The 57,671-nt window shown below is 70.2% G+C and carries 39 protein-coding genes (2 of these 39 only partly in view); 16 read left to right on the forward strand and 23 right to left on the reverse strand.

Annotated features, from left to right (window positions below; all coding sequences use genetic code 11):
• On the reverse strand, nt 1-73 hold the 5' portion of the coding sequence (locus LV79_RS31925) for an ATP-binding protein (RefSeq protein ID WP_253842035.1). 425 nt of this gene lie to the left of the window's left edge; only the first 73 of its 498 coding nucleotides appear in the window; its start codon is at nt 71-73; its stop codon lies off the left edge, out of view.
• Between the two features lie 146 nt (nt 74-219).
• On the opposite strand from LV79_RS31925, the gene LV79_RS31930 reads away from it, so the two are divergent.
• The 5 genes from LV79_RS31930 (at nt 220) to LV79_RS31950 (ending at nt 7,687) form a co-directional block, all read left to right on the forward strand.
• Entirely contained in the window at nt 220-3,822 is a 3,603-nt protein-coding gene (locus tag LV79_RS31930; RefSeq protein WP_253842036.1) for a SpoIIE family protein phosphatase, read from the forward strand.
• 16 nt (nt 3,823-3,838) lie between these two features.
• The gene (locus LV79_RS31935) at nt 3,839-4,333 is read left to right on the forward strand and encodes a dephospho-CoA kinase (protein ID WP_253842037.1); all 495 of its coding nucleotides are present in this window, start codon (nt 3,839-3,841) and stop codon (nt 4,331-4,333) included.
• Nucleotides 4,334-4,433: 100 nt separating this feature from the next.
• The gene (locus tag LV79_RS31940) at nt 4,434-4,778 is read left to right on the forward strand and encodes an STAS domain-containing protein (RefSeq protein WP_253842038.1); all 345 of its coding nucleotides are present in this window, start codon (nt 4,434-4,436) and stop codon (nt 4,776-4,778) included.
• On the forward strand, nt 4,775-7,120 hold the full coding sequence (locus tag LV79_RS31945) for an ATP-binding SpoIIE family protein phosphatase (protein WP_253842039.1): 2,346 nt from the start codon (nt 4,775-4,777) through the stop codon (nt 7,118-7,120). The genes LV79_RS31940 and LV79_RS31945 overlap by 4 nt, the downstream gene beginning before the upstream one ends.
• Before the next feature lie 93 nt (nt 7,121-7,213).
• Nucleotides 7,214-7,687: a DUF6328 family protein gene (locus tag LV79_RS31950; protein WP_253842040.1), complete on the forward strand. Its 474-nt coding sequence runs from the start codon at nt 7,214-7,216 to the stop codon at nt 7,685-7,687.
• Here the strand turns inward: LV79_RS31950 and LV79_RS31955 are convergent.
• Complete coding sequence (locus LV79_RS31955) at nt 7,669-10,413, reverse strand: ATP-binding protein (RefSeq protein WP_253842041.1); 2,745 nt, start codon at nt 10,411-10,413, stop codon at nt 7,669-7,671. The two genes, LV79_RS31950 and LV79_RS31955, sit on opposite strands and share 19 nt — an antisense overlap.
• 233 nt (nt 10,414-10,646) lie before the next feature.
• On the opposite strand from LV79_RS31955, the gene LV79_RS31960 reads away from it, so the two are divergent.
• Genes LV79_RS31960 through LV79_RS31975 form a run of 4 tightly spaced genes read left to right on the forward strand, consistent with a single transcriptional unit; the run spans nt 10,647 to nt 13,902 of the window.
• Nucleotides 10,647-10,787 carry a hypothetical protein gene (locus LV79_RS31960; protein WP_253842042.1) on the forward strand — a complete coding sequence of 47 codons (141 nt, stop codon included), beginning with the start codon at nt 10,647-10,649 and terminating at the stop codon, nt 10,785-10,787.
• A 39-nt stretch (nt 10,788-10,826) separates the two neighbouring features.
• A complete protein-coding gene (locus LV79_RS31965; RefSeq protein ID WP_253842043.1) occupies nt 10,827-12,308 on the forward strand; it encodes a serine/threonine-protein kinase in 1,482 nt (493 codons plus the stop codon).
• Between the two features lie 25 nt (nt 12,309-12,333).
• Nucleotides 12,334-13,263, forward strand: a complete 930-nt coding sequence (locus LV79_RS34720; protein ID WP_253842044.1) for a sensor histidine kinase — start codon at nt 12,334-12,336, stop codon at nt 13,261-13,263.
• Nucleotides 13,264-13,308: 45 nt separating this feature from the next.
• The gene (locus tag LV79_RS31975) at nt 13,309-13,902 is read left to right on the forward strand and encodes a DUF4291 domain-containing protein (protein ID WP_253842045.1); all 594 of its coding nucleotides are present in this window, start codon (nt 13,309-13,311) and stop codon (nt 13,900-13,902) included.
• Here the strand turns inward: LV79_RS31975 and LV79_RS31980 are convergent.
• The 3 genes from LV79_RS31980 to LV79_RS31990 are packed head-to-tail and all read right to left on the reverse strand — an operon-like array spanning nt 13,899 to nt 16,880.
• Nucleotides 13,899-15,722 (reverse strand): sensor histidine kinase, encoded by a 1,824-nt coding sequence (locus tag LV79_RS31980; protein ID WP_253842046.1) that lies wholly within the window; start codon nt 15,720-15,722, stop codon nt 13,899-13,901. The two genes, LV79_RS31975 and LV79_RS31980, sit on opposite strands and share 4 nt — an antisense overlap.
• Before the next feature lie 4 nt (nt 15,723-15,726).
• Nucleotides 15,727-16,389 carry a response regulator transcription factor gene (locus tag LV79_RS31985; RefSeq protein WP_253842047.1) on the reverse strand — a complete coding sequence of 221 codons (663 nt, stop codon included), beginning with the start codon at nt 16,387-16,389 and terminating at the stop codon, nt 15,727-15,729.
• A complete protein-coding gene (locus LV79_RS31990) occupies nt 16,380-16,880 on the reverse strand; it encodes a histidine kinase (RefSeq protein ID WP_253842048.1) in 501 nt (166 codons plus the stop codon). The genes LV79_RS31985 and LV79_RS31990 overlap by 10 nt, the downstream gene beginning before the upstream one ends.
• A 317-nt stretch (nt 16,881-17,197) precedes the next feature.
• Here LV79_RS31990 and LV79_RS31995 point away from each other — a divergent pair, with 317 nt between their 5' ends.
• Nucleotides 17,198-19,159: an Hsp70 family protein gene (locus LV79_RS31995; protein ID WP_253842049.1), complete on the forward strand. Its 1,962-nt coding sequence runs from the start codon at nt 17,198-17,200 to the stop codon at nt 19,157-19,159.
• 41 nt (nt 19,160-19,200) lie between these two features.
• On the opposite strand, the gene LV79_RS32000 is transcribed toward LV79_RS31995, so the two are convergent.
• The 5 genes from LV79_RS32000 to LV79_RS32020 all read right to left on the reverse strand — a co-directional run bounded on the left by LV79_RS32000 (nt 19,201) and on the right by LV79_RS32020 (nt 28,814).
• Nucleotides 19,201-21,093: a S8 family peptidase gene (locus tag LV79_RS32000; RefSeq protein WP_253842050.1), complete on the reverse strand. Its 1,893-nt coding sequence runs from the start codon at nt 21,091-21,093 to the stop codon at nt 19,201-19,203.
• Nucleotides 21,094-21,250: 157 nt separating this feature from the next.
• Nucleotides 21,251-24,265 (reverse strand): AAA family ATPase, encoded by a 3,015-nt coding sequence (locus tag LV79_RS32005; protein WP_253842051.1) that lies wholly within the window; start codon nt 24,263-24,265, stop codon nt 21,251-21,253.
• A gap of 62 nt (nt 24,266-24,327) precedes the next feature.
• On the reverse strand, nt 24,328-27,219 hold the full coding sequence (locus tag LV79_RS32010; RefSeq protein ID WP_253842052.1) for a hypothetical protein: 2,892 nt from the start codon (nt 27,217-27,219) through the stop codon (nt 24,328-24,330).
• Between the two features lie 546 nt (nt 27,220-27,765).
• Nucleotides 27,766-27,942 carry a DUF397 domain-containing protein gene (locus tag LV79_RS32015; protein ID WP_253842053.1) on the reverse strand — a complete coding sequence of 59 codons (177 nt, stop codon included), beginning with the start codon at nt 27,940-27,942 and terminating at the stop codon, nt 27,766-27,768.
• Nucleotides 27,943-27,962: 20 nt separating this feature from the next.
• Nucleotides 27,963-28,814, reverse strand: a complete 852-nt coding sequence (locus tag LV79_RS32020) for a helix-turn-helix domain-containing protein (protein ID WP_253842054.1) — start codon at nt 28,812-28,814, stop codon at nt 27,963-27,965.
• A 200-nt stretch (nt 28,815-29,014) separates the two neighbouring features.
• On the opposite strand from LV79_RS32020, the gene LV79_RS32025 reads away from it, so the two are divergent.
• The 3 genes from LV79_RS32025 (at nt 29,015) to LV79_RS32035 (ending at nt 30,844) form a co-directional block, all read left to right on the forward strand.
• Nucleotides 29,015-29,281: a hypothetical protein gene (locus tag LV79_RS32025; RefSeq protein WP_253842055.1), complete on the forward strand. Its 267-nt coding sequence runs from the start codon at nt 29,015-29,017 to the stop codon at nt 29,279-29,281.
• Between the two features lie 158 nt (nt 29,282-29,439).
• Nucleotides 29,440-30,231 carry a helix-turn-helix domain-containing protein gene (locus tag LV79_RS32030; RefSeq protein ID WP_253842056.1) on the forward strand — a complete coding sequence of 264 codons (792 nt, stop codon included), beginning with the start codon at nt 29,440-29,442 and terminating at the stop codon, nt 30,229-30,231.
• A gap of 112 nt (nt 30,232-30,343) precedes the next feature.
• The gene (locus tag LV79_RS32035) at nt 30,344-30,844 is read left to right on the forward strand and encodes a GNAT family N-acetyltransferase (protein WP_253842057.1); all 501 of its coding nucleotides are present in this window, start codon (nt 30,344-30,346) and stop codon (nt 30,842-30,844) included.
• Nucleotides 30,845-30,859: 15 nt separating this feature from the next.
• Here LV79_RS32035 and LV79_RS32040 read toward each other — a convergent pair whose 3' ends face one another.
• On the reverse strand, nt 30,860-33,058 hold the full coding sequence (locus LV79_RS32040; protein WP_253842058.1) for a helix-turn-helix domain-containing protein: 2,199 nt from the start codon (nt 33,056-33,058) through the stop codon (nt 30,860-30,862).
• Between the two features lie 146 nt (nt 33,059-33,204).
• Between LV79_RS32040 and LV79_RS32045 the strand changes: the two genes are divergently transcribed.
• Together LV79_RS32045 and LV79_RS32050 are read left to right on the forward strand one after the other, a co-directional pair.
• Complete coding sequence (locus LV79_RS32045) at nt 33,205-34,269, forward strand: alpha/beta hydrolase (RefSeq protein WP_253842059.1); 1,065 nt, start codon at nt 33,205-33,207, stop codon at nt 34,267-34,269.
• Between the two features lie 9 nt (nt 34,270-34,278).
• Nucleotides 34,279-34,563: a hypothetical protein gene (locus LV79_RS32050; RefSeq protein ID WP_253842060.1), complete on the forward strand. Its 285-nt coding sequence runs from the start codon at nt 34,279-34,281 to the stop codon at nt 34,561-34,563.
• Between the two features lie 92 nt (nt 34,564-34,655).
• Here the strand turns inward: LV79_RS32050 and LV79_RS32055 are convergent, their stop codons facing one another.
• The 12 genes from LV79_RS32055 to eccD form a co-directional block, all read right to left on the reverse strand.
• A complete protein-coding gene (locus LV79_RS32055; protein WP_253842061.1) occupies nt 34,656-36,995 on the reverse strand; it encodes a M4 family metallopeptidase in 2,340 nt (779 codons plus the stop codon).
• A 448-nt stretch (nt 36,996-37,443) separates the two neighbouring features.
• Nucleotides 37,444-38,190 carry a GAF and ANTAR domain-containing protein gene (locus LV79_RS32060; protein ID WP_372495517.1) on the reverse strand — a complete coding sequence of 249 codons (747 nt, stop codon included), beginning with the start codon at nt 38,188-38,190 and terminating at the stop codon, nt 37,444-37,446.
• A gap of 175 nt (nt 38,191-38,365) precedes the next feature.
• Nucleotides 38,366-38,794 carry a DUF6292 family protein gene (locus tag LV79_RS32065; protein ID WP_253842062.1) on the reverse strand — a complete coding sequence of 143 codons (429 nt, stop codon included), beginning with the start codon at nt 38,792-38,794 and terminating at the stop codon, nt 38,366-38,368.
• Nucleotides 38,795-38,923: 129 nt separating this feature from the next.
• Complete coding sequence (locus LV79_RS32070; RefSeq protein WP_253842097.1) at nt 38,924-49,987, reverse strand: toxin glutamine deamidase domain-containing protein; 11,064 nt, start codon at nt 49,985-49,987, stop codon at nt 38,924-38,926.
• A 29-nt stretch (nt 49,988-50,016) separates the two neighbouring features.
• Nucleotides 50,017-50,322: a hypothetical protein gene (locus LV79_RS32075; protein ID WP_253842063.1), complete on the reverse strand. Its 306-nt coding sequence runs from the start codon at nt 50,320-50,322 to the stop codon at nt 50,017-50,019.
• Entirely contained in the window at nt 50,319-50,717 is a 399-nt protein-coding gene (locus LV79_RS32080; protein WP_253842064.1) for a YbaB/EbfC family nucleoid-associated protein, read from the reverse strand. Before LV79_RS32080 ends, LV79_RS32075 begins: the two co-directional genes overlap by 4 nt.
• A gap of 211 nt (nt 50,718-50,928) precedes the next feature.
• On the reverse strand, nt 50,929-53,229 hold the full coding sequence (locus tag LV79_RS32085; RefSeq protein WP_253842065.1) for a hypothetical protein: 2,301 nt from the start codon (nt 53,227-53,229) through the stop codon (nt 50,929-50,931).
• Nucleotides 53,230-53,259: 30 nt separating this feature from the next.
• Nucleotides 53,260-53,634, reverse strand: a complete 375-nt coding sequence (locus LV79_RS32090) for a type III PLP-dependent enzyme domain-containing protein (RefSeq protein ID WP_253842066.1) — start codon at nt 53,632-53,634, stop codon at nt 53,260-53,262.
• 151 nt (nt 53,635-53,785) lie between these two features.
• Nucleotides 53,786-54,076 carry a hypothetical protein gene (locus LV79_RS32095; RefSeq protein ID WP_253842067.1) on the reverse strand — a complete coding sequence of 97 codons (291 nt, stop codon included), beginning with the start codon at nt 54,074-54,076 and terminating at the stop codon, nt 53,786-53,788.
• A 56-nt stretch (nt 54,077-54,132) separates the two neighbouring features.
• A complete protein-coding gene (locus tag LV79_RS32100; RefSeq protein WP_253842068.1) occupies nt 54,133-54,432 on the reverse strand; it encodes a hypothetical protein in 300 nt (99 codons plus the stop codon).
• 20 nt (nt 54,433-54,452) lie between these two features.
• Nucleotides 54,453-55,787 carry a type VII secretion protein EccB gene (gene eccB / locus LV79_RS32105; protein WP_253842069.1) on the reverse strand — a complete coding sequence of 445 codons (1,335 nt, stop codon included), beginning with the start codon at nt 55,785-55,787 and terminating at the stop codon, nt 54,453-54,455.
• A gap of 86 nt (nt 55,788-55,873) precedes the next feature.
• Nucleotides 55,874-57,256: a type VII secretion integral membrane protein EccD gene (gene eccD, locus LV79_RS32110; protein ID WP_253842070.1), complete on the reverse strand. Its 1,383-nt coding sequence runs from the start codon at nt 57,254-57,256 to the stop codon at nt 55,874-55,876.
• 156 nt (nt 57,257-57,412) lie between these two features.
• Between eccD and eccCa the strand changes: the two genes are divergently transcribed.
• Nucleotides 57,413-57,671, forward strand: the 5' end (the start) of a protein-coding gene (gene eccCa, locus LV79_RS32115) for a type VII secretion protein EccCa (RefSeq protein ID WP_253842071.1). Its footprint extends 3,689 nt past the window's final position; only the first 259 of its 3,948 coding nucleotides appear in the window; its start codon is at nt 57,413-57,415; its stop codon lies off the right edge, out of view.

Below are 57,671 nucleotides of genomic sequence, written 5' to 3' on the forward strand. Positions count from 1 at the left end.
CCACCGGTACCCCCGATCCGGGGACCTCGGTGATGGGCGCCCCGGTTTCCCCGGCACCTGGTGTGGTCGACACCGTCTTACCTCCCTGCCACGCCACGCGCACGTCACCGGATGAGTCGCCGCCGGCAATGTGACTGTTACCGCCGGTTCATGATGACCGTGGTGGCCCAGTGGGGGAAGAGGTCGCGCCGACGCGGTCCGTGCGGAAAAGTCACCTGGGTGCGATCGGACGAGCCGGTGACCGGGGAGATGAGCCGGCTGGTGCTGGGGTTCGACTGGTCCGCGACGCCGCTCGGTCCGCGTGCGCGCTGGTCGGAGCCCTTGCGCACGGCGGTGGGGATCGTCCTGGAGTCGCGGCACCCGATGCTGCTGTGGTGGGGCGAGCGGCTGACGGTGCTCTACAACGACGCGTTCGCGCCACTGGCCGGGGAGCGCCACCCCGGCGCGCTCGGCGAGCCGGGCCGGGAGGTGTTCGCCGAGGTCTGGCCCACGATCGGCCCGGTGATCGAGCAGGTCATGAGCACCGGCGCGGCGACCTGGGTGGACGACCAGCGGCTGATGACGAGCAGTCGCGGGGTGGTCACCGAGACGTTCTGGACCTACTCGCACAGCCCGGTGCGCGGCGGCGGCGGGCAGGTCGTCGGGGTGTTCAGCACGACGAACGACACGACGTCGCGGGTGGTGGCGGCCCGCAGGCTGGCCGCGTTGCGCGACCTGGGTGGACTGCCGAGGTCGGCGGACAACTCAGTGGCCGCGGTGTGCTCTGCGGCCGCGCGCGTGCTGGCCGAACACCGCGCGGAGATCCCCTACGCCAGATTCCACCTGGTCGAACCCGATGGGTCCCTGCCGGTGGCCGCCGAGAGCGGGGTAGTGCCGCCGGATCCAGGCCGCGAAGAGGCAGTCGTGGCAGCGTGGCGTGCGCGAGAGTCCGTGCCGTGTGGAGCCCAGGAGCTGCTTGTGCCGCTACAGCCAGGCAGCGGCGGTGATTCACCCGGGGTCTTGGCGCTAGGGCTTTCCGCGCACCGAGTGTTCGATAGGGACTATCAGGACTTCCTGGTCCTAGTGGCCGGGCAAGTGTCGGCAGCGGTGGCCGACGCGCGGGCCTACCAGGACCAACGTCGCCAGATCGCGGACCTAGCCGAGCTGGATCGGCTCAAGACCCAGTTCTTCGCCAACATCAGCCACGAGTTCAGGACGCCTCTTACGCTGATCACGGGTGAAGCTGCGGACGCCGTCGCGGACGAGGTCGTGCCGTTGGCGCCTGCTCAGCGGGAACGGGCCGAGGTAGTCCTGCGCAACGCTGAGCGGCTCCGGAGGCTGGTTGACGACCTCTTGGACCTGGCGCGACTGGAGGCAGGCGCGCTCATCGCGGATCCCACATGGACTGACTTGGCGACGTTGACCGAAGAGGTCGCGACCTCGTTCGTGCCCGCGGTCAGCAAGGCGGGTCTAGCGCTGGTCCTGCGGTGTCCTGTCCTCCCCCGCATGGTCGCGGTCGACCGGGGCATGTGGGAGAAGGTCGTGCTCAACCTGCTGTCGAACGCGGTGAAGTACACCCTGACCGGCCACATCGAGGTCGGGCTGTTCGACCGGGGCGATGACGTCGAACTCGTGGTGACCGACACCGGCATAGGAGTGCCCGCAGCGGAGTTGCCGCGGGTGTTCACCCGATTCCACCGCGTCGCCGACGGCCGGGGACGGTCGTTCGAGGGTGCCGGGATCGGTCTGGCCTTGGTCGACGAACTGGTCAGGCTGCACGGTGGGTCTACCAGTGCCAAGTCGACGGTAGGCGTGGGTAGCGCGTTCAGCGTTCGCATCCCCTATGGCGAGGCGGCAGCGGAGGTAAGACCAACACCGCCAGCGGGACGCACCGCGCATCTCACGGAGGCGCTGCGGTGGTCCGATCCCGCCAGTGAGCCGGTGGTGCGCGCGCCTGACGACGCTCCGATGGTCTTGGTTGTCGACGACAACCCTGACCTACGTCGGTTCGTCTCCGCGCTGCTTAGTCCTACCTGGAGGGTTGTGCAGGCCCCGGACGGCGGGACGGCGTTGGCGCGGGTCGCCGAGCACGCCCCTGACCTCGTCCTGACCGACGTGATGATGCCCGGGATGGACGGGTTCGAGCTGCTCAGCAGGCTGCGGTCGGACCCCACCACCGCGGAGCTGCCCGTGGTGTTCCTGTCCGCGCGGGCCGGCGAGGACGCCGCGGTGGAGGCGCTCGACGCCGGCGCGGACGACTTCTTGCCCAAGCCCTTCTCCCCCGCCGAGCTGGTCGCGCGGGTGCGGTCGAACCTGGAGCTGGCCAAGCTCCGGACGCGCGCGTCGCGGTTCCGCAAGACCCTGGTCGAGGCGCTGCAGGAGGGGTTCTTCCTGGCCGACGCGGCGGGCACGGTGCTCGAGGCGAACGAGGCGTTCGGGAAGATCACCGGCTACCCGGCGAGCGGCGTGCCGTTCCGGTGGCCCTACCCGTGGCTTTCGGAGGGCGGGGACCGGCACAAGCAGGAGCGGGTGCACGAGCGGTTCCTGCGCGCGGGTGAGGGCGAGTTCCTGTACCCGATCCGGCACCGCGACGGGCACCGGGTGTGGGTGTCCTCGCTGGTCGCGACGTTGCCGGACCGCGCGGGGGCGGCGCGGATGTCGGTCGGGACGGTCCGGGACGTGACGGCGCGGGTGACCGCGACCAACCGCGAGGCGACACTGGCCCGGTTCACCGGCGCGCTGGCGACAGCGGTCGACGTGGACGGCGTCTTGGGCGCGGGCCTGCCGGGGGTCGCGGAGGCGTTCGGGGCCTGGTCAGCGGCGGTGGTGTTGTGGCGCTCGGACACGCTCGACCCGCGCGTAGTGGCCTACCCGATCTCGGTGAGCTGGAAGGGCTGGTCGCTCGATCTACGGCAAGCGATGGCGGACGCGGCTAGAAGGCGAGCGGGTGCGGTCGCCGAGGTGCGCGATTCCCTGGGACCGGCGCTGGTGACGGCGCTCGGCGCGGCGGACGCGGTACTCGTGGTGCGACCGAGGTCAGCGCCAGACCCAGCGGATCGGTCGTTGTTCGCTCTTATGTCGCAGCACCTCGCGTTGGCGACGGCTCGGGCCCGTAGTTTCGACGAGACCCGCGGGGTGGCGCTGACGTTGCAGCACGCCCTCTTGGGGCCGAGTGACCTACCGCCGGGGTTCGCCGTGCGCTACGAACCCGCCGTGTTGCCGCTAGAGGTCGGCGGCGACTGGTACGACGTGGTTCGGCTACCTGAGGGTCGGATCGGGATCGTGGTGGGTGACTGTGTGGGAAACGGTCTGGCGGCGGCCGCGGTGATGGGGCAGCTAAGGAGCGCCTGTCGCGCGTTGCTTCGGCAGTCGGGTAGCGCTGCCGAAGCATTGAGTCAGTTGGATGACTACGCGGAAGACGTGCCGGGAGCGAGCTGCACGACGGTCTTCTGTGGGATCGTCGACCCTGCCGCAGGCACCGTGACCTACAGCCGTGCGGGCCACCCACCGCCAGTGCTGCTCAACCCGGATAGCACCACCCGAGTCCTGGACGATGCCGGTTCGCTGCCGCTGGCGGTCCTGCCTGATGCTGACCGCGTGAACGCACAGACAGACCTACCGCCCGGTTCCACGCTGTTGCTCTACACCGATGGACTGGTGGAACGGCGCGACGAACCATGGGACGTGGGGGTCGACCGGTTGCGGACCAGCCTCTCCGCTCAGTCAGCGCTGAGCACGCCGCTCACGGCGGTGATTGACCGGGTGTTCGACGACCTCCGACCGGCATCCGGATATGACGATGACGTCGCCGTAGTGGCCTACCGAGCGAAAGCGGGTCGCTGACGTGGGGATCATCTTGGTGACAGGGTGCTCCGGGTCGGGTAAGTCCACCGTCGCGGCAGAACTGACCCGGCGTGGGTTGATCGCGGTGGACGCCGACACAACGCTGGCGGGTTGGGTCAACGAACGCGGCGAAGCGGTAGAGCTACCTGACGACACCACCGTCGAGTGGCTGTCAGAGCACGACTGGTCCTGGGACCTATCACTGCTTGACGAGCTCGCAGCGCGGCCGGGAACCCGGTACCTGTGCGGCAACGCGGGCAACGTGGGTGAGGCGTGGTCCCGGTTCGACCGCGCCTACCTGCTGGCAATCGACGAGACCACGATGCTGACCAGGCTGGACTACCCGCACCGCGACCATGACTTCGGTCGTAGTGGTGGCCAGCGGGCATGGCTGCGGGACTGGTGTCCGCGCTACCAGGCGGAGGTCACGGACCTGGGCGCGATCCACGTTGACGCTACCCAGCCGCTGTCAGCGGTGGTGGACGAGATCGTGGGCGGAACCAGCCCTTGACCACCTACCCTGCTGGTCGACGCGCGCACGCCGCCTTGTGCGGGGTGGGGGCGGGCGCGGCTACGATCTGCACCCGATGAGCTGGCGAGAGGAGCCTGGCGTGGGTGAACCGGCACCGCTGGCGATCACGGTGGACGAGCGCGCGGCGGAGGTGGTGGTGTCCGTGGTCGGCCAGCTCGACTTCGGCACCACGCCGGAGCTGCTGCGGGTGGCGGCCCCGGTCGTCGACAGCGGCCGCGCGGTCGTGCTCGACCTGGGCCGGTTGTCCTTCTGCGACTCCAGCGGGCTCAGCGCGCTGGTGCGGCTGCACAAGGCGGCGGTGGCGGCGGCGGGCACCCTGACGCTGGCGGCGCTGCGCCCGCAGGTGGGGGCGACCATCACCGCGACCGCGCTCGACCGGCTGTTCACCATCGTCGACGAGGTGCCGGGAACGGACAGCCGGTGAGCCCCAGCCGGGTGCCGGACAGGCGGACCTACGACATCACCCGGTTCGGTCTTTCCGACATGGTCCGCACCGCCGCCGACCTGCGCAGGCTCGCGGAACTGGCGCCGGACTTCCCCTCGGCGGCGCGCGCGGTGGTGACCCGGCTGCAGGAGTGCTTCACCGACGTGGGCGGGCCGGTGCTGCCGCTGGTCCGGCTGCTCACCATCCGCACGGGCGCCGAGGTGAGCATGGACCCCGCCACGAAGTACCTCGTGCTGGAGGCGGGCACGGAGTCCCCTGATCCCCGGGTGCGGGCGCTACCGCCTGCCGACGAGTTCGAGTCGATGCCGATGATGGCGGCGATGACCCGCGAGTTCGGGCTCACTCCCGAAGACATCCTCAACGGCTCCGGTGACAGCAACGGGTTCGGCGTCTTCCACGTTCCGGTGGCGCACGGTAGCCGCTACATCAAAGACCAGGCGTTAGTCATAGAGCACGACATCGCCTCAGTGCTCGGTTTCGGCGGGGTCTTGCCGGGAGGGACGCCCTTCGCCGTGGTGCTGTACTCGCGCGTACCGATCCCGGCGAGCACCGCGGAGCAGTTCACGGCGGTCGCGATCGGGCTGAGGGTGGGCTTGCTCGCCCACGGCGCCGGGGTGCCCGCGGAGCGGGACGCGCTGCGGCAGCACCTGACGACCCTGGAGCAGGCCTCCAGGGACCAGGCGACCGCGCTGGAGGAGGCCATCGAGCAGTTGCGGGCGGCGGCCGACCTGGTGGACACGTTGCAGGTCGTGGGTCGGCGGCTGACCGCGCAACTGGACTTGGACGCGTTGGTGCAAGACGCCACCGACGCCGCGACCAAGGCGACCGGCGCGGCGTTCGGCGCGTTCTTCTACAACCTCATCGACTCTTACGGCGAGTCGTACACCTTGTTCACGCTGTCAGGGGTGCCGAGGGAGGCGTTCGAGAAGTTCCCCATGCCGCGCAACACCAAGGTGTTCGCGCAGACGTTCAACGGCGTGGGGACCATGCGCTCCCCGAACATCACCGCCGACTACCGCTACGGGGACAACCCGCCGTACCACGGGATGCCGGAGGGGCACCTTCCTGTGTGCAGCTACCTCGCGGTGCCGGTGGTGTCACCGTCGTCCGGTGAGGTGCTGGGCGGATTCTTCTTCGGACACCCCGAGCCTGACCAGTTCACGCAGCGGCACGAGCAGTTGGCCGAAGGCATCGCCGGTTATAGCGCGATCGCACTGGACAACGCGCGGCTGTTCTCCCGGCAGCGGTCGATGGCCACCGAGTTGGCCCGCAGCATGCTGCCGACCATCCCGGCGACGCCGGGTCTCCGGGTCCTCTCGCGCTACCTGCCCGCCGCGACGGGTGCGGAGGTGGGTGGCGACTGGTTCGACGTGGTGTCGCTTCCGGTGGGGCGCACAGCCTTCATCATCGGTGACGTCGCGGGGCGCGGTGTGTCGGCGGCGGCTGTCATGGGGCAGATCCGGACGGCGGTGCGCTCTTACGCGCTCCTGGACCTCCCACCGTCAGAGGTACTGCGCAACACTTCTGAGCTGGCGATGGCGACACCGGACGCCGACTTCATCACGTGCCTCTACGCGGTGCACGACCCGGCTGACGGCACTCTCACCTTCTCCAGTGCGGGTCATCCGCCAGCGGTATACGTATCGCCAGAGGGTGCGTCCTCGCTGATCGGTCAGACGTTGGGCATGCCTCTCGGTGTTGGCACTACCTTCGCGCAGCGACAGATCGAGTTCCCCGTGGGCGCCCGGCTCGTCCTCTATACCGACGGCTTGGTGGAGACCAGGAACGGCTACCTCAACGAGGGCATCGACGCTTTCGCCGAGGCGGTAAGACAGATGCCGGCCGACGGCGAGGCCTTGGACGCGCTTATCGCCCGGATGACCGCGGGCGAACACGCGGATGACGTGGCGCTGCTGTACGTGCGCAACGAGGGGAACAACCGCCGGGTCAGCACGCTCGTGCTCGACACCACCCCGGACGCGGCCGCACGAGCGAGGTCGTTCACCTCTGAGCACCTGGAGCTGTGGGGGCTGACCGCGCTGACCGACCGGGCCGTCACGATCACCAGCGAGCTGGTGACCAACGCGATCAAGCACACCGGTACCCCTGCTGTCCTGCGGCTGCACGCCGACGCGCGCCGCCTGAGCATCGACGTCAGCGACCACGGCAGCACCCAGCCGCGCACGCTCCCCGCCGCCTTGGACGACGAGCACCACCGCGGCCTCCACATCGTCGAGTCCTTCGCGACCCGTTGGGGCACAAGAGCAACCCATGACGGCAAGCTCGTGTGGGCCGAGATAGCGCTACCGCGTCGTTCATAGCTCCACGCTTCCCATGTCCGTCAGTGGACGGATGTCTCGCACGACCGGGGACGACAAGCTCATACCAGGACAAACCAACCCTGGAGACGAGCGATGACCCCCGAAACCCCGCACCAACGCCTCACCCGCAACTACGGTGAGATGCTGCAAGAGATCCGCGTCGCCCAGACCGGGGTGCAGTTCCTCTTGGCCTTCCTGCTCGCGTTGGCGTTCACGCCGCGCTTCCCCGACATCACCGAGTTCCAACGCACCGTCTACGTTGTCGCCCTCCTGCTCGGGGCGGCGGCCACGGCCCTTCTTATCGCCCCCGCGCCGTTCCACCGGTTGGTGTTCCGGCGCAGGCTCAAGAGTCACCTAGTGGCCGCGACAGGGTGGTTCACCCTGTGCGGGCTGGGTTTCCTCGTCCTCTCTCTCGGCGCCTCGATGCTGCTGATCCTGGATGTCGTGCTAGGAACGCGCCAGGCGGTGTGGCTGTCGACCGGGACGGTGAGCTGGTTCCTGGTGTGGTGGTTCGTGGTGCCGATGTTGAGCAGGCGCCACGGGCAGCGTCACCCGGATTCGCGGTAATGGGCGGCGGCCTCTCTGGCGATCTCAGTCCGGGAGGCCATACCCAGCTTCGCGAGGATGTGCGACACATGCGTGGCCACGGTCCGACGCGATAGCACCAAGCGGTCGGCTATGGCTGGATTGGACAGTCCTTGCGCGACCAGCGCGGCGACTCTTGTCTCTGTCGGGGTCAGGCTGCCCCACCCGGTGCGCTCAACGCGGTGTCGGACTCTAGGCCCGCGCCGAATGCCGTGCGCGTGCAGCGCCGACCTCAAGCCAGCCGCGTCCCAGGCCGCGCCTAGAGTGTCATAGAGGTCATCAGCAGCACTGAACGCTGCCCGTGCGGAGATGGAGTTACCTGCCTCGGCTAGGACTATGGCCGCCGCATGTAGGGCACGGCCTCGCGCGAACGGCCGTCCTGCGGCGAGGTAGTGCTCACCAGCTTGAGCCAACGCCACAGGGTCGCGGTCTATGAGCCCTCGGCAGAACGCAGCCGCTCCAAGGCGGTGCGCTACCGAGACATCGACCTTCTCCGCCAACCCTGCCGCGTACTCGGCTGCGGTTAGATCGCCCTGCGCGAGCGCGAGCCGCACAGTCTCGGGTAAGAGGTCTTCCATCTCCTCTAGCTCCTGTGCGGACTCAGACAGGCACCCCAGCAGCCCGGCTAGCGCGCGATCAGCCTGCCCACGGCGTTCGTGATCGAGTGCCCTGGCGAGCGCGAGCGACCCGATCACGCGGTTGCCGATGCGCTTGGCTGGTTCGGCGGCCGCCGCGAGGTGAGCGGCGCCCGTGTCGGGATCACCCCGGTGGAGGGCGATAAGAGCAGCGTTGCCATGGTCGCAGCAAGCCACCCCGGGGTCCTTGACCTCGTCGGCCAGCGCGGTCACCTCGGTCACCGCATCGTCCCAGCGGCCGACATCGAACAAGAGCTCACCGAGCGCGCTGTGCGACTGCGCGAGGCGGACCAACCCGCCTGCTTGTTCCGCGAGTGTGCGGACAGCCGTGGCCGCGGCGATCGCCTCTGGGTAGCGGTCCACATCGCCAAATGCGACGGCTTGGTTGATCTGCAGTAAGAGCCGGAGATCGAGCAATGCGGGTTCGGCATCGGTAACCGCGAGCGCCCGGTCGAACAGCGGTAGTGCCGCCGCGACATCCCCGCGCATGACGGCGACAAAGGTGAGCACGTGTAGCGCCCATCCGATGGTCCACTGATCGTTGTCGGCGGCTGCCAACGCCCGCGCGGCGACGACGCCAGCGAGGTCGACCTCCCCGAGGTCACGATGTGCCCTGGCAATTAAGACTAAGAGGCGCGCCCTATGCCGGTCGGGCAGGCCAACACAAGCTTCTGCGAGCGCGGTAAGGGACTCGCGGGAACGGCCAGCCAGTGCGCGACATTGGGCGAGAGTCCAGTGGAGGTCAACGATGAGATCAGGGTCTGTCGTCACCGCTAACGCGCGATGGGCGACCTCTTCAGCTCCGCTGGCGTCACCGGTGCGATAGCGCGCGTCGGCGAGTCTGGCGGCGAGGGGACCACCGTCGCCGCGAACCGCTCGGCCGAGCAGCCGGACCGCCAACGCGGGCGACTGGGCGATCAAGGCGGGTGCCGCCTCAACGAGCCAAGCCGTAGACCACGCGTCGAGTCGGGCAGTGCCAGAGAGGTCTACCGCGCGAAGGTACTGCCGTGCGACGCGTCGTATAGGGGCACCAGAACCAGCGAGTGCGACAGCGGCATCGCGGTGCAGGACAGCCCTGACTGCCACGGGTAGGTCGTCGTGGATCGCTGATCGAATCAGTGGATGCCGGAAAGCGAGTCTGTCAGCCGACTCACGCAGCACCCCCGCCGCACGGGCTTCCTCCAGAGCCTCGATCACGTCGGTCACGCGCTCGCCGATGACGGCGGCGACATCCGCCGGATCGAACTCGACTCCGAGCAATGCCGCCGCACCGAGCACTCCTCGCACCTTCTCGGGGAGGAAGTCCAAGCGGTGTGCGATCGCGGCGCCCAGCGATCCCGGAGCGAGATCGCCCGTTAGCTCTACCTCTCCCTCTTGAGCCGCGATCGCGCCGGAACGCCGGAGAGCATCAACGAGTTCGGTCAGATATAGAGGGTTCCCGGCGGCACCGTCAGCCAAGGCGAGTAAGCGTGTTCCTGGGGTACCGGCTACGAGGTCGCTGACGAGCGCGGTGACGGCTCCGTCGTCTAGACGGTCGAGCGGAACGATGCCGGAACCCGCCGCGCGTCTTATGGCTAGGAGCTCGGTACCCCGTGGCGCTAAGCGGGTCATTCCGAGCACTAGCAACGGGAGATCGCGCGCGAGCCGAGCCAAGCGGCACCACAGCGCGGCGGTAGCGCGGTCGGCCCATTGGAGGTCGTCGACCACCAACACTGTCGGCGCGGTAGCGCACAGATCGGTGATGATGGCCTGGAGCTGACGGGAGGCCGCAGCGACCGGGTCGGTGGCGCCGGTTTCGCCACGGAGCAACCGGTCAGCGGAAGCGAGCCTCGGGTCGTCCCCGCGTAGAGCGTCGAGCACGGGTAAGAGCGGGAGGTCTTGGCCGAGCTCGTCACCGTAACCCCACTTGATGGTGTAACCCAGCGCCTGGGCTCGGTCGGTGGCCGCGCGCACCAGTGTCGTCTTGCCGATCCCCGGTTCGCCCTCGACCAGCAGTACCCGCCCCCGTCCGGAGCGCACGGCGTCGACGGCGGCGTCGAGGCGACGTCGCTGCCGGACGTGGCCAACGGACATCGAGCGAGAATAGAAAGTGAACGAAAGGTTAACAATCGGCAGGGGGCAGGTCGAGCCCAATGGCCTAGCGACCGCTCACCGAGCGTGGTCGTCTGGGGTTCCGCGCGCATTCACCGGTCGTTGGCGCGGGTGTGTCACCACCGTGTCGTGGCGTTGCGACCATCGGTGCGCTCTACACCGTGCACAGCCCGTCCGGGCCGCACCGGCCCGACGGCCGACCGACGGAGAATCCCATGCGCGCCAAGCGTTCCCTGTTCGCCGCCCTCCTCGCCGCCGCGGCACTCGTGGTCGGCGCGGTCATCGCCGCCCCCGCCTCCGCGGGCACCGACCCGGGCATGACGCACAACTCCACGCCCGGCATGACCCACAACTAGCCCGTTTCACGCCTCGCCCGTGCGGGTAAACCCCTCTGAGTGACTGAGCGACCAGGTCAAGAGCAGCGGCTGGTTTCCGGGCGCTACCGCCTGGTCGAGCCCTTGGGCAGCGGCGGCATGGGCGAGGTGTGGCGGGCCCACGACGAACGCCTGCACCGCACGGTGGCGGTGAAGCGCATGCGGGTCCCGGCGGGGCCCGAGGCCGAGCGCGTGACGCGACTGGCGATGCGAGAGGGCCGGATCGCGGCCAAGATGCAGCACGCGTGCGCCATCACGGTGTACGACGTGATCGACGACGACGGCAACCCGTGCCTGGTTATGGAATATCTGCCGTCGACAAGCCTGTCCGAGGTGTTGGCCTCCTCCGGCCCGCTCTCCCCTGACGAGACCGCGCGCGTGGGTACCGCTGTCGCTGCCGGTTTAGCCGCCGCGCACAGTGCTGGCGTAGTACACCGGGATGTCAAGCCGGGCAACGTCTTACTGGGAGAGGACGACCGAGTCAAGATCACCGACTTCGGTATCTCCCGTCTTGCCGCTGACTCCGCTGTTACAGCTACCGCCACAGTTAAGGGCACACCGGCCTATTTGGCGCCTGAGGTCGCGCGGGGTGACACAGCGACCTTCGCCTCCGATGTCTTCTCCCTTGGTGCGACGCTCTATGCCGCTGTCGAAGGAGCACCGCCCTTCGGGCGCGATGACAATCCGATGGCGTTGCTCTACCGAGTTTCGCTGGGCGAGTTCGAGCCTCCTCAGCGCGCTGGCGCCATGACTCCGCTGCTGATGCGGATGTTGGACGTCGACCCGGCGGCTCGTCCGACGATGGCGGAGGTTCGCGACGCACTCGGTTCCGTCGACGAGGTCCACGACGCGCCTACTGCCGTCGCGCTTGACCCGATTGCGTTCACTCCCACGCAGCAGTTGGCCCCGATCGAGAAACCCCATCGTAAGAAGTCGGCGTTGGTCGTCTTGGTCGCACTCGCGTTGCTGGCAGGGGGGACGGTCACCGCGCTTGCCCTGCTCGACGATCCGGGTCCTAGCGTCGCGGTGGCACCACCGTCCACCACTCCCCCGGCAGCCACGCAGCCGACGGCCGGTCAACCCACGGCTGGTCAACCTACGGAGGAGCAGCCAGCGACCACCGAGCCGCCTCCTGCGACCACCACCAATCCCCCGGCTGTGAACCCGGTAGTGCCACCTACGCCAGGTGATCCTGCCGCCGCGTTGACGGACTACTACGGCCTCATGCCCGCCAGCCTCGACAAGGGGTGGGAGCGGCTCACCGAGAAGTTCCAGCGCTACCCGGCGGGCGGGTACGACGGGTACCAGCGCTTCTGGGGCGCGGTGCGCGAGGTGCGGGTCTCCGGGGTGTCGTCTGTCGGGGAGAACACACTGAAGGCCACCGTCGACTACCGCTTCGCCGACGGCCGGTCGGTGCGCGAGGTCCACCGTTACGTGCTGGTTAACGCCGGTGGTCAGTGGAAGATCGACCAGTCGACGGTGCTGAGCAGCCGTCCCGTTTGACGATCTTTGCGGGTACCGTGACGGGGTGGCACGGCGTGATCATGGGGACCAGGCGGCGGATGCCGTCCTCGCCGCCGTGGCCACGGTCGTAGGCGAGCGCGACCCGCGCCCGGAAGCAGTCGCCGAAGCGGTAGGCACCGCTCTAGGGGCGGACGGGTGCGAACTGCGGCTCGATGGGGAGCGCTACGCGTGGGGCGCGGGCGGTGCTGGCTTCCGCGCCACGATCTCCCCCGGCGCTGATCTGCGCGTTCGTCCTACCCGCAGCCGGTTAGGCACCGTCGCCGCTGTGCTCGCTCCGGTAGTCGACCTGATTCGGCTAACTCGCGAGGTCGACAGTTTGCGCCGCCGGGGGCACGCGGCGACGGCGGGCCTGGCCGACGGGCGCTGGCGGGCTGCTGCCGAGATGGACACCGAGCGCCGCCGCATCGAACGCGACCTGCATGACGGCACCCAGCACCACCTGGTGGCGCTGCGGATGGCCGTCGCGGTCGCCGAACACAACCCCGAGGTGCTACCGACCCTGTCCGGGCGCCTGGAGGCCGCCCAGGAGAGCCTGGTGCGCACCGCCGCCGGGATCCTGCCGCCCGCCCTCGCGAAGGGCTTGGTGGCCGCGCTGGGGGCCGAACTGGCCCCGCACACCGACGTTCGCCTCGACGTCTCGGCGGACCTGCCCCGCTACCCCGCCCCGGTGGAGACGACGGTGTACTTCGTCTGCCTGGAGGCGGTAAACAACGCCCACAAGCACGCCGTCGGCGCCGCGATCGACGTCCGACTCCACACCAGCCCCGAGGGCCTGCACTTCTCCGTCCGTGACGACGGCCCAGGCTTCGAGGTCGCGGGCAACGGGACCGGCCTGGTGAACCTGACCACCCGCCTCACCGACATCGGTGGCACTATGCGCGTCGACTCAGGTCTGGGCAACGGGACCACCATCGCGGGCTTCATCCCCACCTAAGAAACCTGGTGGCGCCTCTAGCGGTCGAGTCGACACTCTTATCCCATGCAAGAGCTCAAACACGAGATCCGTGCCATCTATACCGATTCGACGGTGACAGTCTACCAGGCGTACACGCCCGCGATCGGTCTCCCAGCCGCCAAGAGCGGCCGCTTCCCGTCTTCGTGGAAGAGGGAACGGATGACGTGGATCAAGCCCTCGTTCCTGTGGATGATGTACCGCTGCGGGTGGGGCACGAAGGAAGGCCAAGAGGTCGTCTTGGCGGTGGAGATCACCCGCGAAGGGCTCGAGTGGGCGCTGGAGCACGCGTGCCTAGCGCACTACGAGGCAGGCCTGCACCGCGACCAGGAAGCGTGGAAGAACGAACTGAGGAAGGCCCCCGCGCGGGTCCAATGGGATCCAGAGCGGGACTTGGACCTGCATCCCCTCGGCTACCGCTCACTGCAGCTCGGGCTCGCTGGAGAGGCCACGCGGCGCTACGCGGACGAGTGGATCGTCTCGATCACCGATGTCACGGAACTCGCGCACACCATCCACGAGCATGTGCGGAACCGGGACCTAGAGGCCGCTCGGCAGCTGTTGCCGGTAGAGCGCCCCTATCCCGTGGCGGACAGCCTCCTGGCTCACCTGCGCCACTAAGAGCGGACGACCGACAAGCCCTCGCAGGTCCGGACGAGGACTAGGCAGGCGTCGCGGTGGTGGGGGCTGGTCGCGGGGTTACCCGCGCGAGTGCGCCAGACAGCGGTGGCCGTGACGGCAGTGTGGTGGACCTCTTCGCGCGTGGCTGACGCGGACAGGCCCAGGCGGATGTGCGGGGCGCGGCCGTGGGCACCAAGAAGCCGCTCGGCGTCCCCAGGTAGGGCGAGGTAGCCCGCTTCCAGTTCGTTGAGCAGTGCCAGCTCGGCCAGTTCGTGTGCGTCAGCCTCGATTCGATCCAACAAGCGAGCCAAGGGTTCCGGGCGCGGAGCCCTCCTAGCAGCCGCTAGGACTGACCGAGCGGTGATGAGATCCGCCCGCTCTATGACCCGGCGGCGCAAGAGGGTCGCGAGATCTTCGGTAGCCACGATGATGTCTACCTTGCCACGGAACGTGCGCAGGAACGCGGCATCGGGTTGCGGTAGGACAACCACGTCGTAGCCCGCCACCGCCGTCGGCAACGCGGGTACGTCTACCAACGTCATGTGGCGCAGGATGTCCGCGGGCCACCGGATCACGAGCCGGTTCGCGTCGGCCGGGCGGGTGATACCGGCGACGGAGACCGGTGTGGTAACCGGCGGCAGGCCCGGGCGGTGGAACGTGACGTCGCGGGTCCGGCCGTGGACGTACCAGGTGACGGCTCCATCCCCGGCGAAGGCGTAGCCGGTGAGGAGTTCGACAGCGCCTGAGGAGTCGACCAACGCGACCGTGGGCGGCTGGTCGAGCCGGTCCGCGATCTCGGTCCACCCGGCCACGGACTCCCGTACCGCCGTGGTCACCAGGTCTCGCACCCGGGCCAGGAGAGTGCCCTCGGCGGAGGCAGGGGCTACGACAGCTGTCCCGTCGAGACGCTCTGGTATCCAGATCCGCACGATGGCGCGTCCATCCGCGACCCAAGTGTCCAGCACCCCACCGAAAGCCGCCAGACGGTCTGCGTCGTCTTTCACCGCCGCGCGCAGCTCAGTGGCAGTGAGTCTGGGAGTGCTGTCCGTGAAAGTTAGCGTCAACGCTCCGTTCGCGCGGGACAGTTCCACCCCGACCGGTTCGCGGGACACGCCTTCAGCCAACAAGGACATCACGGCGGCGGCAGCGTGATAGATCCCGGACTCGACCTCCCATCCAACGCGACGCCCTAGGTCGCCGTTGAACCGAATGGGCCGAGGTAGATCTGCCGCCAACTCCTCCAAAGCGGAAAGGGGGCCGCGTTCGGGCAGCATCGCCGGGTGGACGCCGCGCACGACCGTCCGAAAGCGATCGATCACGTCGTCGAGAGCGGTGCGGAACGACGACAGGGCACGAGCGGTATCGCTACCCGCGTGGTCCAACTCGGCCAGCAGCAATCGCAGGTCGGTGAACTCACGCGTGGTGACGGCCGTGAGCGCACCCGCGATCCGCCTACGCTCGAGGTCTCGGACCTCGGCAAGTCTGTCCCGTGCGGCGCGCGCGTCCGCTTCGAGCACTTGGACGCGTTCGGTGAGCCGCTCACGTTCCGCGCGCAGTCTCTCGTCCGCGGCGAGCAACGCGATCCGGTGCGCCGTTCGGCGTAATCGTTCCTGATCGCCAGGTCCAGCCGCCGACAGCGCTACCGCTCCCCCACTCGGGACGCGTTCCACGACCCCGGGAATCGTCTCTACGCGGTCGGCTGGCGTGGCTGGGCCAGGCCAAGAGGCGACAACGGTGAGGCCGTCGCCGTCGGGGGCGTAGTAAGCAGCGGCATGTCCGGTCGACTCGGCCAAGTCGCGGATCAGCGCCTCGAAACCCACGCCGCTACCCGTCGATCCGCCTGGCTCGCAGGTACGCCAGCACGGCGAGGACCCTGCGGTGGTGGACGCTGGGGTCTCCGGGCAGGTCGAGCTTGGTGAAAATGGCCGCGATGTGCTTCTCCACGGCTTTCGCGGAGATGAACAGCTCCTTGGCGATGGCGTTGTTGGTGCGCCCCTCGGCCATCAGCCGGAGCACGTCGTGCTCGCGTTCGCTGAGCGCGCCCACCGGTCCCGCGCCGCCCGCGGGCCGTTCCACCAGGCGCTTGGCCAGCGACGGCTCGATCACGATCTCCCCTCCCGCCAGCCGGGTGAGGGTGTCGTCGAGCACCTGGACACCCGCGACCTTCTCTTTGAGCCGGTAGCCGACGCCCTCGGTGCCGATCTCCAGGACGCGCATCAGGTAGTGCGTCTCGGCGTAGTGCGAGAGCAGTAGCAGCCCTGTCGCGGGCCGCAGCGCCCTGACCCGTTCGGCGGTGGCCAGGCCGCCATCCGGTTCAGGGGGCATCCGGATGTCGAGGATGGCGACGTCCACCGGGTCGGCCGCGACCAGGGCCACCAGCTTGTCGCCGTCGGGCACCGACCCGACGACCTCGTGCCCGGCCGCGCGCAGCAGCATGACCAGGCCCTCGCGGAACAGTGCGCCGTCGTCGGCGATGGCTACCCGCACGCGCGCTCCTCGGTGACGTCGACCCACACCGAGCCCAACCCCCGGCGAACCCGCACGTCGACGTGGGTGTCGCGGGGCACGGACCGCAGGTGGTCGGCGACGGCGAGGCACGCGGCGGCGGCCGTCGCCCGGTCCACCGGGTCGCTGTGCACCGCGAGCGCCACCCCGTGCCGCTCCGCGACAGCGTGCAACGCCGGTTCGAACCCGTCGCTGGACAGCACCGGTGGATAGAGAGCACCACCGATCTCGCGGAGTTCGTCGAGCACAGCGGCCAATGACCCCTGGAGTTCGTCTATGCGGCCGGTCAGCACGGGGTTATCGGGCAAGTCCACGGACAACAACCCTAGCTCCACCGATAGCGCTGCCACCCGTTGCGCGGGCCCGTCGTTGAGGTCGCGTTCCAGCCCCCGACGCAGCGCGCACGTGGTCGGGTCCACCGGGCGCAACCGCACCGTGCGGACCCGTCGCCACCAGCGGGTGATCGGGTTCATCGGACCATGGTGCGGGTCGCGGACCGGCGAGGGCAACAGGGGTTGCCCTCAAGCCGGGTAGGGATATCCCTACCCGAACGCGCGAGGATAGAGTCAACTACCGGAGCAGGGCTGTCGCCCGCGCGGACTGGGAGAACTCCATGGGCCACGGCCTCGGCATCGACCTCGGCACCACTTTTACCGGAGCCGCCGTTGTCGGTCCGATCGGCAGTGGCCCCTCCACGACGACGATGGTGCCCCTCGGTCGTGACGGAGTCGTTGAGCCATCAGCGGTTTACGCCTCGGTTGACGGTACATTGCTCACAGGTGACGCGGCGATGGACGCGGCCCGCGCTGAACCGCACCGGTTGGTGCGCGGGTTCAAACGCAGGTTGGGCGACCCGACACCGTTAGTGGTGGGCGGTGCCCCTTACTCGCCTGCGGCGCTCTTAGCCGCGCAACTCAAATCGGTAATCGCGCGGGTGACCGCCACTACGGGCGCGCCCCCTGAATCGATAGTGCTGACGTGCCCGGCGGTCTGGGGACCCTACCGGCGCGAGCACTTCGACGAGGTTCCGCGGCTGGCAGGGCTGTCAGACGTCATCATGGTCACTGAGCCCGAGGCCGCGGCCACGCACTACGCGGCCGAACGCAGGCTCGGCGTCGGCGAGCTGGTCGCGGTGTACGACCTCGGCGGCGGCACGTTCGACACGACGATCCTGCGGGCCCGCGAGGACGGCATGGAGATCGTCGGCACCCCGGAGGGCATCGAACGCCTGGGCGGCATGGACTTCGACGAGGCGCTGTTCGCCCATGTGGACGCCGAGGTGGGCGGGGTCCTCGCCGATCTCGACCCGGCGGGCCCGGCCGCGGCGGCGGTGCTGGCGGCGACCAGGGCGGCCTGCGTGCGGGCCAAGGAGGAACTCTCGATCGAGCCGGACGTGACGGTGCGGGTTCCGCTGCTGTCGGGTCCCCGCGAGGTCGTCGTGACCCGTCTGGCGTTCAACGAGATGATCCGCCCCTCGGTAGATCTGACTGTGGAGGCGCTGCACCGCACGATCTCGTCGGCAGGGCTAACTCCACGCGACCTCGCTGCCGTGCTGCTGGCAGGTGGCTCGTCACGCATCCCTTTGGTGGACCAGGTTGTCTCCGCCGCGTTCGGTAGGCCTGTCCGGACAGGTCTGCACCCCAAGTTCACCGTCGCCTTGGGTGCCGCCGCGATCGCCGCGCGGCGGGTAGCCCCAACGCCGTCTTTCGTCCCCAGTCCGGTCCCACGGCCGAAGGTGAATCGGCGAAAGTTCCTTGTACCAGTGGCGGCTGTGACTGCCGCGGTCCTCGTGGGTGGCGGTATCGCTGTCTTCACCAGTGGCGGCACCGAGTCCGACAGTGCGTTACCTGAGGCTGTGATCGGCGCGAGCACGGGTAACCCTACCGTTGCGGGGACGATCAACAGTGTCGGCCGACGTCCACGGGGCGTCGCTGTGTCCGGCTCGAAGGTCTATGTACCGAGCAGCGTGTCGAACACGGTGTCGGTGATCGACCGCGCCTCGCAGAAGGTAGTCAAGGCGATCCCGGTGTCAGCGCCACCGCAGTACGTGGCGGTCAACGGCAACAGGGCGTTCGTGACGCTTCTTAACCCGGGCAACGCTGTCGCCGTCATCGATCTAGCCCGGGACGAGGTCGTCACGACTGTCCCAGCAGGCAAGGGTCTGTTCGTCCCGGACGTAACCTCTGACGGTAAGAGGCTGCTGATCCCCGATCAGGACACCGCGCAGATCCTGGAGCTGGAGTCCGAGGGCACCGTCGCGACACCGTTCGCCAAGGCGCCGTCGGGCTCACGTGGGCTCGTGGTCGACCGGAACCGGGTGTACATCGTCAGCGTGGAACTCGACCAGGTCACCATCCTCGACCTAGAGAGCCATCGACTGCTCGGGTCCGTTCGAGTGGGCGCGAGCAGCATCGCGCTAGCAGTGTCACCAGACGGTAAGACGCTCTATACAGCCAACTTCGATGAAAACTCGGTGTCGGTAGTGGACACGGAGTCGCAGAAGGTCACCGACACCATCGACGTAGGCGAGCGTCCGATGTCGGTAGCGGTAGCGCCGGACGGTAGGCACGTCTACGTCGCGAACAACGGGTCCGGAACGGTGTCCGTCATCGAATCGGGCACGAACAGGGTCACCTCTACTGTGAAGGTAGGTCGGGAACCCTGGTCTCTCGCGGTATCCCCTGACGGTGGCGAGACATACGTGACCAACACGCTTAGCGACTCGGTGACCATCCTCAAGACGGGGGTGTAGCCGTAAGAGGGCGGCGCAGGACGCGCCGCCCTCTTAGCCTGTCAGGCCGCGGTGACCGTGACGTCGTCGAATACGTAGGAAGTCGATGCCGCGAAGTCCTCCGTGGCATCGAAGGAGATCATCAACACCTGCCCGGCATACGCGCCCAGCGGGAAGGTCTTGAGCGCGTACGCGCCCGCGTTGGTGTTGCTGTACTGGGCCAGCACGGTGTTGCCCGCCCAGATCGTGACGGTGTCGAAGGGGACCGGGTCGGTCTCCTCGGTCACGATCTTCAGGTAGAACGACAGCGTGGAGTGCACGCAGCCCGGCGGGATCAGCACGGCCTGGCCGAGGTACTGATCATCGGTCACGCCGTAGCCCTCCATGGCCGCCGATCGGCTGCCGGTGCGCGGCGCCTGGTCGCCGGTCCAGTTGCCGATGGTGTTCGTGTCGCCGAACCAGGGGGTGTTCCCGCTCTCGAAGCCGGGGTTCAAGAGCTTCTGACCGGCGCTAGAGCAGCTGCCGGCAGCCGGGGTCACCTGGATCGTGAAGACGGTGGGACGCGCGCGGTTCGCCGCGTCCGTCGTGGTGATGGTGACGGTGGAGGTCGCCGCGGTGGTGGGCGTACCCGAGATGAGGCCGGTGTTGAGGTTGACGGTCAGCCCGGCGGGCAGTCCGGAGGCGGTCCACTTGTACGGGCCAGTGCCACCGGCAGCGGTTAGGGGCAACGAGAACGCGGTACCAATGCGCGCGGCGCGGAACCCAGGGTTAGCCACAACGGGGTAACCCGGCCGGTTGCCGGTGTTGGTGGCCAACAGACGGTTGGGAGAAGTCACCCGTGGGGCGGTGACCCTACCTTGCGTGGAGTCGAGGATCAGCGCCTCCGCCGCGCGCGCCGGGGTCAGCGTCGGCTCCGCAGCGACCAAGAGCGCGGCTGCGCCCGTGACGTGCGGTGCTGCCATAGAGGTACCGTCCAACACCTCGGTGGCGGTGTCGCTGGAGTTCCAGGTCGACTTGATGCTCTCGCCCGGGGCGAAGATGTCGACACAGGAGCCGTAGTTCGAGAAGTCGGCCATGCGGTCGTTCGCGTCCGTCGCGGCGACAGTGATGCCCTCCGGTGTGCGGGCGGGCGTGTGGTTGCACGCGTCCTCGGTGTCGTTGCCCGCGGAGATGGAGTACACAATCCCGTCGTTGATGGAATTGCGGACCGCGTCCTCCCACGCCTGGCTGGTGCCTGCGGCGCCCAGGCTGACGTTGGCGACCGCGGGGCCGGACGTGTGGTGCGCGGTCACCCAGTCGAGGCCCGCGATGAAACCGGCGGAGGTCCCGTCCCCGTCACAGTCGAGCACCTTCACCGCGATCAGCTTCACGCCCTTGGCGATGCCGTGCGTGGTGCCGCCGACTGTTCCCGCCACGTGCGTCCCATGGCCCGAGCAGTCGGTGTTGTTGCCGTCTCCCACGGTGTTCGTGCCCCAGGTGGCACGTCCGCCGAAGTCCTGGTGCGTGGTGCGGATACCGGAGTCGATGATGTACGCGGTGACGTTCGTGGCCGTGTTCGTCGGGTAGTTGTAGGCGTTGTCCCGCGGCCGTTCGCGCTGGTCGACGCGGTCGATGCCCCACGGCGGGTTCACCTGCGTGCCGTCGGCCTTGACCCTCAGGTCCTGGCTGACGTAGGCGACCGCCGGGTCCGCGGCGACCTTGCGGGCGGTCTCGGCGGTGAAGCGGCCCGCGAACCCGTTGAGCGCGTGCCGGTAGGTGTGGGTCAATTGTGCGCCGTAGCGGGACGCGACGGTCGCGGCGGTGGTGGAGGCGGCCGATCTCGCCCCCGGCGCCTCCTTGAACACGACGATGTAGCTGCCGTCGATGACAGCGGATTCCTTCGCGCGCTGCTTCACCGGGCTGTCGGACGCGCTCGACGCGGTTGGCACGAACACCGACAGACTCGCGATCAGCACTACCACAAGCGATAAGCGTCTACGTCTCGTTTGCTTCGACAAGTAGATTCCTCCCCCTTACGGCGCAGCGCAACGGCTGCGATCCGGACAAGGCTCACATCCCTTGTCCGGCCGCACAACCCGCCGATCGAGCAGGCCAATCTGGCGTAGTGGATACCTACCCTTGCCCGGGGGGCTTGCCGTTAGCGCTAGGCGCGGGGATGTCCTCAGGCAGTAAGACACAGAGGTCGCTGATGGTGGGCGCGGTGATTCCGCGCATCCGGCGGGCGTGCCGGGTGACGGCCTCGTCGAGCACCTGGCGGGCATATCGTCCATTGCCGAACGACTGGTCCCTGCGGACGGCCAGAAAGTGACTACGCAGAGCGGTAACCGTGGATGCCGTGCACTCGTAGCCGACCTTGGTGGCGTGCTGGCTGACGATGGTGACCAACTCGTCGGCGGTGTAGTTCGCGAACTGGACGTGGTGGGAGAAACGCGATTGCAGACCCGGGTTGGCCGCTAGGAAGCCTTCCATCTCGTCGGCGTAACCGGCGGCGATGACGACAACCTCGTCGCGGTGGTCTTCCATCAGTTTGACGAGGGTGTCGATCGCCTCGCGGCCGAAGTCCTGTCCACCGCCGGGGCGGCTGGATAGCGTGTACGCCTCGTCGATGAACAGCAGTCCCCCGCGCGCGCGATCGAAGGACTCGGTGGTGCGCTTGGCGGTGTGGCCGATGTACTCGCCCACTAGGTCCGCTCGGCTTACCTCGATCACTTGGCCCTGTGCGAGAACCCCCATAGCGGCAAGGATCGAGCCGTACAAGCGCGCGACGGTAGTCTTACCTGTTCCAGGTGGCCCCGCGAAGATGAGGTGTCTGCTGAGCGACGGCACGGGGAGGTTGGCCTCACGCCGTTGTCTTGCGGAGTCGAGCAAGTCGACCATGCTGCTTACTTCGCTCTTGACGTCGTCAAGTCCGACTAGACCGCGCAGGTCCGAGAGAAGCCTGTCGACCTGCTCTTGGTCTATCCGTCCCGCCCCCGCGCCAATTCCGCTGCCCGGCAACGGTCCTAGATCCTCCGGGAGGAGTCTTGTGAGCGCGACGGCAGGGGCGTGCTCGTCTTCCGCGAGCCGGTAGGCCTGCCTTCCCACCATCTCCTCGAACACCTTGCGCGCTGTGCGGCCGTTGCCGAAGGTGGCGTCGCGGGGCAGCTTGGTGAAGTAGGCGTGCACCGCCGCACGGGTCTCGAACTCCAGGCGGTAGTCGTGCGCCCGGCAGAGACCCTCCACAATGGTCACCAGTTCGGGTGCCGTGTAGTCGGTGAACTCGATCGTGCGGGTGAAGCGGGACGCCAGGCCGGGGTTGGCGGCCATGAACGTGCGCATGTCGTTGGTGTAACCGGCGACGATGACCACTACGTCGTCGCGGTGGTCCTCCATGAGCTTCACCAGCGTGTCGATTGCCTCTCGACCGAAGTCCGGGCCGTTGCCACCGCCGCCCGCGGAGAGCGCGTAGGCCTCGTCGATGAAGAGGACGCCGCCTAGAGCCTCGTCGAACTTCTCGGCGGTCTTGAGCGCGGTACCGCCAACGACCGCTGCGACCAGGTCAGCTCGCGCGACCTCTATGAGCTGACCCGTGCGGAGCACTCCTAGCGCGGTGAGGATCCGGCCGTACAACCGAGCGATGGTGGTCTTACCTGTACCCGGTGAGCCCGCGAAGACAAGGTGCCGGCCTAGAGGCGGGGAGGGCAGACCGGCCGCCGCGCGACGCTCTGCCATCTGGTGCAGTCGGACCAGGGTCTCGACCTCCCGCTTGACACCGTCGAGCCCGACGAGGGTGTTGAGCTGGTCGAGCAGCGTGGTGAGGTCGTCGGACTTCTCGGTCTTCAGCGGCGGGGTCTCTTGTGGTGTCTCGACCTGGGCGATGCCAGCGTCGTCCCGCAGGTCCTTACCCCGGTTCCGCTCGATACGGCAACCGCGCAGGTCGACCGGTTCGCTCGAACGCAGCACTACGCCGTCGCCGAGGTTCTGCTCGACGACAACGCCCCCGAGTTCGCCGGTGGCCGCGCCCTCCCAGAGCGCACCTGTGCCGCACTCTCTGAGTGTGCCGCCGTCGACTCTTACCCTTGCCGAGCCGCGCGCGATGACAGCGGTGCCCTTGGTGCGTTCGATCCGGGGTTCGGTGAGGGTGACGGTGGCGTTGTCTTCCGCGATGATGGCGGACCCGGTACCGCCCGTCACGGTCACCTTGGTCAGGTTCGCGGAGCCTGTGCTCCCAACCAGGACCGCGTCGTGGCCGGAGTCAGTGAAGACGCACTCGGTTAGGTCTACCCGGGAGGAATCGAGGACGTGCAGACCGTGCCCGCGCGCACCACGGATCTCGGTACGTTCAACTGTCGCGGTTCCCCCCTGCACCAGCACGATCGCCTGGGCCTGAGCGTTGACGATAGTGCTGTCGAGCAACGTGGGCGAGGAACCGGCCCCTACGAGGAACGCCACACCTTCCACTTCGGACAATGTGGTGCCGTCGACGCTAAGAGTGCTGTTCTCCTCAACGACGATGCCGGGGCCGTTGACGCGTTCGATCCGGCAGTTCTTGACCGTGCCGCCGCCGTTGTCCGCGGCGAGGAATGCTCCCCCGGACTCCGTGATGTCGCAGTCGACCAACCGCGGCGCACCCCCGGAGCGCGCGACCACCGCCGTCGTCGCGATGCCGGTGAACGTCGACGCGCGGACCTCGGCGCCGCCGCCGTCGAACACGAGCAGACCCGCGCCGCCCGGGTTGGTGACGCGGCAGTCGCGCGCGTGCAACTCGGCGCCGCCGCGGACCGCGATCGCAACGGCGGAGTCGGCGGTGACCGTGCACTCGTCCATTCGCAACGAGCCCGCGGTGAGGTCAACGGCCGCTTCGCCGTCACGGTGCGAGAGCACGATCCCGGAGACGGTCGCACGTTCGGCGGCGAGGTGCACGGCGGGCGCGCCACTCGCTTCGATGCGCACCTCTCCGGCCGACCCGGCACCGGAAAGGGTGATCTCGCGCTCGATGACGACGGACTCGCGGTAGGTGCCGGGGCGCACCGCGATCACGTCCCCGTCGACGGCGGCGGCGATCGCGTCGTTGATGGTGCGGAAGCAGTCGGAGTCGGTGGCCGACACGCTGAGCACCGAGCGGACCGAGGTCAGCCTGCTCGCCATCGCGGCACCTCCTGCGGGTCGGGCGACTCCTGGCGGGGGTCGGTGGGCATCGCGGTCTCCGGTCAGGCGGCGGGGAGCGCGCCGAACCAGCGCGCGGGGTGGGGGTGGTGGGGCACGTCGACGGCGGCACGCGCGGCGGCGGCAGCCCTAAGGTTGGTCAGAGCACGCTCGGCGGATGCGCCCTCTTCTGCCAAGAGGAGACGGTTGCCCTCTACGCCCAAGACCCGCAGCGCGGTGTGGGTGGGGAGAACGACGTCGTTACGCCTGTCTGCGTCGAGTAGACCCTCTAGGCGGCGGGCGGTGGTGGTCCAGATGAGCAGTTCGGTGTCACCGGGGACGGATGCACCTACCTGCGCTACGGCCAGCATGGGGCCCTCTAGGCGTAAGAGGGCGCCTTCTGCGTGGTTGGGCTGACTCGAGCCGGTAACCACAACGCCGCGCATCGTCGGCAGGCGTCGTAGTCCCGCGGTGAGGCACGTGTGGAACGCGGTGTCGTAGGGGCCGGGGGCTTCGGCGAACACGCGGACCACGGCGAGCTCGGTCAGGAGGGTCGCTTGATCACCGGAGGCGCGGAGACCGGGGCGCTCGGCGAGCAGTTGCACGACGGCGCGGGTGGCGGAGTCGTAGCGGGTGCCGAGGGCTGACCGGACGGCGCGGCGCTGGGCCTCGTCGCTGCGGGCGTCGGCCGGGACGGGGGTGTTGGTGGGGACTGCTTCAGTGGGGGTTGCGGCGTTGGTGGGGATCGCGGGGGCGGGCTTCGGGACGAGGGTGGGGAGCGGGCGCGCCTCGGCGTCGGTCGGGGCGGAGGTGGCGGGAACCAACCCGGCGAGACTCGCGACCGGCTTCTTGGGCGGCGTGGCTTCGCCGAGCGGCAGGCCGCCTGTGCTCGCCGGGACACTCGCCGACGTCACGCTCGCCAGGGACGCGATGGCCGCCGACGTGGGGAGCGGCTGGCTTGACTGAGCAGCCCCCGAATCCAGCCTAGATGCCTGCGGGTGGGAAGGACCAGCGTCGATTCCGGGCTGTGGATGGATTCCAGGGGTTGTGGACAGCGGCGCTGAGGTGCCAGGTGTTGGCGTGGTGGCGCTCGGGTGTGCCTGCTCGGGTTCGCGGCCGGGTCCGGGCTGGATCGCGGCGTCTGGGGGTGTGGTGATGCTGAGCGAGGAGACCGTGCTGGCGGGGATCGGCGGGCTGGTGACGGCGGCCGGGAGGTGGGCACCGGGCGGCGTGGCTGGCTGAGCAGCCCCCGAATCCAGCCTAGTTGCTTGCGGATGGGCGGTACCAGCGTCGAATCCGGGCTGTGGATGCGTTGCGGGGGTTGTGGATAGCAACGCGGCAGCGGCGGGTGGGGTGGGGACGGTCGCCGGGAAGTGGGCACCGGTGGGCGAGGCTGAATCGGCAGCCCCCGAATCCAGCCCAGGCGGCGGGGAATTGGTCGGGCCAGTGCGGATTCCGGGCTGTGGGTGCGTTGTGGGGATCGAGGACAGCAACGCGGCAGCGGCCAGTGGGGTGGCGGCGGGTGGGCTGGAATCGGCAGCCCCCGAATCCAGCCTAGGTGCGGGAGAGGCGGCGGAACCAGCGTCGATTCCGGGCTGTGGATGGGTTGCGGGGGTTGTGGAGAACAGCGCGGATGCGGTGGTGGTGGGGGCCGGGGTGTCGGGGGTGGGGAGGTCTTCGGGGAGGTTGAGGGATTCGGGGGTGAGGAGGCTGGTTCCGGCGGTCACGCGAGGGAGGGGGATGGACCACTGGTCGAGGGAGATGCGTTGGGTGTGGTCTTCGGGCCAGGGGGCCACTGGGGGGCGGGGGGTGCCGACGAGGTGGGCGGCGAGGGTGCGGGCGGCGAGGGTGGCGCCGGGGGTGGCGGGGAGGATTCGGAGGGTGGACTTGGTGGTGGCCGGGAGGTGGTCGAGGACCTCGGTGAGGGTGGCGATCACCGGGTCCGGGACGTCGGGGCCGCAGGCGAGGAGGAGTTCGGGGGTGGGGCCGGTGGGGGTGTGCAGGGCCGGGTCCACGATGAGGGTGTCCGGGCGGGCGAGGAGGCCGCGGGCGAGGACGTCGAGGGACCAGCCGGGGGCCAGGCGGTAGCGGGCCGGGGCGAACATGGCCAGTGACGGCAGTGGCGCGACCCAGCGGTCCAGCACCGGCGGGCAACCGGGGCGGTAGACGCTCTCGACGGCGAACGGGTACCAGGCGAAGTGGCCGTCGGCGTCGAGGTGGACGAGGCCGTGTTCGCTGGGGAGGCCGTGCAGCGCGCGGACGGCGGCGCCCCGTTCGCGGGCGACGGCCTGGGCGATGTCGGCGCCGTAGCAGGCGAGGACGACGCGGCCGCGCACGTCGGGTGGGAAGGCGTCGAGGACCTCGGCGACGTCGGCGGCGGACGGGGCGGGTTCACCGGGAGCACCGACGACCACGGTGGGTCGTTCCGGGTCGGGTTGGATCCACCGCAACGGGTCGTCCACGCGGGTGACGGCGTCGGGGACGCGTACCCAGAGTCCCAGCGGGATCTCCTCGTGCCCGGCCGGGAGGTAGCCCTGCCACCACGGTTCGGGGAAACGGTGGCCCATGGGTCGGCGGTCGGAGCCCGCGCCGTGCGCGACCCAGCCGAGACCGGCGGCGAAGGTGTGCCCGCCGGTCAACGCGTACAGGTCGCCGTCGGGGGCGATGACCTCGACGCCGAGCCGGTCGGCCAGGCGTCTGGCCAGGGAGACCGCGCCGCCGGACATGCTCGACGCGTGCGCCGCGAGCAGCCGGACACCGGTGTCGACCTGGTCGTCGAGGTCGGCGACCAGCCACGGGTCCAGCCGGGCCAGCGCGGGCCAGGCCGAGGCGCCGACCACGACCGCGGTCCGGTGCCGGTCCTCCGGCAACGCCGCCGCGATCGTCGCCGCCTGCTCGTCGGCACCTGGTTCGCGGAGCACCAGTGCGTGTCCCGCCCGCTCCACCGTGATCGCCACGATGTCCTCCTTTCCGTTCCCACTCACCACACGGGTGGGCGGGGGTGGAAGGTTCACCGGAATCCGGTCGCGGTCGAGCACGGTGTCGCGCGTGATCGAGCCGCTGCACGAGGACCTGGTGTTCCACGGACCTGCGCGCGGCCGGGGTGATCCGGTCGTTCGGGGACCTGCGGGGTCAGCACGGGGTCGACCTGGGGTGCGGGTGGGGCGAGCTGCCGCGCCGGACGGTGGCGAGCGGGCCGGGTCGGGCATCGACCGCGACGAGGTGGCCGGACTCGGGCCGAGGTGCCGGCGGCGGGCGGGCACCGGTCGTGGTGGTCGCACGGCTGGCGGGGCGTGCTGGGGATGGCGTGCCTGGGGCTGCCTGTATGCGAGGTCGCCAGCGCGGGAGGTCGTGGCGCCGGACTGAGCAGCCCCCGAATCGACGGTAGGTGGGGGCGGTGCGGCGGGGCCAGGGGCGGTTTCGGGGGTGTGGATGGCTTGGGGGGTTGTGGATAGAGGGCTGGCCCCCGCCCTGGGTGGGGCGGGGGCCAGGCCATCCCGGGGTCAGTGACCCAGGGTTCCGTTCTTGACGGCGGCGACCAGTGCGTCGATCCGGCCAACGAGGGTCGGACCGGTGGGGTTCTTGCTGTCGCGGACCACCGTGAGGGTGTGCGCTAGCTCCACACACTGCCCGTTGTTGCCGCCACTGAAAGAACTCTTACGCCACCTAACCTGCTTCATCTCTTGACCTCCCTGTTGGACTAGCCGTCGACCAGGCTAGTCAACAAGGCTCGCGTGTCCTCGGGTGAGAGAGCCTGCTCGGACATGCGCTGGAAGTTCGCGGCGTAGAGCGTGAGGTCCGCCGGGCGTTCCAGGTAGATCGCCCCATCCGCGTGCTCCAGGTACACGAAGTTGGGGGCGGGCTCGTCGGGCAGGGTCAGCAGTGAGAAGGGGTTGGTCATGCCGGGGTGGGGTCCGGCGGCGAACGGCAGGATCTGCAGGGTGAGGTAGGGCCACTCGGACGCCTTCACCAAGTGCTCCAACTGTTCCCGCATGTCCCCCACGGGCCGCCGGATGGCGGACTCGTTGAGGATGATGCGCAAGTCGGGCTGTCGGCCCTCTAGATGCCTCTGGCGCTCCTGGCGGAACGCGATCGACTTGGCTAGCTCGGCTTCGTCGATGTGGTCGACGAAGGCCGAACGGACCGCGCGGGTGTAGCTGGGCACCTGGAGGAGGCCGTAAACCAGTTCGGACTCGTAGACCGAGATCGCCTTGGCGTCGGCCTCGAAGCCGACGTAGGTCTCGTGCCAGTCGGGCATGGTGTCGCTGTGGCTGACCCACCAGCCGCGCTCGTTGCTCTCCTCGGCCTGGCGGATCAGGGTGTCCACCTGGGGCGCGCCGATGTCGTAGAGCTGGCAGAGGAAGCGCACGTTCTTCGGCAGGATCGAGTGCCTGCCGTTCTCGATGCGACTGATTGTCGGTCGGCGGACCCCGAGGTACTCCGCCGCGTCGTCCTGGGTCTTGCCCGCGGCCTCGCGCAGATCTCGCAGCTGCTTGCCGAGCCGCCACCTGCGCACCAGCGAGCCCGGTGTCAGGTCATCCGTTTCGTTCATAGTCGACAGTCTCCCGTGCCTCGGCGTACGTACGCCAGTCACACGATAGGGGTATTTCCGTGGCGCACGTACGTGACGTACGGTTCACTCACCGGTACAACTCTCGCCGATGAGGTGGTGCGCGCCGCTATGGATGGATATTGGACACCATACGAGGTCAATAGCGATCGCCGGGGTCATCTTCGCCCCTGGGGGCAACGATGAAGGGCCCTGGCGACGCGTGGCGCGCCCTGCTGTCGCGGTGGGGCGGGTCGCCCGGACCGGATGCCTGGTCGATCCCGTGCGTGGACCGGTCCGGCAGTCGGGCATCGATCACCGTGACGATCGCGCCGGACGGCGTCGTGGTCACCTCGTCGACGCCGGGGCCCTGGTTGATTCACCCGTTGCGGGTAGGCAGATTGCGTGCCGCGCTTCGGGACGCCGCCCTGACGTTCACCGCACTGGACGAACGTCCCCGGGCGGGCTGATCCACCGGCGCGCGGGTGCCACCTCCCCACCCGCGCGCCGGTTCCCCGGTGCCCCCGGCCGTCATGCCCCGACGGCAGGCGCCACCCGACCGGCCCACGCGTCCTCCCCGCGCGGGCCGGTCGGGCCCCCACCCCGTCCCCGCGAAGAAAGGCACGCGTTGACCTCCCGCATCCCCTCCCTGCGGACCTGGCTGCTCGGCAGGCGCCTGCGGCACCTCATCGACAGCACGGGCATCGCCCACCGCGACATCGCCGAACGGCTGAACTGGCACCGCTCGGACCTGTCGCGGTTCCTCAACGGCCAACGCGGCATCCCCAACCCCGAACTCGGCCTCTTGCTGTTCACGTGCGGCGTCAACACCAGGTCCCAGCGCCAGCACTTCCTGTCGCTCAACTCCGACGCGCGCCGCGAGGAGTGGTGGCACGACGGGCACGACTCCCCCTTGTTCACCCAGACCCTCGACGAACTGGAGACGCAGGCGGCCCGGATCACCTCGTTCACCCCCGGCACCCTCCCCGCGCCGCTGCAGACCGACGACTACGCCGCGGCCGTTGGCACCACCGCGCGCAGGCAGGTGCTGGACGTGCACCCGCAGCCGGACTGGCACTTCGTGGTGACGCGGGAATCGCTGACGCCGGGCGGGCTGGAGCCGCGGGTCATCCAGGAGCAGGCGCGGCACCTGTTCTGGGAGTCGACCCGGCGCAACGTGGTGATCCAGGTGGTGCCGCACACGGTGCTCAGCCACGACATCCCGTTCCGGGTGATCACGGTGGCCGAGCAGGGCAGCCTGGTGCACTTGGACCTGGGCGGCTCCGCGCTGTTCCTGGAGAGCCAGGCCACCATCGACCGCTACCACGCGCTGGCCGCGAAACTGATCAGCACCTGCGTGTCGGTGGAACGCAGCCGCGACCTGCTGGCCGCCCTCGCCGACCCGGTGGTGACGGGCTAGGCGGTCGCCGGGAACTCCGCGAGTTCGACGCGGGGCAGCGACGATCTTGGCTGGTCATGGCCTGTGGACAACTTCCGCCGGGTTGTCGGGGGTCGGGTTTACCTTGGTGCCCATGAGCGAGGTTCGGCAGGCAGAGGTTCGACAGGCAGAAGTGGGCGATGGCGACGCGATCGGGGAGGTGCACGCGGCGTCGTGGGAAGCGGTGTACGCGCCGTTGTTCTCCCCGGAGTTCGGGGCCGAGGGGGTGGTGAGCAGGCGGTCGCGGTGGCATGCGCGGATCGCCGAGGGGGTTGGGGTGCTGTTGGTGGCCTCGCGCGGTGGGCGGGTGCTGGCGTTCTCGCACACGGTGCCGTCCACGGAGCGGGAGGGGTACGCGGAGATCTTGAGCTTCTACGGGCACCCGGACGGGTGGGGCACGGGGGTCGCGGCCGACCTGATGGCGGAGACCGTGCTCGGCCTGGACCGGGTGCACCTGTGGACGCTGCGGGACACCGCCCAGTCACGCCGGTTCTACGCGAAGTGCGGCTTCGTGGAGACCGGCGGTGAGCGGGACCGGGACTTCGGGGACGGACAGCCACTGGCACAGGTGGAGTACGCGCGGGTGCGCCCCTGAGACGGGCGGGTGTGGTCAGCGGGAGAGGTGGGTGCGCAGGCGGGCGTGGCGGAAGTGGTAGACGGCGCCGGACTGGCGCAGGACGCCGCGGGTGTGGGCGTCGGCCAGGAAAGTGGTGACGGACCACGGGAGGCGGCCCAGGAGGGGGAGGCAGAGGCGGGTGAACAGGAGCCACTGGCCCCAGGCGGTGAAGGCCAGGACGTAGGAGATGGCGCCGATGATCCCGCCGACGAGGGAGAGGAGGAAGCTGGAGAGGTTGTTCCAGTCGAGCTCGCCGACCACGCCGTCGAACAGGACGACCACCAGGGCGCCGCTGGAGTGGATGCCCAGCGCGAGCAGGGGGGCGAGCAGCGCGACCAACTGGATGGCGGTGGTGCGGTTGGTCCGCAGGATGGTCAACGGGCTGGTGACCGTGGCCAGGTCGTGCGGTGACTCCAGCAGCGTGACCAGGCCCAGGACCACGCTCGCGGCCAGGCCGTAGACCACGCCGAGGACCAGCGCGTTGACCACGGCCCCCACCAGGAAGTCCGCGGCCGTGGGGAAGCCGATGAGGATGGCCCGCAGCAGCAGGGAGATCGGGCCGTAGCCGAGGCCGACGACGAACCCGCCGAGGAAGCCCACGAGCATCCGGGCGGGCACGGACGGGCGCACCCGGACCCGTCGACCGAGGCGCAGGCGGACCCGGGCCGGCTCGACCCGGCCGCCGAGGACCACGACCATGACGCCGTAGATCACGCCGAAGGCGAGCCCGACGACCGGGGCGATCAGCAGGGCGTCGAGCAGCGCGATCGACATCCCCGACTCCCCGCGCACCAGCAGGGCGACCGCCGAGACCACGATGTCGACCACGGCCGTGACCAGGGAAGTGGCGATGACGACGGCCGCCACCCTGGTCGAGCGGCTGAGCATGTCCCCCAGCCGCCACCAGGCGACCTCCACCGGGCTGGCCGCGGCCAGGTGACCGAGCCAGTGCCGGACCCGGTCCAGCGGCCACCGGCGGTCGTCGGCGTACACCGACGGCAGGTACCCGGCGAGCAGGTGCTCCTCGATGACCTCGGCGGTGTCCAGGGCGGGGTCGGCGAGCGCGGTCGGGTCGTCGCCGTAGGTGGTGCGGGCGAGGGTGACCATGAGCGGGGTGCGCAACGCCTCCGCCAGCGGTGGCGGCAGGTAGTCGACCAGCGGTTCCCAGGCGGCGGTTCGACTGGTCCGAGGCAGGTAGTTGGCCAGGTCGGTCAGGTCGAGACCCTCGAGTTCGACCCCGGCGGACCAGTTGAGGACCGTGCCGACCGCCGCGTACTCCTCGGGGCGGCTGGTCAGCAGCATCGGCAGCGACGTCCGGTTGAACGCGGCCAGCGCGGCCGCGCGGAGACCGGCGGGGAGTTCGTCGAAGCCGTCGAGCACCGGCAGGACCCGACCGGCGGCGACCAGGGCAGCGGCGAGGCTCGACCCGGACGGGCCCGGGGCGAGCAGGCCGGGGTCGTCGCGCACCAGCCGGTCGACCAGCCACTCGCGCAGCGGGACCGCCGGGTCCCACCCGCCGAGGCTGAAGATGACCGGTACCGGCTCGGTGTCGGCGCGCGTGCTCAGGTAGTCCAAGACGAAGCGGATGGCCAGGACGGATTTGCCCGATCCGGCCTCGCCGAGCACGACCAGCCGCCCGGACGGGACAGCGCGGTAGATCTCGGCGACGCGCGACAGGTCCCCGGTCAGGTCGAGTGGCTGCGCTTGCGCGCCAGGTGGGACGCGGCAGACGTTGTCCCAGCGGTCGGCGAGGTGCTCGGGGACCGGGTGCCAGCGGACAGGCAGTGGGAACGGGTCGTGCACCCCGCGTTGGCCCTCTTCCTGCTCCCACCGCGCGCGGACGATGTGGGCGAGCCTGCGCACGGCGTCGGAGAGGCCATCGTCAGCCGGTAGCACTGACCGATCGCGCTGGGCGGGTAGCTCTACCGGTTCGGGTGGCTCGTCTGATCCCGCTGCCGTCAGCAGAGCGCGCCGGTCCTCGGCGCTGAGGTCCAAGGCGTCGGCGATGAGCTTGACGGTGCCGATCCTGGTGTCGCCCGGGTCCGCGCTCTCCAGCCGCCGGATGGTGCGCTCGCTGATCCCCGAACGCCGGGCGAGCTCCTCCTGGGTCAGGCCTGCCGCGCGGCGCAGCCCTCGGACGATCTTGTGGAACTCACCCGCGTGGGACTCACCCGTGCGGTACTCCCCCGCCACCGTGCGACCCCCCCCGATCGAGCCGGAAGTCGACCATATCGCCAACCGGCCACGCATGGCCGCTTCCTGACCTGTTCGGCTGACCAGCGGGTTCGCCAGGCTCGGGACACCGGTCCGACCGGGCCGGGTCCTTGGGAGGGATCTCCATGAACATCCGCAAACTGGCGCGGTGGGGTGCCGTGGCCGCGACCTTCGCGGCGGCGCTAGCACCGATTCCGGCAGCCGCGGCGGTAGAGCTACCGCACTTCGCCAACGGGTTCGGGCTGACCGTGGTGGAGCAGCCAGCGTGGGTCGACGACGCACGACGTACGTTCACCATCTCCGTTGCCTCTACCGAAGTCCCCCGGCCGACGCTGCTACCGGGCCAGGTGGCCGGTCAGCACAAGATCGTGGTGACGCTGCCCGAGGGGTACAGCGGTTCGACCGCGCGCTACCCCGTCCTCTACTCCCTGCACGGCAACCCGGACCGGCCCGACACCGAGTGGAACCAGCGGATGGTGGAGAAGGCCACGCGGGGCACGCCGCTGATCACCGTGCAACCCAACGGGGTGCGCAGTTGGTACTCGAACTGGGTGAACCCGGGCGCGGTCGGGAAGCAGAACTGGGAGAACTTCCACCTCAACCAGCTCATCCCGCTGGTCGACGCGAACCTGCGGACCATCGCGGCGCGGGACGGGCGGGCGATCCTGGGTCACTCGATGGGCGGGTTCGGCGCGCTGCACTACGCCGAGCACCGGCCGGAGCTGTTCGGCTACGTCGGCTCGATGTCCGGCGGGCTGGACCTGCGCGGCGCGGTGATGCGCGGCGTGGTGGTGTTCACCGAGACCATGGCGGAGTCCGGGGTGCCGACGGTCGGCGTGGACGCGATCTTCGGTGTGCCGGTGTGGCCGTTCGACGGGATCTGGAACGCGCAGAGCCCGGCGCACAACGTGGCCCCGCTGCGCGGCATGGGCGTCGCGCTCTACACCGGCAACGGCGGCAACCTGCTCGACAACCCGCTGCAGGCCGTCGCCGAGCAGCAGGCGCGCGAGACGAACCTGGTGGCGGTCGCGAACCTGACCGCGGCGGGGGTGCCGTTCGACTTCGTCGACTACGGCGACGGCAGCGGGTGGGCGCCGGGCTGCACCGGCAAGCACGCGCAAGAGCCCTGCCTGCAGGCGGACATGAACCACTTCGTCGGCCTGCTCATGGGTCGCCTGCGGCACCCGTAGGCGGTGGCGATGTCCCAGTTCCAGTACGTGTGCGGCGAGTGCGGGTTCCGGACTTCGTGGACGACGGAGTCGCAGGGCGCGCAGTGGCAGGAGAGCCACTACGCGCACCGGCACCCCGGTATCCCGCCCGGCGGCACGGTGCGGGTCCGCGAACGCGGTCGCAGCGGCGGCGGGGGCGGGTGCCTCGGCCTGGTCGGGGTCCTGTTCCTGGTGCTGCTGGCGGCGAGCACGTGCCGCGGCATGACCCGCGCGGCGCCCGAACAAGCGGGTGTCGTGTGGGTGGTCGGGCACTGAGATGGACGAACGGCCCCGCGGTCTCGACAGACCGCGGGGCCGTTCCCTCGTTCAGATCAGCAGGTGCCAGCGGATCAGCAGGTGCCAGCGGATCAGCAGGTGCCAGCGTCCTGCCAGACGGCCCAGGAGCCGGGGGCACCGGGCTCCGCGCCGGTGGAGTACCAGGTGGACTTCCACTTGTGGCCGTTGTAGGAGACCTCGTCGTTGGGGACGTAGGCCTGCGACGAGCTCCACTCGGGGAGGCCACCGCAGCCGCCGGGGTTGCCGCCGGTGATGGTGAGGGTGAACGTCGCGGAGTGCGAGGCGGTGCCCGCGCCCGTGACGGTCACGCTGTAGTCGCCGGGGGCGACGCCAGCGGTGGTCGCGATGGTCAGGGTCGAGTTCTCCCCCGACGCCACCGACGACGGCGTGAAGGTAGCGGTAGCGCCCGAAGGCAGGCCCGAGGCGCTCAGGTTGACCTTCTGGGACCCGCCGGTGGTCACGGTCGTGCCGACGGTGGTGCTAACCGAGCCGCCGGCCGCAGTGCTGCCGGAGGTCGGGCTGAGGGCAAGCGAGAAGTCATCTGTCGGGGGCTGCCCGCCGACGGTCAGGTTGTAGACGGCGGTGTGGGTCGTGGTTCCGGCGCCGCGAACCGTGATCGGGTAAGACCCGGCGGCGACGTTAGAGCCAACAGCGATGTTCAGCGTCGAGGACGCACCGGACTGCACCGACGACGGGTTGAAGGTGACCGTCACGCCGTTGGGCTGACCGGTGGCAGACAGCGCAACCGTCTGCGCGCTACCGGAAGTGGTCGCGGTCGACACGGTGGAGGTAGTGCTACCGCCGGCCTGCACGGTGCCGGAGGAGGGGCTCAGCGAGAGGCTGAACTCGTTGCCCGGGGTGTTGGTGCAGGTGGGCTCACCGGACTGCGCGGGCAGGGTGACGGCGTTCCACGCGGCCTTGGTCGCGTTGTACTGCTGGCACGACGGGTCCAGGTTCTTCGCCGCGGTCAGGGTGGCGACGCGGTACTTGGCGTAGGACATGCCCGAGGTCTTGAGCAGCATCGCGTTGTAGAAGATGCGGCCCGCGGCCTGGATGCCGATACCGGTCAGCGTGGAGCTGTTGCAGGTCGGGCTGGTCGGCTTGCCGCCACCGGGGTTGGTGCCCTCGGCCAGCAGGTAGAACCAGTGGTTCATCGGGCCCGCGGCGGCGTGCACCTCGGTGTTGGGGATGGCGCTGGAGTAGCAGTTCGGGTCGCCGTTGACCAGCGACGGGTTGGCCATGTTGCGGATCGGGCCGCGGCCGACCAGGTTCACCGACTCGCCCACGGTGTAGTCGGGGGTGTCGTACGGCGAGGGCTCGTTGGCGTAGGCCTCGGTCAGCGCGCCGAAGATGTCGCCGGTGGCCTCACCGAGACCGGCCTCGCGGCCCGCCCCGCCCGGGGTGTACTGGTCGATGGCGTGGCCGTGCTCGTGCGCGGCGACGTCGACCGAGGCGATCCACTGGTTGGCCTGGTTCTTGCCGATCTCGATGTGGTCGCCGGTCCAGTACGCGTTGACCTGGTTGAGGCCCACCTGCACCTGCACACCGCGGCCGTTGCCGTCGATGCCGTTGCGGCCCAGCCAGTCCTTGAGCATCCCCCACTGCTTCTGGGTGGAGAACAGGATGTCGACGCAGCCGGTCTCCTTGCTGGTCGCCTGGCCGTTGCCGAAGGAGTTGTTGGCCTTGGTGAAGGGCTGCTTGGTCGCGTAGTCGACGCAGCTCAGGCCGGGCCGGGTGTTGTCGACCGTGCTGTTGTTGCTGGTGTCGATGGTCAGCGGGTTCGGGCCGTTCCACTGCGAGGTGCCGGTGCCCGCGCGCACGTCGTCGACCGAGTCGACCACGGCGCCGGTGCGGGCGTCGACGTAGACGTGCAGCCGGGTGGGCACGCCGTCGGCGCGGTGCCCGGCGACGACGGTCTCGTAGACCAGGGTGCCGAGGCCGCCCGCGTGCACCGCGAGCTTGCCGGGCTCGACCTTGTCCACATGCGACACCTTGGCGCGGGCGATGTCCTCGGCCTGGCGCGCGGTCAACTTGGGCGTGGTCGACACGGCGAGACCACCGCGGTTGGCGGCGACGGTGTCGAGGGTGTTGCCCGCGGCGTCGGTGGCCACGACGGCGTCACCGCCGATGACCGGCAGGCCCTTGTAGGTGCGGTCGTAGGAGACGTAGAACAGCTCCTTGCGGCCGGGGACACCGCCGGAGTAGACCGCGCGGCGGACGAACTGCTCGTCCGGGCCCTTGGCGAGGGCGTCGAGACCGGAGGCGGCCGCCTTGTCGGCGGCGGCGACCGCGAGGGCGACCGGGGGCTGGGCCGACGGCGCGGGTGGCGCGGCGTCAGCGGCGCCGGTCACCGCGTGGACCGCCAGGGTCGCCGCGCCCGCGGCGAGCACGAGGGCAAGGGTGCGTTTCACGCCACACTCCTCTAGATGCAGGGAATGCCGAAGAGCTCGGACCGCCAAAATGTATGAGCCACCCAATACAGCGTCAACGAATGTGTCAAAGCGGCCGCGCTTCCCAATTGCCACACGCCATTTTCGGACTAAAACGCCTGGTCGCGCCGGTTCCGCCAGATCGACCGAATATCCACCACTTGATATGTCAGCGAATCCATCAACGGGACCATCGAATCATTCATTGCCGGACTATTGGAGCGAATTTGACTGCTCTTTACCCAGGCGGGCGGGCGAGCGCGGTGAGGAGGTGGCGACTGTGTGGTGTGGATGATCGCCAGATGGGTATCTCTGCGTCGTCCTCGTGCCGCTGAACGTGAGCCTGCTCGTGTTAAGCAGCAGCACGCGGGCTCATGGAAAGAAGCCGTCCGCCGGGTCGCCGCGACCCGGCGGACGGTCCTCCCGCTGGCTAGTCGAGCAGGTGGTGGCGGTTGACCAGGGTCTTGGCCAGGTCGCGGAGCTTGACGTTGATGTTCTGCGAGGTGCGGCGCAGCGTGTCGAACGCCTCGTCCGCGCCGATGCCGCGGCGCACCATCAGGATGCCCTTGGCCTGCCCGATGACGTCGCGGGTGTCGAGCGCCTCGCGCAGCTGCTCCACCCGCAACTGCTCCCGGGTGACGCCCTCGGCGGCGGCCAGCGCCAGCGAGGCGTGCGTGCCCAGCAGCATCAGGGCGTCCCGGTCGCCCGCGTCGAACACGTGCGGCGCGCGCGAGTACACGTTGAGCGCGCCGGAGAGCCTGGGCGCGCGCACGTCCGGCAACAGGGCGACCGAGGCCAACGAGCGGAAGCCGAGCGCGGCCGCCGCCGGGCCGAACCGGGGCCAGCGGCCGTCGACGGCCAGGTCGGGGCTGTGCGCGGCGGCCGGGCCGTCCTCGCGCGCGCACTCCACGCAGCAACCCTCACCGAACTCGTACTGCAACCGGTCGAGGTCTTCGGCGGCGGCGTCGGTGGACACCGGCGTGTGGAAACCGCCGTCCGGGGCGCGCAGCGTGACGCTGACCAGGTCACCCCCGGCCACGATGTCCTTGGTGGTCACCACGACCCGCTCCAGGACGTCGACGACGCTGCCCGCCGCCAGCAGGTCAGTGGTCAACCCGACCAGCTGACCCGCGATCCAGCCCAGGTCAGAATCACCTTCGTCGGGTTCAATAGCCACGCCAGCACCCTCCACGCACGTCCGATACGCCACCGGCCGTCAAGGCCGCCATCGGCTCGGCGCTGGCTGCTCAACGCGAGTCCTCGCCAGAATCCTAGTCATGGGAGCGCTCCGGGCCGCGTCAAGCTCGCGCTCGCGGCCCGGAGTGGGAAGACGGTCCCAGTCGGTGGTCGGACTAGGCGGCCACCACCAGCGTCGGCGCCAGGTCCAGCCCCTCAAGGCCGGTCGGGACGCGCAGTGACGGCGGCTCGGTGAGGCCCACCGGCTCGCCCCGGCGCATCGCCGCGACGAACCTGGCCACCTCCACCGACGCGGGGACGGCGGTGCCACCGAGGTAGCGCAGCACGATGAGGTCCTCGCCGGAGTGCGTCTCCACCGCGATCGCCCAGCCGGAGCGCTCGTCCCAGAGCAGGGCCACGTCCCGTCCGGGGTGGCTGCGCAGGCGCGTGTCGAGCGCCACGTAGGCCGACACGGGGGTGTCCAGGTCGACGGTGACCGATTCCAGGCCCACCCCGACCTCGCCTGCGACCTCGCCCAGGTAGGCGCGCAGGGCGCGGTGGGCCGGGTGCTGGTAGCCGAGGGAGAACTCAAGGACCGCGCTCACGGAAGTAGCCCTTTCTCACTGCGGTGCTCCGCGTCGTGGTGACGCCGTCCCCGACATTCCCCGATCGAGCCGATCTCATGCACCGTCCCGGCGGGATCACCCGAGACGTGATCTTCGCGACGGCGGCCGTCAGACGTCCCGCCGCTCCTCGGTGCCGTCGGTGTAGGCGAAGACGCCCTCCTCGACCGGCAGCGGGCGGCCCTTCGGCGGGAACTCCAACACCTGGGGCGCCTCCGCGTCGGCGCCGATGACCAGGGCGAAGATGCTCCGGCCCAGGACGTAGGCGGCGAGCTCGGCGACGAACCCGGGATCGGCGGGGCCGTGGGAGACCAGGTGGTACTTGGGGCCGTGCGGGACCAGGGTGTAGGTGGTGCCGCGGATGGTGATGACGTCGTTGGCGGCCGCCAGGGAGCGCATCCGCTGGATGTCCACGTTGCGCAGGTGCAGGGACAGGGCCTCGGCGTGCGCCTTGGTCTCGGCGGGGGCGTCGTCGACGACCTCGAGCAGGGTGTCGAGTTCCTGGCCGACCTCGTCGACGTGCGCCGACCAGTCCGGGGTGGTCATCGCGGCGGTGCTGGCGTAGTCGGCGGCGATGCCGGTCGGGAGCCCGGTCGGTAAGCCGGGGGTGGTCGGGGCGCCGGGGATGAACTGGTTGTTCGCGTCGAGCGGGATCGCGTGGACGCGGCCGACACCGGGCAACGCGTCCGGGGTGGCGGGCACGATCGTGCCCTGCTGGGGGTCGACCAGGGACACGGTGCCGTGGTGGTTGACCACGTTCCAGGCGTGGCCGCGACCGCCGTTGGCGCCGAAGGCGATCAGCATGGCGTCGGCGCCGTGGCCCGCGCGGGTGACCCGCTCGATGACGTCGGCGAGCGCCTTGGTGCCGGTGCCGACGAACTCGGGCGCGTACGAGGTCCACTCGGCGGCCTGGCTGACCGCGCCGCGAGGGGCCTGACCTGGGGTTCCGATGCCCGCGACCCGGGGTTCACCGTGGTAGGTCGAGTGGAACGACACGACCGCGTCGACGCAGTTGATGTCGCGGCCCGGGGCGGTGCGGTCGCCGTTGACCAGGTCGACGAACAGGGCCGGGTCGGTGAACTTGGCCCCGCTCGGCACCACCGCCTCCAGCGCCTGGACGTCCTGGCTCGACGCCGGGGTCAGGGTGTCCTGGACGCTGCGGGTACCCGGCGGCTCGGGGTGGGTGACCGGGCCGTCGTCGAACTCGAACTCCGCGCGCGAGCGCTTGGTACCCCGGGGGCCGCCGGTGTCGACGGTGGCCGGGGCCTCGGCGACCCGGGGCGTGGTGACGTGGTCGGCCGGGTTCCACGGGCCGGTGACCTGGTCGCCCGCGTGGTTGCCGGTGTGGTTGCCGGTCGACCCGCTCCCGAGGGTCGTCATCTGGAACGACTGGGACCCCGGCGGGCCGTCGTCGCCCGGCGCGGTGGTCGTCTCCTCCTGGATGGTGCTCATCCCGCCCCGGCCGTTCGACCTGGTCCCGGCGAACGGGTTGGGCAGCGTGGAACTCGACGAGGAACTGGACGAGGAATTGCCCAGCGTGGTCGAGTTGCCGCCCTGGTTGGTGAGCACCGGGTTTGTCAGGACCGGGTTGGTCAGCACGGCGGGCGTGCCGCGGCGCAGCGGGGTCGGGGTGAAGGCGGGGATGACCGGGTCCGGCGCCACCGCGGTGCCCGCGACATCCGGGGGCGCGGTGCGGGCGGCGACGGCGTCGGCGATGTCCTGCGGGGTGAAGGTGCTGCCCGCCGGGACGACGAAGGTGTGCGGCCGCAGGTCGAGGGCGAGCCCGGCGACGAAGTCGACCACCTGGTTCTGGGTGACGCCCGGCTCGACGCGCAACGTGCGGCCCAGGTCGTCGACCGCGCCCTGGTTGACCACCCCGGGCGGCACGACTGCGGGGGTGCCCTGCGGGTGCAGGACCACGCCGTCGGCGACCGGGGTGAAGGCGAGACCGGCGGGCGGGGTGGTGCCCGCGGCGGTGTAGACGTCGGCGAGGGTGATCAGGCCCTCGCGCAGCGCGTCGGCCTCCCAGACCCGGACCCGGACGTCACCGGTGCTGGTGATCTTGACGGTGGACGGGACCGGTTGGCCGCCGAACCAGCTCTTGATCTTCGCCAGCAGCGCGTTGGTCCGCCGGGGCGTGGTCTGCACGTAGAACTCGGCGTTGGCGTTGAACAGGTAGGACCGGCCGCCCTGGGCGACCACGGTCAGGTCGAACGCGGCGTTGGACCACGACTCGGGCTGCGCGATACCGCTGTCGGCACCGAGGGTCGGGGTGGTCTGCAGGGTCGCGGGCGACGGGGTCAGCTTGTCGTTGGGGTCCTTCGCCGTGCCGCCGCCGAGACCGGACGCGGTGACACCGCGCGACCAGGTCACCGTGCGGGAGGACCCGGTGAGGGTGATGTCCTCGGTCTCGCGGCCGTGGTCGACCTTGCCGGGGTTGTTCAACGGCACCAGGGTGAACGACCCGGGCACGAACCGGCCGGAGATCGACACGTCGAGCAGCTCGTCGTGGAAGGTGCGCTTGGCGCCGACGATGCCCTTGGTGGAGTACGAGCCGTCGCTGAACATCGACCACCCGCCGTTGTGCAGGCCGGTGCCGGTGGTCAGGGTGTGCAGCGCGTACTCCGACGTGGTGCCCTTCGCGGTGTAGGGCGACGGGGTGTTGCCCGCGGTGCGGAAGGTGTTGCGCGCGACGGCGTTGCCGACCGGGACCGGCGCGTTCGACGTCTGCGCGTAGGCGACCTCGCGGATCGCCTTGGCGGTGTCGGAACCCAGCGACTCCAGGTGCCACATGGAATCGGGGTTGAGCACCTGCTGCTGGACGAAGTTGGGGTCGGTCGGCGGCAAGGTGAGTGGGTTGGCGGTCAACACGTCGAACGTCGGCGCGGTGGTCGGCGCGGTCATCGCGGGCGCGGACCCCGGCTTGGGCGCGACCAGGTCGACCGAGCCGTGCGTGGTGACCGGCGTGGTGGCCATGTTGTCGCGGTTGAAGTGCCGGGCCGCGGTAAGCGTCAACGCGTCCGCCGCGGGGTTGGCGACGCGCACCCGGGAGATCTCCAGCGCGTAGGTGACGTCGTGGGTCGAGCGGTCGAGCTGCTCGAAGGTCTCCAGCCGCATCGGCTTGAGGGTCTTGCTGCCGGGCAACGTCTCCGACTCCGAGACCTGCCTGCCGACGCCGAGCAGCGCGCCGATGTTGCCCGCGGTGGCACCGGGCTCGACGTTGCCCTGGGCGTCCTTGGGCGCGGCCTTGCGGTGCACCAGGTCGTTCTGCAGACCCGCGGCCAGGCTGTAGGAACTGGTCTCCTGGGCGGCGTCGGTGGTGGTGATGTAGGAGTACGTGGTCTGCGAGTTCGGCGTCAGCGCGTTGTTGGGCAGCGCGGGGCGGGCCGGGACACCCGGGGCGTGCTGGGTGGGCACCGAGCTGATCCGGACGTCGACCACGTCGGCGTAGAACGGGTCGTTGTTCGGGATGGAGATCACGCCGGTGTCGGCGAGCACGTCGCGCAGCGAGATCTGCCCGCGCGGGCTGGAGAGCAGCTCGGTGATCCGCTCCACCACGTCGTCCTGCCACTTGCCGGTGACGCCGATCTGGTCGAGCCGGGCCCGGACGTCGCGCAACGGGTCCGGACCGTGCAGGCGCGAGTTGAACACCGTGGTCGTGCCGTGCGAGGCGTAGCCGTTGTAGGCCGGGTTGGTCGGGTCGGTGATCAGGTGCTGGGTGGTGCCGGTCGCGGCGGGCGGGGCCGGGAGCACCGCCTGGACCTCGGGCGGGATCGGCAACCCGGCCTGGGTGAGCAGCTCGGCGGCGGTGGTGGCCGGGAGCTGCACGAGCACGCCGTCCGGTTCGTCGACGGTGACCGAGAGGGACTCCGCCTGCGAGGTCTTGACGGAGTTCCGGATGTTGACGTCGCCGGTGTAGGTGTAGCGGACGTCCATCGTCATCCAGACGGTCGGACCCTTGTAGTTGTAGAGCTGGCGGCCGCCGGGGGTGAGCTCGTCGACCTTGCCCTTGCCCCAGCGCTTGTTGCCGCCGAAGACCAACCGGATCCGGGCGCCGAGGCTGTGGAAGCGGCGCGGGATGACGTCGACGGCGACCTCGGCCTCGACGCCGAACTGGCGGTGCTTGCTGTTGTTGACCACCAGGTCGCCGTCCTGGCGGCGCTGCAGCTGGCCGTCCTTGCGCACGTCCACCACGCGCGGCGACGAGTAGGTCGCGGTGGCGGCGATGGCGCCGTTCATGTCGGTGAGCCTGCCGGGCTCGAAGAGCTTGTGCGGTCCGGCTTTCTCCCCGTTGAGGCCCAGCACCGCGGCGCCGCGCCTGCCGACCTGGGAGACGAAACCGCGGATGGCGTCGGCGGCGGTCGTTCCCGGCTTGGTGAGGTCCGAGAGCTTGTAGCGGAACTGGCGCTGCGGGATGCCCGCGCCGCGGTTGGTCTCCGTCATGGTCCGGGTGCCCCAGGACGGCCAGGTGCCGCTCATGAACGGTGAGTTGCGGGTGACCGCCGGGGGCATGCCCGGGGGCGGGTTGACCACGGGCACGGTCTGCACGTTCTTGGCCAGGACCAGGTTGAGGCCCTCGGTCGAGTTCGAACTGACCCGCACGTGCTCGACACCCGCGAACTCGCCGAACAGCGTGGGGTCGACCACGACGGTCCCGGCGGCCTGGGCGGGCGCGGTGCCGACGTAGAGGCCCGGGGTCATCGGCGAGGGCGCCATGGGGCGGTCGGACCAGGCGAACTTGTCGACCGGCGCGGAGATGGACACCGCGTTCGGGATGGTCTGCTTGGTCACCCTCGGATTGCCCGCCGGGACAGCGGAGTTGAGGGTGCGGGCGGTGTCGACCGAGGCGGCGGTCGGCTCGGTGAGCCGGTTCTGCGAGGACGGGCCGAAGGTCATCTTGCCGCCCATGAACACCCGGCGGAACCAGTTGGGCGCCGGGGTGTCGCGGTGCACGACCACGAGCTCCAGGGTGCCGTCGAAGCCGCGGTACTCGCCGCCGTACGCGGTGATGCGGCCGTCACGCCCGTTGGTACCGACGGCGGAGGAGCGGTTGCGCTCGTAGGTGCCGGAGATGACGACGCGGGGCAGGCCCTGGGACGCCGTGCCGCTCGCGTTCGGGTTGCCGTTGGCGGGCTTGTCGCCGCTGAAGGTGGGCCGGACCTCGCCGCCGACACCGAGCTTGGCGTTGCGGCTCATCTGGTCGGTGCGCCTGCGCTGCGAGGTGACCTGGTCCTGCACCGTGCCCTTGACCTGCCCGGACGGGTAGCTCGCGGCGGGCGGCACGATCTGGGTGAAGATCTCCAGCTTGTGCAGCCGCCCGTCGGCGATCCAGGTGACCTCCTCGCCGCCGTGCATGGAGTTGAACAGCGCCGTCACCGTCTTGGGGTCGGAGTCGAACTTCGCCTCCACCGCCGCCTCGCCGATGTCGTCGAGGCCGTTGGTGATGAAGGCGAGGATCTGGTCCTTGCCGGGCACACCGGTGATGTCGTCGGTGCCGATGACGTAAGGCTGGTTGCCCGCCGTGCGGACCTGCGTGTTGGCCGGGTCCAGGTGCGTGGGGAGAGCCAGGTTGAGCTGTCTGGCCAACGGCACCGGGACGGTGACCAGCTCGGTTACGGTGTCGTTGACCTGGTTGCCGTTAGCGGTAACGGTCAGCGGTCGGGTTACCTGGTAGACGAGGTCCGGCTGGGAGGAGTTGCGCTCCACAGCGGACTCGTTGCCACGGCTGTACCCGCCGGTGCGGCCGCTGGAGAAGTCGGAGAACAGGCCGACGAACCACTGCAGACCGGGGACGTCCTTGCCGACCGCGAAGGCCAGGGCGGCGGTCGCGTCGCTGCCCTTGGTGATCACCGAGGACGGGTTCACGCCGGTGCGCTGCTCGTCGACCTTGGTGGACGGGCCGACCAGGGTGATCTGCGGCGCGCCGTTGGGGGTGATGGTGACCTGGGTGCCGTTGATGGTCTCGGTGACGGAGCCGTTGTTGGGCATGTGCCGCACCTGCTGGGAGCCGAGCAGGGAGGTGATCTCCGGGCGGTGCTCGGTGGTGCCCAGCGCGGTGGCGACGCCGTCGGTGAACGCGGTGGGGATGCGCACGGCGTCGGAGGTCAGCTCGGAGCGGCCGACGACGGGCAGCGGCTGCGGAGCGGGGGCGGAGGGCACCACGGCCGGGACGCGCATACCGCCCGCGACGGTGGCGGTCGCCGGGCCGGTCGGGCCGCCGATGCGGGTGGCGACGATCTCGAAGTCGGTCTCCACCCACGGCCGGTCGCCGGTGCGCACACCCGGCCTGCTGATGTCGTTGGCGGTCATGCCCTGCGAGCGCTTGGCGGTGAACCCGGCGGAGGCGATCGGGCGCAGGAACAGGCCGCCGTCGACGATCGGGGCCAGCGAGACGAACGGGACGCGGAAGGGCAGGTTGCTCGAGGTCGACACGGCGGACGGGTTGTGCGTGTCGTCGCGCCTGGTCTTGACGACGTCGGGGTGCGAGTTGGGCACGGCGTTGACCGTCGCCGCCTTGCGGGTGTCGCCGGGGCGCCGGGGTCGGCCGGTGAGCAGGACCTTGGCCGTGGTGCCGTCGGGCAGGTCGACGGTGATCTCGTGGCCCTGGTTGACGATGTCGCCGAGGTGGTTCTCGACGGCGGTGGCAGCCTGCTGACCCGCCCGGGCGGCCACCGCGGCGTGATCGGCGAACAGGCCGGTGACCGCGTTCGCGACGCCGGTGGTGTCGCCGAGGCGCTCCATGACGATCCGGTCGGCGAACGGGACGTCGGTGAGCAGGGTCAGGCCGCGCTCGACGTCGCCCTGCTTGGCGGCGGTCTTGACGTCGGCGGCGGCGTCCTTGGCGTTGCGGGCGGTGTTGTTCGCCGAGGTGGCCGACGCGGTGGCGTTCTGCGCCGCCAGCTGCGCGTTGGTGCGGTGGGTGACCAGCGTGGTGTGCAGGGTGTTGACGATGTCGGCCTGCTGGTCGGCGGCCAGCTGCGCGGCGTCCGCCAGACCGCGCAGGCGCACCGCCTCGGGCCGGTCGATGCCGAGCTGGGTGGTGATCGTCCCGCGCTGCCTGCCCAGCCTGGCGATCTCGGCTTCCTGCGCGGTGATCCGCTCCTCCGCCTTGGTGATGGCGGTTTCCATGGCCTTGATCGCCGGGGACGGCTGGGTGGCCGGAGACTGCTGGGTAGCGGTCTGGGGCTGTTGGGCGGTCGAGCTCGAGCCCGCGTTGTTCTGGTTGGCCTGCTGGGCGCGGGCGGTGGCCAGGTCGCGCTTGTCCCGCGCGAGGTCGAGCTTGGCCTGGTTGACGGTGTCCTGGATGCCGTTGACGCGGGTGTCGAGCTGCCCGACCTGCTGCTCGAGGTCGCGGACACCCTGCTCGGCGGTGTTCGCGGTGGTGTTGGCGGTCTGGGCCGTGTTGTGCCGGGTGGCCTCGAGGGCGGCGGCGGTCTGGATCTGGGTCACGACGGTGGCCGCGTTCGCCAGGTGCTGCGCGACGGTCTGCTGGTGGCCCTGGGCGGCGTTGTAGTGGCCGGTGGTCAGGTTCATCTCGGTCGTGGCCGCACCCAGTCGCTGGGTCGCGGTGACCGCGGCGGTCGCGGCGGCGGTCGCGGACGCCTGCGGACCACGGGCGGCGTCGTGGGCGGCGGCCTCTTGCAGGCGCAGCGCGGCGATCTGGGCCTGGGTCTGCCTGCGGTTCTGGGTGGCCTGCAAGAGCTGGGCGCGCACCGGGGCGTTGTTGGCGGCCAGCGTGGTGAGCGCGGTCTGCCTGCCGTCGCGGGCGATGGCGGCGGCGGCCTGGTTCGCGGGGGCGGCGTTGTCGAGCAGGCGCTGCGCGTCGTCGAGCGCGATCCCGGCGGCGTCCTCGGCCTGGTCCGCCTGGTCGACCTGGCGCTGCAGGCCGCTCTCGGTCTGCACCTGGAGGTTGAGGGTGCCGATCGCGGTGTTGATCTGCGCCCGCACGCCGTTGAGGTGCTGCACCAGCGGGGTCGCCACGGCCTGGGTCGCGCCGACCGCGGCCTGGGCCTGGCGGTGCGGCTCGGCGGCGCCGTGCACCTGGGCCTGCGCGGACCGGTTGGCCTGCTCGGCGCGGCGCACCGCGAGGTCCGCCTGGTCGCGCAGGCCCTGGATGGTGGTGAGTTCCTGGTTGGCCAGGACGTTGATGTTGTTGGGCGGCCGCACGCCGAACGAGTCGCCGATGGCCTGGGGACCGGTGCTGCCCGCGTTGTCGACGGTGTCGCCGTCGACGAAGGTGCCCTCCGGGTCGAGCACGATCGCCCACACCTTGCCAGCGGGCGGGGCGGTGTCGGACCACGTGCCGTCCTGGGCGTCCACATGGGACACCTCGCCACCCTGGTTGACCACGTTCCAGGCGTGCCCGTCGGTGGCGTTGGGCGGCGTGGTGAAGACGATGGCGTCGGTCCCGTGCCCGCCGCGCCTGACCCGCTTCTCCACCTCGGCGATCGCGGCCCGGCCCTCACCGAGGTAGGCGGGCGCGTACCCGGTCCGCTCACTGGCGACACTGGTGTCGGCGCGGTTGGGACTCGCGGTGGTGGGATTCCCGCGCCACGTCGAGTGGAACGCGACGGCGGCGTTGACGCAGTTGATGACCCCGTTGGCGCTGTTGATACCGCCGACCCAGGTGCGGAAGTCCTGGAACCTCGCACTCTTGGGCTTGAACCCCGGCGCGGTCGGGGCCTCACGACGGGGGCGCTTGGCTGACGGCGGACCACCGATGACGGCGGCCTGCTGCTGGGTGGCGGAGGTGGTGACCTTGACCGGCGGGGTGGTGGTCGGCTTGGCGGGGCTGCTCGCACTGTCCGAAGTGGACTTTCGGCTCGCCGGGGGGAGCTTGGTGAGCTTCGCGGGGGGCTTGGGGGGTGTTTTGACGGGGATGGCCGACTTGGTGCCGGTGATGCCTGCCTGGGCCGCGGCGGTGACCGGTTTGGCGGTGGGGGTGGTTGGTGTGGTGGGAGCCGTGGTCTTGGCGGAGGTGGACTGCTGGGTCTGGGTGGACGACTGGGAGGTGGTCGTGGGGGTGGTGGACGGGGTGGTCGGCTTGGTGGTGGAGGTCGAGGACTGGGTCGACTGGGTGGTGTTCGACTGGGTGGTGCTGGACTGCGTGGTGTTCGACTGGGACGTGCTCGGTTGCGTGGTGGACTGGGTGCCGCCGGGCTGGGTGGTGGTGGATTGGGTTGTGCTGGACTGGGTGCCGCCGGACTGGGTGGTGGTGGACTGGACGGTGGTCTGCGAGGTGGTCGACTGGGCGGCGGGCGACTGGCTGGTGGAGGTCGACTGGCCGGTGGTTCCGGACTGGCCGGGCTGGTGGCCGGTCGTCGACTGCTGGGTGGTGCTCGACTGCGTCGTCGACTGCTGGTTCGACGTCGTGGACTGCGAGGTGCTCGACTGCGTCGTCGATTGGCTGGTGCTCGACTGAGTGGTCGACTGGGTGGTGTTCGACTGCGAGGTCGTGGACTGCGCGGTGGTGGACTGCGCGGTGCTCGACTGGGTCGTTGACTGGCTGTTGCCGGGGGTCTGCCCCTGGGTCGACTGCGAGGTGCCGGTCGAGCCCTGCGTGCTCTGACTCGTCTGCGACTGCCCGGTCTGCGACTGACCCGTCTGGGTCTGACCCGTCTGGGATTGCCCGGTCTGACTCTGGCCCGTCTGAGATTGGCCGGTCTGCGATTGCCCGGTCTGGGTCTGACCAGTCTGGGTTTGCCCGGTCTGGGTCTGGCCGACCGGGGTCTGGGACTGGGGCTGGCCGGTGGAGGTCTGGTTCGCGGGGGTCTGCGTGGTCGGGGTCTCGGTCACCGGGGTCTCGGTGACCGGGGTCTGCGTGACGGGGGTCTGGGACACGGGGTTCTGCCCGGGCTGCGTGACCGGGTTCTGCCCGGGCTGGGTCACCGGGTTCTGGCCAGGCTGCGTGACCGGGTTCTGGCCGGGCTGGGTCACGGGGGTGGTGGTGGACTGCCCGGAGCCGGTGGTGACCGTCTGGCCGGGGACCTGGCCGGGCGGGGTGATCGGCGGGGCCTGGGTGACCGGTTGGTTGGTGCCGGTGGAGCCCTGACCGGTGCCGCCGCCGGTGGTTGTCGAGTTGGTGCCGCCGAGAGTCGGGTTGGTGAGGTTCGGGGTGGTGATGGTGGTGGACGTGGTCGGCGGTGGGGTTGAGCCGCCGGACTGGCCGGGGGGTGTGCCGTCGCCGGTCATGTTCTTCGGGCGGGTCTCGGGGCCGGGGCCGGTGGCGCCGTTGGTGGGGGCGGGCTTGGGCGGGGCGAGGGCGGCACCGATGGCGCCACCGACCACGCCGCCGGTGCCGGAGACGGCGCCGGAGGTGGTGGAGTACGGGTTCATCTCGAACTCGCCCTCGGTGGCGTACTTGTAGAGGGCCTCGGTGAGCGTCTCGTGGAAGGCCTCGATGCCGATCTCGGTGATCTTGTCGGGGATCACCTTGTGCCAGTCGAAGGCGTCCTTGCCGATCTTGCCGAGCCACGAGTCCAGACCGGAGGTGGTGATGTGCGCGATCGCCTTGCCGAACCCGGCCAGCGGCAGGGTCAGCGCGCCACCGAGGGCGCCGACGGCGGCGGCGCTGGCGGTGTACTTGGGGTTCCACTCGGTGCGGGTGCCCATGCCGAACTGGATCAGCTGCGCGACCACGTCGATGACCAACTGGAAGGCGATGCCGACGACCTGCGCCTGGACGACCTTGATCAGCAGCCTGCCCAGCAGCGACTTGAGCAGCCAGCGCACGATCGCCATCCGGGCGGCCAACCAGGCCATGCTGGCGCCCGCGGTGCCGAAGGCGGCGGCGATGGCCCAGGCGATCTCGGCGATCAGCATGATCAGCGACAGGATCGAGACCAGCTTGACGTACTCGACCTCCAGCGCCAGGTCGCGCAGGAACTTGGCCAGCGCGCGGAACTGCTCGTCGGCGATGGACAGGTAGTTGTTCGCGCCCTCGACGTAGGGCGCCATGCGGTTGGCGAAGGCCCGCTCGGCGGCGCCGTCGAAGTTCGACCGGATGGTGACGACCGCGGTGCGCAGCTGCGGGGCGAGCTCACCGGTGAGCCGGAAGGCGGCCCGGTCCCACGCGTCGGCGAGAGCGCGCAGCTTGTCCTCGTTGGCGTCCGGCCACTCCTCGCCGGTGAGCACCTGGAACAGCTTGCGGACCTCGTCGGGCACCATCATGGCCATCGGTCGTCACCCCCCTCGCAGCACCGGAATCAGGGCCGGACCGCGGCCTCGGCGTCGTCGGAGGTCTCGCTGAACACCCCGGCGGTCTTGACGGTGCGGCTGCCGGTCTCGCCGATGGTGCGCTGCAGCAGGCGCAGGAACTTGAGCCCCTGCTCCTCCCCCGGCCGGTAGCCGCTGTCGAACTTCTCGCCGATCTCCCCGGTGCCGCCCGCGCCGCGGTTCTCGTCGGCGGCCACGAACAGCTCGTTGCAGATGTTGACCGCGAGGTCCACGGTGGCCTGGATGTTCACCCCGCCCTGGCGCAGGCCCTCGGGGTCGACCGAGAGCCTGCTCATCGCCACTCCTTGACGGCCCGGTCGAACATGGCGCCGATCTCGGCGTTGACGGTGGCGGCGTCGGACATGTCGAACATCGACGGGGCCACCCCGCCGGGCATCACCCCGGCGAACACCTCGGCGCTCGAGCGGGAGGACTGCTCCTGGGCCTTGCCGATCACCTCGACCAGCCGGGCGGCCAGCTCCTTGGGCGCCAGGTCGCGCCAGCGGCGGCCGGTGAACTTCAGCTCGGTGAGCTTGCCCTGGCCGTCGACGGTCGCCTCGACCATCCGGTCCTCGGTGGTGACGGTGGTGGTGGCCTTGGCGACGGTGTCGACCGCGAGCGCGATCCGCTCCTGCTGCTCGCGCAGCTCGGCCAGCGCGGTGGCCAACTCGTTGTGCAGTGGGGTGGACATCCGCCCCGCTCCTCTCCGTTGTCGTGGACTTCGCCGTGGTCGTGGACTTCGCCGCTGTCGTGACTCCACCGCTGTCGTGGACTTCACCGGTGCGCGAGCGCGGTGCCCGCCGGGACCCGCACAGCTCTCACACGTGCGGGCACCGGCGGCGGGTTCACCGGACACAGTGGACAGACCGCCCGGGGCCGGGTGGCCCCGGGCGGTCGCCGCGTCAGCCGGAGCTGGTGGCGGAGGTGCCGGTGGCGTCGCGCTCCTCGCGCTCGGCGGCCTTGGCCCGGCTGGCCGGGGTGGTGGACCGCAGGTGCACGTGGGTGGCGACCAAGGGCTCGTCGGTCTCGGGCTCGCCGGAGTCCGGGCGGCCGATGACGCCGTCGCCGACCGCGGCGTCGGTGCCCCACACCTTCTCGTCCTCCGAGAGCCAGGTGGTGCGCTCGCGCTCCTTCTCCTCGCCGCCGCGGTTGCCCATGCCGCCCATGCCGCCCATCATCGGCGGGAAGAACGGCATGCCACCGCGTTGGTCGGCGTTGGCGCCGGTGCTGCCGGGGGCGCCCTGGCCGCCGGTCCCGTCGCCGCCACCGGACCAGTCCGACCAGCCCTCGCCGGAGCCGCTGCCGAACGGCGATCCGTCGCCGAGGCCACCGCCGAGACCGCCGCCAGCGCCGCCGCCTGCGCCGAAGGCACCGTCCGCGCCGAGACCGCCGCCGGTGCCGAACGACCCGTCGGCACCGACCCCGGCACCGCCGCCCGCCGCGCCCCAGGCGTCGAGACCCGAACCGCCGAGTCCACCGCCTAAACCGCCACCCAGGCCGCCGCCGAGGCCACCTCCGAGACCGCCGCCGCCGAGTCCGGGCACGGGGCCGGTGCCCGGCAACGAGCCGGGGCCGAAGCTGACGCCGCCGTTGGGCGCGCCCCCCGTGGACCCGCCGGGCAACCCGCCGGGCAGGCCACCGGTCGGCGGCCGGGTGACGGGCTGGCCGGGCGACCAGCCGTCGTCGTCGATCGTCCCGTCGGCCGGGTTGTCCAGGCCGGGGAGATTGGGCAGGTTGGTGCCGCCGTTGGCGTTCTCGTTGTCGCGGCCACCACCGGGGCGCAGGCTGGGCGGCAGCAACGGCGGCACGAACCCGCCGTTGGCACCACCGTTGGGTCCACCGCCGTTGACGCCACCGTTGGCCGGGTCACCGAGCCCGCCGATGCTCTCCGGCAGGCCGTTGGGGCCGAGACCACCGTTGATGCCGCCGTTGGGGCCACCGTTAGGACCGCCGGGCAGGTTCAACCCGCCGTTGGGGTCCGGCAGGTTCGGGCCGCCGTTGGGCCCACCGTTGGGGCCGCCGTCCGGGGAGTTGGTGAACCCGCTGGGCGGGGGCACGTTCGTGTTGCCGCTGGGCGGCGGGGGCACGTTCGTGTTCCCGTTCGGGGGCGGCGGGACGTTCGTGTTCCCGTTGGGACCGTTGGGATTGGTGTTCGGGTCCGGTGGCGGGCTGCCGATGGTGGGCGGCTGGTTGGTCTTGAGGTCGCCGAGGCCCTTGGCGGCGCGCCGGTAGGCGGTCTCCAGGTTCGCCAGCGCGGTGCGGGCCGCGGTGTCGAGCTTGGTCATCGCGACCATGGCGACCTTGCTGATGCCGGTGTTGACCGCCAGCCAGGTGTCCCCCCTGGTGAGGTCGCTGGTGACGGTGCCGAAGTCGGTGGGCATCGCCGGGGCGCCACTGGTGCTGTAGCGGGCGAAGGCGTCCTTGATGAACTGCTCGGCCTTGGCCCGGTCCCCCGCGCCCCACTGGTCGAGCAGGTAGGGCGGGGAGCCGCCCTTGGTCGAGACGTCGATGCCCGCGTTCTTGATGTACTGGTTGACGTTGCCGACGAAGGAGTTCGCGGTGTTCATCGGGGCGTTGAGCAGGAAGGTGGCCTGCTCCTGCCACGCGTTGTACATCGCGGTGCCGAACGCGGCCAGCGCGGTGGACGCCGCCTCCAGGCCGACCGGGGTCGACGGGGTGCGGTCCAGGGTGATCTGGGTGTGCAGGTCGTTGAAGGTGAAGTTGAGCCTGCGCAGGTTCACCTGGATCGCGTAGGCGGCCTTGCCCTTGAAGGCGCTGTCGTCGCTGTCGAGGCTGTCGGCCCAGGACTTGGTCGAGGTGCGCTGGGCGTCGAGGAAGGTCAGGTACTTGTTGACCACCGCGCGGGAGGCGTCGAGGTGCGGGCGGTTCATCAGCCCGGCGACCCCGGTCGAGGCCCGGTTCACCACGTCGTTGATGTTGTTCCAGGCGGTGTTCCACGCGTTGAACGCGGTCATGTTGAAGTCGGCGCCGAAGTAGTACTTGTCCCACGCGCGGTAGGAGAAGGAGTTCGACGCCGAGCCGGGCGGGGTGAAGGTGAACCACGTGTTCGGCGACTCGCCAGTCCCACCACCGTTCTCGAGGAGGGCGTGGAGGTCGCTGCCCAGGCCGGTGACCGCGAACAGGATCTGCTCGAAGGTCGCGGCGGAGAAGTCCCCGGTCGCGGGGATCGTGGGGTCTGGCATCGGTGTCGCTCCTAGGTCGGTGCCTGCTGGCTACTTGCCGGGGGTGCCGCTGAACCCGCCGCCGACGTTGAAGTCGGGGAACTCGGCGATGAACCGGGTGATGTCGTACTCAGCCAGGTCGTCGGTCTCCTTGAAGATCCCCTTGGCCGCCACCAGCGCGTTGCGGAACTTGACGATGGCCTGGCGGATCGCCTCGTTCTGCTGCTCGACCGAGCCGCCGAACTCCTTGCCCTTGGTGACCAGGGTGATGGCGGTCTGCCACTTCTGGGTGCCGGGCTGGACGGTGAAGTCGGAGTCGAGCGGCATGGTGTCGGAGTCGGTGGACAGCCGCAGCGCGTCCTCCATGTCGTCGAGGACGCGGATCAGCTGGTTGTAGCGCTCCTCGTCGAAGGTGATGTTGGCCATGATCGGGTTCTCCTCGTGCGGTGGGGGTGTTCGGGGGGCGGGGCGCCACGGGTCCACTGTGGAGCGAGTGGACCGTGGCGCCGCCGCGGGGACCTGGCCCGGTCCGCACCGTGCTCGGACGAGCGGGCGGGACCGGAGTGCGGTGCGGGGATCAGCCCAGCATGATGCCCTGGCCGCGGCTGTCACCCTCGGAGAAGATCTCGTGCACGTTGATCGACGACAGCGACTGGGAGTTCAGCTTGGTCTCCATGTCGGTGTAGGTGATCGTCCACTGGTGCTGGGCCTCCTGCCACAGCGGCGTCGCCTTGCCCTGGGTGGCGACCTCGATGTTCTTGAGCGAGGCGTTGAGGTTGGTGAGGATGTCGCCGAGCTGGCGGACGTACATGTAGAGCTGCTCGTTGAGCTCGAGGTAGCCGTCGTGGTCGATGTCGAAGGCGGTCATGGTGGTGTCCTTTCCGAGGGCGGGGCTGGGGCGAGAAGGGGGCCGAGCGGGGTGGGTCAGGCGGCGCCGTTGGAGGCCGAGTCGGCGTCGGTGTCGGCGGTGCGGTTGGTCTGCAGCAGCGCGGTCGCCTTGCCGTTGAGCGCCTCGAGCTGGGTCTTGACGACGTTGAAGTCGCCGGTCCAGTCGCCGATGGCGGCGGCGAGCTTCATGCCCGAGGTCGAGTTGTTGACCGAGGGCAGCATCGCCTGGATGCCCATGACGTTCTGGTTGAGGGTGCCCATGTTCTGCAGGCTGGTCTCGGTGGCGGTGATGATGCCCTGCAGGGTGGCGTCGTCGTAGCCGTAGCGGTTGGCCATCTTCGTGTCTCCTTGGGGTGTCAGGCGATCTTGTCGAGCACGGGCCCGGTCGGCAGCAGCGCGATGAGGTCCGCGGGGACCTGCGCGGCGCTGTCGGCGGGTTGGCCCAGCGCGGCGGCGGCGTCACCGCTCGCGACGGGGAACTTGGTGCCTGCGTCGGTGACGAGGTACAGGCCCGCGCCAGGGACGCCGGGGGCCGGGCGGGTCCGCACGAGCAACCCGGCGCCGGGCGCGACGAGCACGCGGTCGGCGGTGCGGTTGTCGCGGACCGCGCCCTGCACGGCGGGATCGGGGTTGCCACCGACCTTGGGGCCGACCACGACCTCGGCCTTGTCCCCCGCCCACCGCACGCACGGCGCGCCGTCCCCGAGCTCCAGCTGCGTGGGCGGCTCGGGCGGCAGGGCGCCCTGCCAGTCGAGGGCGGGGAGCATGGTCGACGCGGCCAGCGCGGAGCCGGTCACCTGGCGCGGTGGTTCCACCGCGGCCGGGTCGGCCACCAGCAGAGCGGCGACGGTAGCGCTGACGGGGAGCAGGCCCCCCGGCTGCACGAGGTAGAAGCGGTCCCCCACAACGGCTTCGGGGACCTGGATGAGCAGTCCGATGGTGGTGGGCCTACCGGCGATCACCGGGCCGTCGCCGCCGCGCTGGACCTTGGGCGAGCCCAGGTCCGGGCCCGCGGGCAGCGCGTTGAGCCAGGACTCGGTGACCCGCACCGCGGTGCTGGGGTTGAGCCCGAGCGCGGTGGGGACCCAGTTCTCGGCGATCCGCATCCGGCGCTCCCGCCAGACCAGGTACGTGGACCCGTTGGGGGTGCGCACGAGCAGCGCGCCGTCGGCGACCGGGACCTGGCGGCCGTCCGCGGTGAGCGCGAGGGCCACCGCCGGTCCGTCCGGTGTGGACATCGAGCAGACGGTCCAGGCCCGGGGCGCGCCACCGGCGGCGGGCAGCGTGTCCGGCGCGCCCATGATCCCGACCGGGCCGCCCTGCGGCATCCCGGCGAGGTCGGCGGAGTCGACGGTGGCGACCTTGGGGGCGGCGCCGAGCAGCAACCGGGCCGAGGCGTAGTTGAGGACCGGGCGGAGCCTGCCCTCGACCATGACGTAGCGGCTGCCGGTGTCCTCGGCCACGATGAGCGCGCCCGGCTCCCGCCAGGCGTCACCGCCGCCCGGGGAGAGCAGGCCGATCACCAGGAGCACGACCAGCACCAGCCCGGCGACCGCGGTGCCGCCGAAGAGGCCGACGACGCTGCGGCGCAGCGGCCGGTCCAGCGCGTCGGGGTCGACCCGCAGGACCGCGCTCACCAGCCTGCCGACGAGGAACGAGTGGGCCTGCACCTGGTCGCGCCTGCTGTACATGTCTTGCCTCCGCTCGGTTTCTCGCTAGCAGCCGGTGTCAGTGGGTACACGGGTGGGACGGGGTGGAAGGTTCACGGGAAGGTTCACTAGGACCAGGCGGACATGACCGCGGTGTAGACACCCGCGACCGACAGCGCCAGCGGGATGACCGCGAGCGCCGTTGCCCAGTGCAGGAGATCGCCCCAGCGGCCCCAGCGCGGGACCAGTTTGCGTTCCGGGATGACGTGCGCGGCGGCCAGCACCAGGCCCGTCGCGACCACCAGTCCACCGAGGACGATGGGCCGGAACGCTTGCCCCACATCCGTTGTACCAGAGATGAGCAGGGCGAAGAGGCCTGCGACGGCGGGCGCCAGCGATGCCACCCGATGGAGTGTCGCCGACAGTTCCCTGGCGTGCAGCAGCATCATGATCGCGGCCACGGCGGTGAGGGTCTTCGCGTCCCACTTGCTGGTGAACGCGAGGATCACCAGGGACACACCGGCCACAGCACCCAGCGCGAGGAAAAACGATGTCAGGTAAGCGTTCGCGCGGTTAGCGCTATCGAGGACTCGTGCGCTGGGCTGTGGGTCGAGGTCTTGCTGGAACTCGACCGCGCTCGTCGGTACCTGGTCGACAGCCAGACCGGCCAACCTCGCTGATGCGAGCGGCGCGGCCCTGACCAGTGCTAGAGCGAGAACCAGTGTCACCGCCGCCGCGGCAGCGCTACCGAACCCTGTCGCTGTCGAGAATCCACCGCCGATAGTGGCAAGAAGCGTTGCTAGGCCTACCGCCGTGAACGGTGCGTCAGCTCCACCCACCGCGATACGGGCGACGACGGCGGCTACGGTTGCGGCGGCAGCTCCCGCCAGCACACCCGGCCCGGTGAACAGACTGCCCAGTGGGTGCGTACCGGCCGGGATGGCCAACCCCGCCAACGCGGCGGAAGTCGTACCGAGCGCGGCTAGGGCCAACGCGGCAGAGCGGTCACCCAGCGCACGACTCGCGGCGGCAGCGCCACCCAAGAGCACCACGGCGACGGCACCGGCGAAGATGGCGTTGGAGCCCGCGGCGAACACCGTCGCGGCGGCGACCAACCCCATCAGGATCACCAGCACCCGCCTGGTCAACGCGGGCCGCCACTTGTCCTCCCGGGCCGACAGTCCGGTGTGGATGCCGTCGACCAGGTCGTCGAAGTCGACCAGCGGCAGCAGCGCGTCCCGCGGCCGCAGGTGCAGCAGATCGCCGTCGTAGAGACCGAGGGCGGCGGTGCCGTGGTCCTCGTCGAGCGGCGGCTCGCCGAGGCGCTGCAGCACCCAGCCCCCGTGCGCGAGGCCGGTGGTGGCCAGCGCGGGGTCGAGGTGGCCGAGCACCGTCGGCATCAGGTCGGCGAGCGGGACGTGGGCTGGGACGGCGAGTTCGACCCGGGAGGCAGGCCCGCAAATGGTCAGCCTGCACATCTCGCCGGAACCCGCGGCTGCGGTGGTGGCCATGCCCAGGACACGGCCGGGGTACCGGCGAGGGTTCAGCCGGGTTCGGTGAACTTCGGGTTACGCGGCGGCGTAGCGGGAAAGTCGCGTGAACTCCCCCGACCCACCCGCGCGTGTAGGCGGTGACGGGCAGCAGCCGTGAGTGTCAGGAGTCGCCGGATGAGTACCACGCTGTTTCGCAGGCAGGCCAGGGAGAAGCCACCAGAGATGCCGGGCGGCGAGTTGTCCCTGCAGGAGCCGCCGGTGCTGCCCGAGACGATCGGCGGCGGCATGGGCGGGATGCTCATGTACCTGCCGATGACCATCGGCGGCGGCGCGGCCATGTTGTTCTTCATGGGCCCGCAGAACCCGCAGATGGCGCTGATGATGGCCGGGATGATGGGCCTGATGGGCGTCATGATGGTCTTCGGCCAGATGG

The organism is Actinokineospora globicatena (assembly GCF_024171945.1).
Classification (GTDB): Bacteria; Actinomycetota; Actinomycetes; order Mycobacteriales; family Pseudonocardiaceae; genus Actinokineospora; species Actinokineospora globicatena.

Bases quoted from the DNA above. Each gene is read 5' to 3' on its own strand.
- LV79_RS32095 (WP_253842067.1), bottom strand. From the start codon at position 54,076: ATGACCGCCTTCGACATCGACCACGACGGCTACCTCGAGCTCAACGAG.
- LV79_RS32080 (WP_253842064.1), bottom strand. From the start codon at position 50,717: ATGTCCACCCCACTGCACAACGAGTTGGCCACCGCGCTGGCCGAGCTG.
- LV79_RS32020 (WP_253842054.1), bottom strand. From the start codon at position 28,814: ATGAACGAAACGGATGACCTGACACCGGGCTCGCTGGTGCGCAGGTGG.
- LV79_RS32045 (WP_253842059.1), top strand. From the start codon at position 33,205: ATGAACATCCGCAAACTGGCGCGGTGGGGTGCCGTGGCCGCGACCTTC.
- LV79_RS32050 (WP_253842060.1), top strand. From the start codon at position 34,279: ATGTCCCAGTTCCAGTACGTGTGCGGCGAGTGCGGGTTCCGGACTTCG.
- LV79_RS31975 (WP_253842045.1), top strand. From the start codon at position 13,309: ATGCAAGAGCTCAAACACGAGATCCGTGCCATCTATACCGATTCGACG.
- LV79_RS32090 (WP_253842066.1), bottom strand. From the start codon at position 53,634: ATGGCCAACATCACCTTCGACGAGGAGCGCTACAACCAGCTGATCCGC.
- LV79_RS31960 (WP_253842042.1), top strand. From the start codon at position 10,647: ATGCGCGCCAAGCGTTCCCTGTTCGCCGCCCTCCTCGCCGCCGCGGCA.
- LV79_RS32100 (WP_253842068.1), bottom strand. From the start codon at position 54,432: ATGGCCAACCGCTACGGCTACGACGACGCCACCCTGCAGGGCATCATC.
- LV79_RS32005 (WP_253842051.1), bottom strand. From the start codon at position 24,265: ATGGCGAGCAGGCTGACCTCGGTCCGCTCGGTGCTCAGCGTGTCGGCC.
- LV79_RS32035 (WP_253842057.1), top strand. From the start codon at position 30,344: ATGAGCGAGGTTCGGCAGGCAGAGGTTCGACAGGCAGAAGTGGGCGAT.
- LV79_RS32070 (WP_253842097.1), bottom strand. From the start codon at position 49,987: ATGGCCATGATGGTGCCCGACGAGGTCCGCAAGCTGTTCCAGGTGCTC.
- LV79_RS31990 (WP_253842048.1), bottom strand. From the start codon at position 16,880: ATGAACCCGATCACCCGCTGGTGGCGACGGGTCCGCACGGTGCGGTTG.
- LV79_RS32085 (WP_253842065.1), bottom strand. From the start codon at position 53,229: ATGCCAGACCCCACGATCCCCGCGACCGGGGACTTCTCCGCCGCGACC.
- eccD (WP_253842070.1), bottom strand. From the start codon at position 57,256: ATGGCCACCACCGCAGCCGCGGGTTCCGGCGAGATGTGCAGGCTGACC.
- LV79_RS32025 (WP_253842055.1), top strand. From the start codon at position 29,015: ATGAAGGGCCCTGGCGACGCGTGGCGCGCCCTGCTGTCGCGGTGGGGC.
- LV79_RS31955 (WP_253842041.1), bottom strand. From the start codon at position 10,413: ATGTCCGTTGGCCACGTCCGGCAGCGACGTCGCCTCGACGCCGCCGTC.
- LV79_RS32075 (WP_253842063.1), bottom strand. From the start codon at position 50,322: ATGAGCAGGCTCTCGGTCGACCCCGAGGGCCTGCGCCAGGGCGGGGTG.
- LV79_RS32015 (WP_253842053.1), bottom strand. From the start codon at position 27,942: ATGAAGCAGGTTAGGTGGCGTAAGAGTTCTTTCAGTGGCGGCAACAAC.
- LV79_RS31995 (WP_253842049.1), top strand. From the start codon at position 17,198: ATGGACGCGGCCCGCGCTGAACCGCACCGGTTGGTGCGCGGGTTCAAA.
- LV79_RS31950 (WP_253842040.1), top strand. From the start codon at position 7,214: ATGACCCCCGAAACCCCGCACCAACGCCTCACCCGCAACTACGGTGAG.
- eccB (WP_253842069.1), bottom strand. From the start codon at position 55,787: ATGTACAGCAGGCGCGACCAGGTGCAGGCCCACTCGTTCCTCGTCGGC.